This is a genomic window from Oerskovia sp. Root22 (assembly GCF_001429135.1).
Classification (GTDB): domain Bacteria; phylum Actinomycetota; class Actinomycetes; order Actinomycetales; family Cellulomonadaceae; genus Oerskovia; species Oerskovia enterophila.
This window is the reverse complement of sequence record NZ_LMIL01000008.1, coordinates 1-56,461: the sequence shown is the minus strand read 5'-3', so window position 1 is coordinate 56,461 and position 56,461 is coordinate 1. Positions and strand designations below refer to the sequence as shown.

The 56,461-nt window shown below is 72.3% G+C and carries 53 protein-coding genes, 1 tRNA gene and 2 pseudogenes; 27 read left to right on the top strand and 29 right to left on the bottom strand.

Going from position 1 to position 56,461, the window contains the following annotated elements; genetic code table 11:
- Window positions 1–98: 98 nt before the first annotated feature.
- Genes ASE15_RS09030 through ASE15_RS09010 form a run of 5 tightly spaced genes read right to left on the bottom strand, consistent with a single transcriptional unit; the run spans window position 99 to window position 5,220 of the window.
- The gene (locus tag ASE15_RS09030) at window positions 99–761 is read right to left on the bottom strand and encodes an ABC transporter ATP-binding protein (RefSeq protein ID WP_056649215.1); all 663 of its coding nucleotides are present in this window, start codon (window positions 759–761) and stop codon (window positions 99–101) included.
- Window positions 761–1,681: an ABC transporter ATP-binding protein gene (locus tag ASE15_RS09025; RefSeq protein WP_056649213.1), complete on the bottom strand. Its 921-nt coding sequence runs from the start codon at window positions 1,679–1,681 to the stop codon at window positions 761–763. Before ASE15_RS09025 ends, ASE15_RS09030 begins: the two co-directional genes overlap by 1 nt.
- Entirely contained in the window at window positions 1,678–2,499 is an 822-nt protein-coding gene (locus ASE15_RS09020; protein WP_056762877.1) for an ABC transporter permease, read from the bottom strand. The genes ASE15_RS09025 and ASE15_RS09020 overlap by 4 nt, the downstream gene beginning before the upstream one ends.
- Complete coding sequence (locus ASE15_RS09015; RefSeq protein WP_235534297.1) at window positions 2,492–3,640, bottom strand: ABC transporter permease; 1,149 nt, start codon at window positions 3,638–3,640, stop codon at window positions 2,492–2,494. Before ASE15_RS09015 ends, ASE15_RS09020 begins: the two co-directional genes overlap by 8 nt.
- Window positions 3,607–5,220 carry an ABC transporter substrate-binding protein gene (locus ASE15_RS09010; protein ID WP_200960532.1) on the bottom strand — a complete coding sequence of 538 codons (1,614 nt, stop codon included), beginning with the start codon at window positions 5,218–5,220 and terminating at the stop codon, window positions 3,607–3,609. The genes ASE15_RS09015 and ASE15_RS09010 overlap by 34 nt, the downstream gene beginning before the upstream one ends.
- 357 nt (window positions 5,221–5,577) lie before the next feature.
- On the opposite strand from ASE15_RS09010, the gene acs reads away from it, so the two are divergent.
- A complete protein-coding gene (acs, locus tag ASE15_RS09005) occupies window positions 5,578–7,608 on the top strand; it encodes an acetate--CoA ligase (protein ID WP_082618330.1) in 2,031 nt (676 codons plus the stop codon).
- Between the two features lie 260 nt (window positions 7,609–7,868).
- Here the strand turns inward: acs and ASE15_RS09000 are convergent, their stop codons facing one another.
- Window positions 7,869–8,723, bottom strand: coding sequence for a hypothetical protein (locus ASE15_RS09000; RefSeq protein WP_056649205.1), 855 nt, complete (start codon window positions 8,721–8,723; stop codon window positions 7,869–7,871).
- A 160-nt stretch (window positions 8,724–8,883) separates the two neighbouring features.
- On the opposite strand from ASE15_RS09000, the gene ASE15_RS08995 reads away from it, so the two are divergent.
- Window positions 8,884–9,546 carry a GNAT family N-acetyltransferase gene (locus ASE15_RS08995; protein ID WP_082608822.1) on the top strand — a complete coding sequence of 221 codons (663 nt, stop codon included), beginning with the start codon at window positions 8,884–8,886 and terminating at the stop codon, window positions 9,544–9,546.
- A 217-nt stretch (window positions 9,547–9,763) separates the two neighbouring features.
- Here ASE15_RS08995 and ASE15_RS08990 read toward each other — a convergent pair whose 3' ends face one another.
- Both ASE15_RS08990 and ASE15_RS08985 read right to left on the bottom strand, forming a co-directional pair.
- A complete protein-coding gene (locus ASE15_RS08990) occupies window positions 9,764–11,230 on the bottom strand; it encodes an MFS transporter (RefSeq protein WP_056762872.1) in 1,467 nt (488 codons plus the stop codon).
- A gap of 142 nt (window positions 11,231–11,372) precedes the next feature.
- The gene (locus ASE15_RS08985; RefSeq protein ID WP_235534296.1) at window positions 11,373–12,683 is read right to left on the bottom strand and encodes an NAD(P)-binding domain-containing protein; all 1,311 of its coding nucleotides are present in this window, start codon (window positions 12,681–12,683) and stop codon (window positions 11,373–11,375) included.
- Window positions 12,684–12,858: 175 nt separating this feature from the next.
- On the opposite strand from ASE15_RS08985, the gene ASE15_RS08980 reads away from it, so the two are divergent.
- The 5 genes from ASE15_RS08980 (at window position 12,859) to ASE15_RS08960 (ending at window position 20,027) form a co-directional block, all read left to right on the top strand.
- Entirely contained in the window at window positions 12,859–14,148 is a 1,290-nt protein-coding gene (locus ASE15_RS08980) for an esterase family protein (RefSeq protein ID WP_056762868.1), read from the top strand.
- Window positions 14,149–14,202: 54 nt separating this feature from the next.
- Window positions 14,203–15,201, top strand: a complete 999-nt coding sequence (gene mshD, locus ASE15_RS08975; RefSeq protein ID WP_056762865.1) for a mycothiol synthase — start codon at window positions 14,203–14,205, stop codon at window positions 15,199–15,201.
- Window positions 15,198–17,531 (top strand): RNA degradosome polyphosphate kinase, encoded by a 2,334-nt coding sequence (locus tag ASE15_RS08970; protein ID WP_082618329.1) that lies wholly within the window; start codon window positions 15,198–15,200, stop codon window positions 17,529–17,531. Before mshD ends, ASE15_RS08970 begins: the two co-directional genes overlap by 4 nt.
- Window positions 17,528–18,553, top strand: coding sequence for an NUDIX hydrolase (locus ASE15_RS08965; RefSeq protein WP_082618328.1), 1,026 nt, complete (start codon window positions 17,528–17,530; stop codon window positions 18,551–18,553). Before ASE15_RS08970 ends, ASE15_RS08965 begins: the two co-directional genes overlap by 4 nt.
- 520 nt (window positions 18,554–19,073) lie before the next feature.
- Window positions 19,074–20,027 carry a hypothetical protein gene (locus ASE15_RS08960; protein WP_056762861.1) on the top strand — a complete coding sequence of 318 codons (954 nt, stop codon included), beginning with the start codon at window positions 19,074–19,076 and terminating at the stop codon, window positions 20,025–20,027.
- A 209-nt stretch (window positions 20,028–20,236) separates the two neighbouring features.
- Here the strand turns inward: ASE15_RS08960 and ASE15_RS08955 are convergent, their stop codons facing one another.
- The 3 genes from ASE15_RS08955 to ASE15_RS08945 form a co-directional block, all read right to left on the bottom strand.
- Entirely contained in the window at window positions 20,237–21,241 is a 1,005-nt protein-coding gene (locus ASE15_RS08955) for an inorganic phosphate transporter (RefSeq protein ID WP_056649191.1), read from the bottom strand.
- Window positions 21,242–21,246: 5 nt separating this feature from the next.
- The gene (locus ASE15_RS08950) at window positions 21,247–21,867 is read right to left on the bottom strand and encodes a DUF47 domain-containing protein (protein WP_056649187.1); all 621 of its coding nucleotides are present in this window, start codon (window positions 21,865–21,867) and stop codon (window positions 21,247–21,249) included.
- A gap of 524 nt (window positions 21,868–22,391) precedes the next feature.
- Window positions 22,392–22,991, bottom strand: coding sequence for a hypothetical protein (locus ASE15_RS08945; protein ID WP_056649184.1), 600 nt, complete (start codon window positions 22,989–22,991; stop codon window positions 22,392–22,394).
- Window positions 22,992–23,195: 204 nt separating this feature from the next.
- Here ASE15_RS08945 and ASE15_RS08940 point away from each other — a divergent pair, with 204 nt between their 5' ends.
- The 4 genes from ASE15_RS08940 (at window position 23,196) to ASE15_RS08925 (ending at window position 26,511) form a co-directional block, all read left to right on the top strand.
- Window positions 23,196–23,702: a MarR family winged helix-turn-helix transcriptional regulator gene (locus ASE15_RS08940; protein WP_056649178.1), complete on the top strand. Its 507-nt coding sequence runs from the start codon at window positions 23,196–23,198 to the stop codon at window positions 23,700–23,702.
- 100 nt (window positions 23,703–23,802) lie between these two features.
- A complete protein-coding gene (locus ASE15_RS08935) occupies window positions 23,803–25,455 on the top strand; it encodes an MDR family MFS transporter (protein ID WP_082608759.1) in 1,653 nt (550 codons plus the stop codon).
- A 119-nt stretch (window positions 25,456–25,574) separates the two neighbouring features.
- Window positions 25,575–26,051 (top strand): MarR family winged helix-turn-helix transcriptional regulator, encoded by a 477-nt coding sequence (locus ASE15_RS08930; protein WP_056649879.1) that lies wholly within the window; start codon window positions 25,575–25,577, stop codon window positions 26,049–26,051.
- 1 nt (window position 26,052) lies between these two features.
- Complete coding sequence (locus ASE15_RS08925; RefSeq protein ID WP_056762858.1) at window positions 26,053–26,511, top strand: DUF2809 domain-containing protein; 459 nt, start codon at window positions 26,053–26,055, stop codon at window positions 26,509–26,511.
- Between the two features lie 20 nt (window positions 26,512–26,531).
- Here the strand turns inward: ASE15_RS08925 and msrB are convergent, their stop codons facing one another.
- Both msrB and ASE15_RS08915 read right to left on the bottom strand, forming a co-directional pair.
- A complete protein-coding gene (gene msrB, locus ASE15_RS08920; RefSeq protein WP_056762856.1) occupies window positions 26,532–26,981 on the bottom strand; it encodes a peptide-methionine (R)-S-oxide reductase MsrB in 450 nt (149 codons plus the stop codon).
- 183 nt (window positions 26,982–27,164) lie between these two features.
- Window positions 27,165–28,556: a DEAD/DEAH box helicase gene (locus ASE15_RS08915; protein ID WP_331709583.1), complete on the bottom strand. Its 1,392-nt coding sequence runs from the start codon at window positions 28,554–28,556 to the stop codon at window positions 27,165–27,167.
- A 583-nt stretch (window positions 28,557–29,139) separates the two neighbouring features.
- Between ASE15_RS08915 and ASE15_RS08910 the strand changes: the two genes are divergently transcribed.
- Window positions 29,140–29,886, top strand: coding sequence for a M50 family metallopeptidase (locus ASE15_RS08910; protein ID WP_056649170.1), 747 nt, complete (start codon window positions 29,140–29,142; stop codon window positions 29,884–29,886).
- A gap of 31 nt (window positions 29,887–29,917) precedes the next feature.
- On the opposite strand, the gene ASE15_RS08905 is transcribed toward ASE15_RS08910, so the two are convergent.
- The 6 genes from ASE15_RS08905 to ASE15_RS08880 all read right to left on the bottom strand — a co-directional run bounded on the left by ASE15_RS08905 (window position 29,918) and on the right by ASE15_RS08880 (window position 36,188).
- The gene (locus ASE15_RS08905) at window positions 29,918–30,883 is read right to left on the bottom strand and encodes a CU044_5270 family protein (protein ID WP_157277188.1); all 966 of its coding nucleotides are present in this window, start codon (window positions 30,881–30,883) and stop codon (window positions 29,918–29,920) included.
- Complete coding sequence (locus tag ASE15_RS08900) at window positions 30,880–31,503, bottom strand: RNA polymerase sigma factor (protein ID WP_200960531.1); 624 nt, start codon at window positions 31,501–31,503, stop codon at window positions 30,880–30,882. The genes ASE15_RS08905 and ASE15_RS08900 overlap by 4 nt, the downstream gene beginning before the upstream one ends.
- A 1-nt stretch (window position 31,504) precedes the next feature.
- Complete coding sequence (locus ASE15_RS08895; RefSeq protein ID WP_056762846.1) at window positions 31,505–33,442, bottom strand: ATP-binding cassette domain-containing protein; 1,938 nt, start codon at window positions 33,440–33,442, stop codon at window positions 31,505–31,507.
- Between the two features lie 4 nt (window positions 33,443–33,446).
- Complete coding sequence (locus tag ASE15_RS08890; RefSeq protein ID WP_082618324.1) at window positions 33,447–34,685, bottom strand: peptidoglycan-binding domain-containing protein; 1,239 nt, start codon at window positions 34,683–34,685, stop codon at window positions 33,447–33,449.
- Window positions 34,686–34,733: 48 nt separating this feature from the next.
- A complete protein-coding gene (locus ASE15_RS08885; protein WP_157257506.1) occupies window positions 34,734–35,615 on the bottom strand; it encodes a hypothetical protein in 882 nt (293 codons plus the stop codon).
- Window positions 35,616–35,903: 288 nt separating this feature from the next.
- The gene (locus ASE15_RS08880; RefSeq protein WP_056649148.1) at window positions 35,904–36,188 is read right to left on the bottom strand and encodes a Fe-S cluster assembly protein HesB; all 285 of its coding nucleotides are present in this window, start codon (window positions 36,186–36,188) and stop codon (window positions 35,904–35,906) included.
- 300 nt (window positions 36,189–36,488) lie between these two features.
- Here ASE15_RS08880 and ASE15_RS08875 point away from each other — a divergent pair, with 300 nt between their 5' ends.
- Complete coding sequence (locus ASE15_RS08875) at window positions 36,489–37,094, top strand: trans-aconitate 2-methyltransferase (RefSeq protein WP_056649145.1); 606 nt, start codon at window positions 36,489–36,491, stop codon at window positions 37,092–37,094.
- A gap of 144 nt (window positions 37,095–37,238) precedes the next feature.
- Window positions 37,239–37,310 (top strand) — tRNA-Lys (locus ASE15_RS08870).
- A 10-nt stretch (window positions 37,311–37,320) separates the two neighbouring features.
- On the opposite strand, the gene ASE15_RS08865 is transcribed toward ASE15_RS08870, so the two are convergent.
- Window positions 37,321–37,998, bottom strand: a complete 678-nt coding sequence (locus tag ASE15_RS08865; protein WP_157257504.1) for a PAS and ANTAR domain-containing protein — start codon at window positions 37,996–37,998, stop codon at window positions 37,321–37,323.
- Window positions 37,999–38,582: 584 nt separating this feature from the next.
- Between ASE15_RS08865 and ASE15_RS20800 the strand changes: the two genes are divergently transcribed.
- Both ASE15_RS20800 and ASE15_RS08860 read left to right on the top strand, forming a co-directional pair.
- The gene (locus ASE15_RS20800) at window positions 38,583–38,783 is read left to right on the top strand and encodes a hypothetical protein (RefSeq protein WP_139107900.1); all 201 of its coding nucleotides are present in this window, start codon (window positions 38,583–38,585) and stop codon (window positions 38,781–38,783) included.
- 41 nt (window positions 38,784–38,824) lie between these two features.
- Window positions 38,825–39,586 (top strand): class I SAM-dependent methyltransferase, encoded by a 762-nt coding sequence (locus ASE15_RS08860; RefSeq protein WP_056649139.1) that lies wholly within the window; start codon window positions 38,825–38,827, stop codon window positions 39,584–39,586.
- Window positions 39,587–39,698: 112 nt separating this feature from the next.
- Here the strand turns inward: ASE15_RS08860 and ASE15_RS08855 are convergent, their stop codons facing one another.
- Complete coding sequence (locus ASE15_RS08855) at window positions 39,699–39,932, bottom strand: hypothetical protein (RefSeq protein WP_056649136.1); 234 nt, start codon at window positions 39,930–39,932, stop codon at window positions 39,699–39,701.
- 157 nt (window positions 39,933–40,089) lie between these two features.
- On the opposite strand from ASE15_RS08855, the gene ASE15_RS08850 reads away from it, so the two are divergent.
- Both ASE15_RS08850 and ASE15_RS08845 read left to right on the top strand, forming a co-directional pair.
- Window positions 40,090–41,073, top strand: a complete 984-nt coding sequence (locus ASE15_RS08850; RefSeq protein WP_056762841.1) for a DUF2804 domain-containing protein — start codon at window positions 40,090–40,092, stop codon at window positions 41,071–41,073.
- A 74-nt stretch (window positions 41,074–41,147) separates the two neighbouring features.
- Complete coding sequence (locus tag ASE15_RS08845) at window positions 41,148–41,714, top strand: pyridoxamine 5'-phosphate oxidase family protein (protein ID WP_056649132.1); 567 nt, start codon at window positions 41,148–41,150, stop codon at window positions 41,712–41,714.
- 50 nt (window positions 41,715–41,764) lie between these two features.
- Here the strand turns inward: ASE15_RS08845 and ASE15_RS08840 are convergent, their stop codons facing one another.
- The 4 genes from ASE15_RS08840 to ASE15_RS08825 all read right to left on the bottom strand — a co-directional run bounded on the left by ASE15_RS08840 (window position 41,765) and on the right by ASE15_RS08825 (window position 46,293).
- Entirely contained in the window at window positions 41,765–42,382 is a 618-nt protein-coding gene (locus tag ASE15_RS08840; protein ID WP_056762839.1) for an NAD(P)-dependent oxidoreductase, read from the bottom strand.
- 152 nt (window positions 42,383–42,534) lie between these two features.
- A complete protein-coding gene (locus ASE15_RS08835; RefSeq protein ID WP_056649128.1) occupies window positions 42,535–43,119 on the bottom strand; it encodes a hypothetical protein in 585 nt (194 codons plus the stop codon).
- Between the two features lie 70 nt (window positions 43,120–43,189).
- Entirely contained in the window at window positions 43,190–45,010 is a 1,821-nt protein-coding gene (locus ASE15_RS08830) for a glycoside hydrolase family 2 protein (protein WP_056762836.1), read from the bottom strand.
- Window positions 45,007–46,293 (bottom strand): MFS transporter, encoded by a 1,287-nt coding sequence (locus ASE15_RS08825; RefSeq protein WP_056762833.1) that lies wholly within the window; start codon window positions 46,291–46,293, stop codon window positions 45,007–45,009. The genes ASE15_RS08830 and ASE15_RS08825 overlap by 4 nt, the downstream gene beginning before the upstream one ends.
- A 184-nt stretch (window positions 46,294–46,477) precedes the next feature.
- Here ASE15_RS08825 and ASE15_RS08820 point away from each other — a divergent pair, with 184 nt between their 5' ends.
- The 3 genes from ASE15_RS08820 to ASE15_RS08810 all read left to right on the top strand — a co-directional run bounded on the left by ASE15_RS08820 (window position 46,478) and on the right by ASE15_RS08810 (window position 48,270).
- Window positions 46,478–46,843, top strand: a complete 366-nt coding sequence (locus ASE15_RS08820) for a nuclear transport factor 2 family protein (RefSeq protein ID WP_056762830.1) — start codon at window positions 46,478–46,480, stop codon at window positions 46,841–46,843.
- An 89-nt stretch (window positions 46,844–46,932) separates the two neighbouring features.
- Window positions 46,933–47,292: an MmcQ/YjbR family DNA-binding protein gene (locus ASE15_RS08815; protein ID WP_056762827.1), complete on the top strand. Its 360-nt coding sequence runs from the start codon at window positions 46,933–46,935 to the stop codon at window positions 47,290–47,292.
- A gap of 141 nt (window positions 47,293–47,433) precedes the next feature.
- Entirely contained in the window at window positions 47,434–48,270 is an 837-nt protein-coding gene (locus tag ASE15_RS08810; protein WP_056762823.1) for an alpha/beta fold hydrolase, read from the top strand.
- 101 nt (window positions 48,271–48,371) lie between these two features.
- Here the strand turns inward: ASE15_RS08810 and ASE15_RS20345 are convergent.
- A pseudogene (locus ASE15_RS20345) lies at window positions 48,372–48,764 on the bottom strand (DNA glycosylase AlkZ-like family protein); the annotation flags it as partial.
- Between the two features lie 519 nt (window positions 48,765–49,283).
- Here ASE15_RS20345 and ASE15_RS08800 point away from each other — a divergent pair.
- A complete protein-coding gene (locus tag ASE15_RS08800; protein WP_056762817.1) occupies window positions 49,284–49,865 on the top strand; it encodes a dihydrofolate reductase family protein in 582 nt (193 codons plus the stop codon).
- Between the two features lie 124 nt (window positions 49,866–49,989).
- On the opposite strand, the gene ASE15_RS21840 is transcribed toward ASE15_RS08800, so the two are convergent.
- The gene (locus ASE15_RS21840; protein ID WP_369800583.1) at window positions 49,990–50,256 is read right to left on the bottom strand and encodes a DUF6766 family protein; all 267 of its coding nucleotides are present in this window, start codon (window positions 50,254–50,256) and stop codon (window positions 49,990–49,992) included.
- A gap of 329 nt (window positions 50,257–50,585) precedes the next feature.
- Between ASE15_RS21840 and ASE15_RS08785 the strand changes: the two genes are divergently transcribed.
- From ASE15_RS08785 to ASE15_RS08775, 3 genes are read left to right on the top strand one after another with little or no spacing between them, the layout of a single operon-like run.
- Window positions 50,586–51,497 (top strand): CPBP family intramembrane glutamic endopeptidase, encoded by a 912-nt coding sequence (locus ASE15_RS08785; protein WP_235534295.1) that lies wholly within the window; start codon window positions 50,586–50,588, stop codon window positions 51,495–51,497.
- A gap of 2 nt (window positions 51,498–51,499) precedes the next feature.
- On the top strand, window positions 51,500–52,672 hold the full coding sequence (locus ASE15_RS08780; protein WP_082618365.1) for a sensor histidine kinase: 1,173 nt from the start codon (window positions 51,500–51,502) through the stop codon (window positions 52,670–52,672).
- Window positions 52,669–53,325 (top strand): response regulator transcription factor, encoded by a 657-nt coding sequence (locus ASE15_RS08775; RefSeq protein WP_056762787.1) that lies wholly within the window; start codon window positions 52,669–52,671, stop codon window positions 53,323–53,325. Before ASE15_RS08780 ends, ASE15_RS08775 begins: the two co-directional genes overlap by 4 nt.
- A 16-nt stretch (window positions 53,326–53,341) precedes the next feature.
- Here the strand turns inward: ASE15_RS08775 and ASE15_RS08770 are convergent, their stop codons facing one another.
- Window positions 53,342–54,937 carry a class I SAM-dependent methyltransferase gene (locus ASE15_RS08770; RefSeq protein ID WP_235534290.1) on the bottom strand — a complete coding sequence of 532 codons (1,596 nt, stop codon included), beginning with the start codon at window positions 54,935–54,937 and terminating at the stop codon, window positions 53,342–53,344.
- Between the two features lie 113 nt (window positions 54,938–55,050).
- Here ASE15_RS08770 and ASE15_RS08765 point away from each other — a divergent pair, with 113 nt between their 5' ends.
- Together ASE15_RS08765 and ASE15_RS08760 are read left to right on the top strand one after the other, a co-directional pair.
- Entirely contained in the window at window positions 55,051–55,485 is a 435-nt protein-coding gene (locus tag ASE15_RS08765) for a VOC family protein (RefSeq protein ID WP_322788309.1), read from the top strand.
- Window positions 55,482–56,069 (top strand): TIGR03086 family metal-binding protein, encoded by a 588-nt coding sequence (locus ASE15_RS08760; protein ID WP_056649116.1) that lies wholly within the window; start codon window positions 55,482–55,484, stop codon window positions 56,067–56,069. Before ASE15_RS08765 ends, ASE15_RS08760 begins: the two co-directional genes overlap by 4 nt.
- A gap of 7 nt (window positions 56,070–56,076) precedes the next feature.
- On the opposite strand, the pseudogene ASE15_RS08755 reads toward ASE15_RS08760, so the two are convergent.
- Window positions 56,077–56,461, bottom strand: a pseudogene (locus ASE15_RS08755) (pyridine nucleotide-disulfide oxidoreductase); the annotation flags it as partial.

Sequence of the window (56,461 nt, the reverse complement as noted above, 5' to 3'; positions counted from 1 at the left end):
GCCGGAACCCCTCGACGGGGCGAGGTGCCCGACGGCGCCGCGCACCGTCGTCGGGCAGGGCACCTCTCCCCCGGTCGCCCCGCCCGGGCGGGGACCGCTCAGTGCTGGGCCGGCTCCCGCCGCAGGTCCGCGAGCGCGCTGACCTGCGAGCAGCACGCCGCGAGCAGCTCCTCGTCGTGACTGATGAGCAGGACCCCCACGCCCTGGGCCGCGGCCTCGGCCTCGACGAGGCGCACGAGCGTCGCCGTGGTCGCGGCGTCGAGCATCGCGGTCGCCTCGTCGCAGATCAGGTAGCGCGGCTCCTGCGCGAGAGCCCGGGCAAGGCAGGCCCGCTGGAGCTGGCCGTCGGAGACCTGGTAGGGCCTGCGCGTGAGCAGGTCGGGGGTCAGGCCCACGCGCGCCGCGACCCCCTCGACGTCGACCGGGCGACGGGCGACCTCGGCGGGCTGCGCGATGATCGAGCGGAGCGTCAGGCGCGGGTCGGTCGAGGCGCGCGGCGACTGGAAGAGCATCGCGACCGTGCCTCGCAGGTCCCCCTGGACCGCGAACCGGGTGCCCGTCGCGACCTGGTCGTCGATGCTCACGGTCCCCGCGCGCGGCGCGTCGAGCAGCGCCAGGACCCGGGCGAGGGTGGTCTTGCCCGTGCCCGAAGGGCCCGAGAGCCCCACGATCGTGCCCGCCGGGACGCTGATCGAGACGTCGGTCAGGACCGGGGGCTTGCGGCGGTAGCCCGCCACGACGCCGCGCGCCTCGAGGCTCATCAGGCCACCTCGCGCAGCGTGCGGTAGGCGCGGTCGCCGACCTGGACCAAGGCCGTCGGGCCGCCCGACTGCCGGGTCTCGGGGCGGCGCAGGTGGTAGACGCAGTCGTCGGGCAGGTCCGTGAGCTGCGGCGGCGAGCCCGGCAACGGGTGCAGCCCGCGCGAGGGCAGCGCACCCAGGAGGTCGCGCGTGTAGTCGTGCCACGGGTCGTCGAACACCTCGGCCGCGGGCCCCGTCTCCATGAGGCGCGAGGCGTACATGACCGCGAGCCGGTCGGCCACGCCCGTGCGGACCAGGGACGCGAGGTCGTGCGTGATGAGCAGGACCGCCGCGCCGTCGTCGGCGCACTCGCGCAGCAGCCCCAGGATCCGGTCGGTCAGGGCGCGGTCGAGGCTCGCCGTGGGCTCGTCCGCGACGATCACCGAGGGGTCGCCCGCGAGCGCCCCCGCGACGGCCACGCGCTGGGCCATGCCGCCCGAGAGCTCGTGCGGGTAGCAGTCCAGCGCCGAGGGATCGAGGCCCACGCGCTCGGCCAGCTCGTCGCTCGTGCGCACCGAGCCGAGCGTCGCGATCGTCTCCTCGAGCTGCGAGCGCGCGGTGCGCACGGGCGTGAGGTGCGTGGCCGCGGACTGCGGGACGAGCGCGGCGTGCAGGCCCCGGAAGGGTTCGCCCGCGAACACGTCGAGAGCCCCCTGCGGGGTCGTGACCGTGATCGAGCCGGTACGGCGCGCGCCCGCCGGGAGCTGGTCCATGACGGCCGACGCCAGGATCGACTTGCCGCAGCCCGACTCGCCCACGAGGGCCGTGACCGTGCCGCGCGGGACGTCGAGGCTCACGTCGCTCGCGGCGTGCACGACCGAGCCGTTCGGCAGGGGCAGGCGGACTGTCAGGTTCTCGACGCGCAGGCCCGCCGTGCTCATAGTCTCAGCTCCGAAGGTTGGGGTGGGGTGATGACCTTGCGCAGCGCCTGGCCCGCGAACGCGACCGCGAGCGTCACGACCACGAGCACGGCTGCCGGGAAGACGAGGGTCCACCACCCGCCCAGGAGCAGCGAGCTGCGCGCCTCCTCGAGGAGCGTGCCGAGGCTGGGCTCGTGCGGCGGGAGACCGAAGCCCAGGAAGGACAGCGTGGACTCGTGCCACACCGCGTGCGGTAGCAGCAGGACGACCGCGATCATGGCCTGCGGCGCGGTCGCTGGGACCAGGTGGCGCACCGCGACCTGCCGGCGGCTCGCGCCCGCGAGGACGGCCGCGTCGATGAACGGGCGCTGGCGCAGGCTGAGGATCTCCGAGCGGATGATGCGCGCGACCTGCGTCCAGTGGGTCAGCGCGATCGACAGGACGATCGCGAGGAGGCTGCCGCGGAACATCGCCACGATCACGATCCCGAGCAGCAGGTGCGGCAGCGCGTTGACCGCGTCGGTGCTGCGCATGATGATCCGGTCCGGCCACCCGCCCCAGAACCCGGCCGCGGTACCGACCACGACCCCGATCACGGTCGCGAGCAGCGCGCACAGGAGCGCCACGACGAGCGAGGTCCGGATGCCCGACGCGATGCGCACGAACAGGTCGCGCCCGGCCGAGTCGGTGCCGAACAGGTGCTCCGCCGACGGCGCCTGGCGGGCCTGCGCGAAGTCCGTGACCCGGTCGTCGACCCCCGCGATCCACGGGACCAGGACCGCGTAGAGCACCACGACCGCCAGGACCGAGCCCGCGATCACCAGGTTGCGCCTAGCCATCGGTGCTCACCCGGGGGTCCATCAGGGCCACGACCACATCCGCGAGGAGCGAGCCGACCATGACCACGACCGTCGTCCCGATCGTCAGGAACGCCAGGAGCGCCATGTCGAGGTCGCGGGCCGACGTGACGATCGCCCCCGCCACGCCTGGCCAGCTGAAGACCTCCTCGACCAGGACCGCGCCCACGACCAGCTCGGGCAGCCGGACGCCCACGATGTTGACGAACGGCGCGAGCGAGGTCGGCACGATGTGGCGGCGCGTGATGGTCGGCGTCGGGATGCCGCGCGAGACCGCACCGGCCACGAAGTCCTCGCCCTTCGACGTCACGACCGACTCGCGCACCGCGAGCAGCAGCCACGGCACCTGCGAGATCGCGAGGACCACGACCGGCAGGACCAGGTGGCGCAGCACGCCCCCGACCGTGGGGTCCGCTCCCCCGTCCGTGAGCCCCGCCGCGGGCAGCCACCCCAGCGCGAGCGCGAACACCGCGATCGCCGCGAGCGACATGACGAACGGCGGCAGTCCCTGCACCACGACGCACAGCGCCGTGACGCCCCGGTCCAGGATCCCGCCGCTGCGCACGCCCGCCGCGATCCCCAGCGCGAGCGCGACCACGACCGCGAGCGCGAGCGCGGCCCCCGCGAGCAGCAGCGTCCACGGCAGGCGCTCGGCGATGACCTGAGCGACGGGCTGGTTGAACGACCGAGACAGCCCCAGGTCCCCGCCGAACAGGTCCTGCACCCATCCCCAGTACGTCGAGTACCAGGGCCGGTCGAACCCGAGCTGCTCCGAGATGATCGCCTTGTCGGCGTCGCTCGTGGTCATGTACCGGGACCCGAGGTACCCGACCAGGGGGTCGAACGGCGAGTACTTGGCCGCCGCGAACAGCCCTGCGGAGACCGCTGCCGTGACCGGCACGATGAAGAGCAGGCGGCGCCCCACCATGGCCCAGATGTCGCGGTGGCGCCCGCGGCGCAGGTCACGCACCGAGGGTGCGTCGTCGGGCGCGGGGCGGGAGGCGCCGTCGGGCACCGTGCCTGCCTGCCCGGCGTCCTGCCCGGGGCGCCCGGCGGGGCGCTCCTCGCGCCCCGCCTGGACCGTGGTCATCAGTCCCGCGTCCAGGACTGCAGCGACCACCACGGACCCCACGTCACGCCGTGCGCGTGCGGCTCGAGGACGGGCCCCGACATGGACCAGCCCGCGTCCTTCGAGACGTACGTGTGGTCGAGGAACACGAGGTACACGTACCCCGGGTCGTCGATGTACGCGTCCTGGACCTCGCGGTAGGCCGCGTCGCGCTCGGCCTGGTCGAGGCTGCGCCGCCCGACCTCGAGCGCCGCGTCGACCGTCGCGTCCTGGTAGTCGCTCGGGTTGTCGTAGATGCTGCCGACGTCGGGCTGGACGAACACCGAGCTCAGGGCGCCGTACGCCTGCGTGTCGGGGTCGAACGGCTCGTCGCCGCCGCCCAGGAGCGTCGAGTCGGTGTTGATGCGCGGGTCGATCCGGTCCCAGGACAGCGCCTCGAGGTTCACCTCGACGCCCACCGCGAGCGCGTCGGACGCGAAGGCCTGCGCGAGGTCGCGGCGGACCGTGTCGACCGAGTTGTACATGAGCGCGATCTGCGCGCGCTGCCCGTCCTTGACCCGGATCCCGTCCGCTCCCTCGACCCAGCCCGCGTCCGTCAGGATCTGCTGGGCCTGCGCCGGGTCGTACGCGAAGACCGCACCGGGCTCATACGCGTCGCCGTAGACCTCGGGGATGGGCGTCGCGGCCAGGCGGCCGTGCCCGCCCAGGACGTTGTCGATCATCGACTGCCGGTTCGCGGCCAGGTTGAGCGCCATGCGGACCGCGGGGTCGCCCGCGACGGGGTTGTCGGTGGGGAGCGAGAGGCCGCGCCAGTCGGCCGAGGTGTGCGCCGTGACCGTCATGCCGTCCTTGCCCTCGAACGTGTTCGCGAGCAGCGGCGGCAGGTTCGTGCCGTCGATCTCGCCCGAGGCCATGCGCTGCGCGCGCGTGTTGTCGTCGGGGACGTAGAGGAGCGTGAGCTTCTTGACCTCGGGCGCGCCGTCCCAGTAGTCCTCGTTGGCCTCGAGGACCGCGCGGTCCGGGGACAGGTCCACGAGCGTGTAGGGCCCGGTCCCGATCGGTGCGGTGTTGAGCGTGGACTCGGCCGCGAGGCCCGGCGTCGCGACGGCCTCCGAGGGCACCACACCGATGAGCATCTTCGTCAGGAGCGGCGCGTACGAGTACGCGAGGTGGAACTCGACCGTGTCGTCGCCGGTCTGGACGACCTCCTCGATCATGTCGAACGACGACCTGGCCTCGGACGCGGACGCCGGGTCGAGGATCGCCTCGTACGTCGCGACCACGTCCTCGGGGCCGAACGTGCTGCCGTCGGAGAACGTCACGTCGGGACGGATCTTCACGGTCCACACGGTCGCGTCGTCGTTGGCCGTGGGGAGCTCGGCGGCGAGCGCGGGCTCGAACCCCGGCATCCCCTCGCCTCCCGTCAGGCGGACCAGGCCGTCGTACATCTTGGCCTCGCCCGCGGCCCCGAAGCCCGCGACGGGGTTGTACCCGCCGAGCTCGTAGCCGTCGGCGAGCACGATGCCGTCGGTGCCCCCGTCCGCCGCGTCAGCCCCCGCGGCGCTCGCGCCGTCGGCGCTCCCGCCCGGTGCCGTGCAGGCCGTGAGGACCAGGACGCCGCTCAGGGCGATCACCGGAAGAACAGGACGTACTGCTCGAGATCGCGCCACGACGTTCCTTTCGCAGCGAGCAGCGGAGTGCTCACCTGGTCAGTAGTTCGGGTTCCGGCCATCGTGGCACTGCTGCGACGTTGTCGCATGAGCAAGCGGGCCCGACGACGTCGCTCACCTTTTTGTCAGCACCCTCGCCCATTTCGAGAACCAGTGACGCGGGTCACCCGATGGGGTCTAGACTCGCCCAGTCGGGGCAGGACAGGCCCCGTCGCTCGACGTGTCTCGCACCCCTTGCGGCCGCTCGCAGGCCGCGGGGATCTCACGTCATGAGCCCCGCACCAGAGTCGATGCGCACCGGAGGTAAGAGTGCCTGAGAATGTGACCGCCACCGAGAACCAGGTCGACGGGCAGCCCGAGTCCACGGGACTGGAGAACCTCCTCCACGAGGAGCGCAGCTTCCCGCCCAGCCCCGAGTTCGCCGCCCAGGCCAACGCCCAGCCGGCGCTGTACGAGGAGGCCGCAGCCGACCGTCTCGCATTCTGGGCACGCCAGGCCACCGAGCTCGTGTCGTGGAAGACACCGTTCACCGAGACGCTCGACTGGTCGAACGCACCCGTCGCGCGCTGGTTCGGCGACGGCACGCTCAACGCCGCCTACAACGCCGTGGACCGCCACGTCGAGGCCGGCAACGGCGACCGCGTCGCGATCCACTTCGAGGGCGAGCCCGGTGACACCCGCACCGTCACGTACGCGGACCTGCAGCGCGAGGTCTCGCGCGCGGCCAACGCGCTGAGCGCGCTCGGCGTGACCACGGGCGACCGCGTCGTCATCTACCTGCCCATGATCGTCGAGGCCGTCGTCGCCATGCTGGCCTGCGCGCGCATCGGGGCCCCGCACTCGGTGGTGTTCGGCGGGTTCTCTGCCGACGCGCTGCGCAGCCGCATCGCCGACGCCGAGGCCAAGGTCGTCATCACGGCCGACGGCGGCTACCGCCGCGGGTCCGCGTCGGCCCTCAAGCCCGCGGTCGACGAGGCCCTCGCCGCCAAGGAGGGCGCCGCGGCCACCACGGTCGAGCACGTCCTGGTGGTGCGCCGCACCGAGCAGGACGTCGAGTGGACCCAGGGTCGCGACATCTGGTGGCACGACGCCCTCGAGGCCGCCGACGTCCAGCACACCCCTGTGTGGGTCGAGGCCGAGCACCCGCTCTTCATCCTCTACACGTCCGGCACCACCGGGAAGCCCAAGGGCATCCTGCACACGACGGGCGGCTACTTGACGCAGGCCGCGTACACGCACAAGAACGTGTTCGACCTCAAGGCCGAGTCCGACGTCTACTGGTGCACCGCGGACATCGGCTGGGTCACGGGCCACTCCTACGTGACCTACGGCCCGCTGCTCAACGGCGCGACCCAGGTCATCTACGAGGGCACGCCCGACTCCCCGCACCAGGGCCGCTGGTGGGAGATCATCGAGAAGTACAAGGTCTCGATCTTCTACACGGCGCCCACCGCGATCCGCGCCTGCATGAAGTGGGGCGAGGAGATCCCGAACAAGTTCGACCTCACGAGCCTGCGCGTCCTGGGGTCGGTCGGGGAGTCCATCAACCCCGAGGCGTGGATGTGGTACCGCCGCGTCATCGGCGGCGACAAGGCCCCGATCGTCGACACCTGGTGGCAGACCGAGACGGGCGCGATCATGATCTCGCCGCTGCCGGGCGTCACGGCGACCAAGCCGGGCTCGGCGCAGGTTCCGCTGCCGGGCATCGTCGCGGACGTCGTCGACGACAACGCGCGGCCGGTGCCCGACGGCGGCGGGGGCTACCTCGTCCTCTCGGAGCCGTGGCCCTCCATGCTGCGCGGCATCTGGGGAGACCTCGAGCGCTTCAAGGACACCTACTGGTCCCGGTTCCCGGGCATCTACTTCGCGGGCGACGGCGCCAAGAAGGACGAGGACGGCGACATCTGGCTGCTCGGGCGCGTCGACGACGTCATGAACGTCTCGGGTCACCGCCTGTCGACCACGGAGATCGAGTCCGCGCTGGTCTCGAACCCGCTCGTGGCCGAGGCCGCGGTCGTGGGCGCCACGGACGAGCTGACCGGCCAGGCCGTCGTCGCGTTCGTCATCCTGCGCAGCGAGCACGCGGCCCGCGCGGCAGACCCGGAGGGTGCCGCGGCCGTCGAGCTCGAGCTGCGCAACCACGTGGCCAAGGAGATCGGGCCCATCGCGAAGCCCCGCAAGATCCTCGTGGTCCCCGAGCTGCCCAAGACGCGCTCGGGCAAGATCATGCGCCGCCTGCTGCGCGACGTCGCCGAGAACCGCACGGTCGGGGACGCGACGACGCTCGCGGACTCGTCCGTCATGACGCTCATCGCGTCGGGGCTGGCGAAGCCGGCGGGCTCGGAGGACTGAGCCCGGCCCGGCGCGCCGAGCTGGTCGGCGCGCCGGGCACACCGGGGCCAGAGGACTGATGTGCCTCGACCGAGGGCACCTCACGTGGTGCGCTCCGCCGTCGGGGACCTGGCAGGCCCGTTGAGTTGTCAGAACCACACCGGGCCATTCCCCGGCCACGTTCTGACAACTCGGCCCCGCCCACGAGGCGCGCTCACCGCACGTGGTGCGCTCCGCCGTCGGGCCTCGTGGCCTCGCCCGCGGGCCTCGACAAGAGCCCCCTACGCCGGCTCGGCCGCCTCGTCCTTCGACGGCCCGACGCCGTCGCTCGCCTCCCCCGACTCGGCCGCCTCGTTCGCGGGGCTCGTCGCGAGGACCACGCAGCCCGCGAGCGCGACGAGAGCCGCGACGGCGACCGCCGGGTCCCAGCCCGAGCGGATCGTGTCCCCGAGCACCGCGATGCCGACAGCCCCCGGGACCACGACCTCGACGACCGACAGGATCGCGGCGTTCGTCCCGACCTTGCCGCGCTCGAGCGAGCGCAGGTACGCGAGCGCCCCCACGACCCCGAACAGCACGATCGCGATCGCGAGCGGCTGGAAGATCGTGTCCCAGATGTCCCCCGACGCGTGCGCGCCTCGCGCCGCGACGGCCGCCCCCGAGTAGCCGAGGGCCCCGATCACGGCGAGCAGCACCGGCGTCCCGGCCTTGTAGAAGATCAGCGCGACGACCGCGAGACCCGCGGCGACCCCGATGAGCACGGGCGTGAACCAGTCGGGCGGCACGGGCGCGGGCTGCTCCCCGCCCGCGATCCCCAGCACCACGAGCGCGGCCACGATGGCCGTCATGGCCGCGACGTCGATCCGCCGCATGGGCACCGACAGGAACACCCTCGCGAGCAGGACCGTCACGACGAGCGAGCTCGCGAGCACGGCCTGGACCACGAACAGGGGCAGGTGGTCGAGCGCGACGAGCGAGAACAGCCACGCGACGAGGTCGACAGTGAACGCGAGGATCACGAGCGGCTGCCGCACCACGGCGAGCCCCTGCGCGCGGCGGGCCGCGACGGCCTGCATGACGGTACTGACGCCGTAGCCGATCGCGGCGGCGACGGCGGCGAGCAGGCTGAGGAACACGGGGCCTCCTGAAGGTCGACCCCCAGTCTTCCCGCGCAGTGCGCGCTGCGCGCGGTGACGAGCCGTCGGATCGGACGTGACCTCGGACTCACACCCTCCGACACGGGGAGAGTCCCTGCCGTTCACGGGGCCGAAACGCACCGTGGCTACCGTGACGGCCATGCGGATCGAACCCCTCACCTTCCCCGCGCCCGGTGGTGGCGCACTCGTCTCCTCGAACGCCCGCGGCGGGACCGCCGGGACCACCGTCCGGTCGGGTCGCCCGGGTGTCCCCGGCCGACCGAGCCCGGCAGCAGCACCGGCCGCCGGCCTCTCGCTCCTCGACAGCCTCGCCGCGCGGACGGCCGACCTGTCGTGCCTCGCGGACGTTCTCATCGACTGCGTCCAGGGCGGCGCGAGCGTCGGCTGGGTCAAGGCCCCGACCAAGGAGCAGGCGACGGCGTGGTGGTCGGCGTTCCTGGCGGACCCGGACCACCGGACGTGGGTCGGGCGTGACGACGCGGGTCGGATCGTGGCGACCGCGTCGCTCGCCCTGACGTCCAAGGCCAACGGCGCCCACCGCGCAGAGGTCGTCAAGCTCCTGGTCCACCGCCAGGCGCGCGGCAACAAGTTCGCGCCGGGGCTCATGGCCACGATCGAGCGCTTCGCGAAGGCCGAGCGGCTCTCGCTCCTGACGCTCGACACCGAGACGGGCAGCCTCGCCGAGTCGCTGTACCGCAGGTGGGGCTGGTCCGAGGTCGGCGCCATCCCGGGGTTCGCCAAGGTCGCGGGCGGCGCGCTCGTGTCGACGACGATCTTCTACAAGCAGCTCGGCGCACGCTGACGGGTCCTGTCAGGACCGGGGAGCCCTCGGGTTCCGGCTCGTCCTGACACGACGTGCCCACAGCACGGCCGACCACGTACATCAGGACGAGCGACGCCTGTGCACCACGCTGGTCCTGACCGCCCGGGGCAAGGGCGCCCCGAGCACCTCCCTGCCGCGCTCACGACTCCCCGCGGTTCCGGAGTCCCGGACGACCTGGCCCCCGACGCGCAGCGCCTCAGACCGCGATGCGCGGCGCGCGCAGGAGCCGCCCCGCGACCAGCACGAGGTACGCGACGAGCAGCACCGCGGCGCCCCACGCGAGCGCGCCGTACGACGAGACCGCGATGACGATCCCCGCGAGCACCCCGCCGAGCGCGCCGCCGAGGTTCATCGCGAAGTCCGAGAGCCCCTGGACCTGGGTCCGGTCCGCCGCGGGGGTCGCGTCGATGAGCAGCGCCGAGCCGGCGACGAGCCCGCACGACCAGCCCACGCCCAGCAGCACGAGCCCGACCGTGAGCCGCGCCGAGTCGTCGCTCGGCGCGCCCGCGACGACCACGGCCGACGCGAGCAGGATCATCCCGCCCACCGCGAGGACGCGCGCGTGCCCGATCCGGTCCGCAGCCCACCCGATCACCGGGCTGAGCACGTACATGCCGGCGATGTGCGCGCTGATGACGATCCCGATGACCTGGAGGCTCGCGCCGCCGTGCCCCATGTGCACGGGGGTCATGGACATGAGCCCGACCATCACGAGGTGGCTCACGACGATCGCGACGAGCGCGAGCTGCGCCGTGGCCGACGCGCGGATCACGGCCCACCCGGCCGCGAGCCCGGCGCGGAAGCCGGGGCGCGCGGGGGTCGGCGCGGCGACCATGTCCGCCTCGGGCGGTGCGTCCACGGTGCCCGACGGCGCAGCCTCCCCGGCAGCGTCGGCACCGGTCGCGGGCGTCCCGGCACGGGCGGCGGCCTCCTCGGACGAGCTCGCGGCGGCCCGCGCTGCCGCCACGTGCAGCGGGTCGGGGCGCAGCAGGAGCCAGACGGACGCGGCGGCCGCGGCGAACGCCAGGGCTGCGACGAGCAGGGGGGCTGCCGACGTGCCGTGCGTGCCGTGCTCCCCGACCGGGCCGGGCAGGAGGCCGAGCTTCTCGGTCGCTCCGGCGAGGTTCGGACCGAGCACCGAACCGATCGTCGTCGCCCAGATCACGACCGACAGGTCGGTCGCCCGGCGTGCGGGCCGGGCCAGGTCGGTCGCGGTGAACCGCGAGGCGAGGCCCGTCGCGGAGCCCGCGCCGAACAGCAGCATGCCGGCGAGCAGCAGCGGCCACGTCTGGAGCAGGGTCGCGGTCGCTGCGAGGGCCGCTCCGAGGAGGGCGACGACGTATCCGGACGTGAGCGACCGCCGTCGGCCGTGGCGCTCGGCGAGGCGCGAGAGCGGGAGCGCGACGATCGCGGCCCCCACGACGGCCGTGGTCTGCGCGAGGCCAGCGATCGCGTCGGAGCCCGAGAGCTCGGACGCGATGAGCGAGCTCACCGAGATGCCGGTCGCGACCCCGATCCCGCCGAAGACCTGGCTCGCCGCGAGGACCGTGACGGTCCGTCGCTGGATGCGGTCGACGGGGACGTCGACCGGGGGGCCGGTCGGTCCACCTGCCGAGGCCCCGGCGGGGAGGTCGTCGGGTCCGGGGAGGCTTTCAGGAGTCACCCCGGAAGCGTATCGGCGCCCTCACCCTCGCTGAGTTGTCAGAACCACACCGGGGTATACCCCGGCTCACTTCTGACAACCCATCTCTTCGAACGACCGGGTCGTGCAGTCAGGGCACGAGGGTCCGCCGGCGCAGGCAGGCTCACGCCGGCCCCGGCACCACCGACCCACTCGGTTCCACCGGCACCACCAGCCGACTCGGCCCCCTCGTCGCCGCACCGTCGAGCAACCGCAGCACCGACCGCACCGCCTCCCGGCCGGCCCGGTTCGCCCCGATCGTCGACGCGCTCGGCCCGTACCCGACGAGCTGGACGCGGGGGTCGGCGACCACGGTCGGCCCGTCCATGACGATCCCGCCGCCGGGCCCACGCAGCCCCAACGGCCCGAGGTGGTCGAGCGCGGCCCGGAAGCCCGTGGCCCACAGGATCACGTCCGCGCCCTGGTGCGTCACGCCGTCGGGACGGACTCCCGGGTCCCACGCGACGCCGTCGGGCACCACGCGCGAGAACATGGGCAGGCGCCGCAGGACGCCCGAGGCGATCCCCGCCTCGTACACAGGCGTGAGCGGCAGGCCCGTGACGGACACGACGCTCTCCGGCGCGAGGCCCGCGCGCGTGCGCTCGTCGACGAGCGCGACCGCGTCGCGCCCCCGGTCCTCGTCGAACGGACCGCCGACCCACACGGGCTCGCGGCGCGTGACCCACGTGGTCGAGGCCGCGTGCGGCGCGATCTGGAGCAAGAACTGCGTCGCGGACGCACCGCCGCCGACCACGACCACGCGGCGGCCCGCGAAGTCCTCGGCCGCGCCGAAGTCGTGCGTGTGCAGCTGCCGGCCCGCGAACGACTCGCGCCCCGGGTACCAGGGCCAGAACGGCTTGGTCCACGTCCCGGTCGCGTTCACGAGCGTCCGCGCGCGCCAGGTCACGGGCCCGTCGGGCGTGGTCGCCTCGACCAGCAGCGCGCCCGACCTGGGGTCGTCGCGCACCTCGCGCACGCCGACGGGCCGCAGCACGCGCAGGTCGTTGACCTGCTCGTACGCCCCGAAGTACCGCCCGACGGCGGTGCTCGCGCTCTCGCGCGGGTCGCCCGGGTCCAGGGCAAGGCCGGGCAGGTCGTGCACCGCGTGCGTCTGCGCCATGGTGAGCGACGGCCAGCGGAACTGCCACGCGCCACCCGGCGCGGGCGCCCCGTCGAGCACCACGAAGGTGCGCTGGTCCCCCGGGGAGGCTCCGTCGTCGGGCCCGGCCGACGGGAGCCCGTCGAGGCCGAGCGGCACGAAGCCCCGCCGCCGCAGGTGGTAGGCGACCGAGAGCCCGGCCTGCCCCGCGCCCACCACGAGGACGTCGACGTCGACGGGCTGGGCCGCCGACGACTGCACGCGCTGGGACTGCTCGACGGGCTGCGGCTGCTCGAAAGGCAGTGCCGGAAGTGCCGGTGCGGACGAGGTGCTCACACCCGTACCAACCGCGCGGGCTGCGGGACTCATCCGGCCCGTGACCGTGACGCGCCGCACAGCGCAGCGACGGGCGTGGGGACACGTCGTGAACGTCCGTGAACGTCCCGTGCACCTTGGCGGCCACCTGGGCGTTCGCCCGGTGGAACCTGTGCGCGGCGGGCACCCTGGGAGGGTGAGCCCGTTCCACGTCCTTCCCGGCGCAGCCCTGCCGGGTGCGTCCTTGCTGGCCGGCGCGGCCCCGTTGCCCGAGCCCGACACCGCCCCGACCCTGCCGCCCTCCGTGCTGCGCGAGCTCGCGGGACGCAGCGACTGGGTGTCGTCCTGGTGGACGGCCGGGCTGCTCGCGGCCGCCGCGGTCCTGGTCGCCGGGCTCGTGGTGCGGGACCGGCGACGTCGGGCGTCGCGCAGCGCCGTCGGCACCGAGGACAGCGGCGGCAGCGCGGACGCCGGTCGCGGTGACAGCGCGAGGCCCGGCCGCCGCGGCGCGTGGCGCGCCTGGGCCGGGACGGTCGCGTCGGGGCTCCTCGTGGTCCTGTCCGTGACGGTCGCGGTCAACGCGTACGCGGGCTACGTCCCCAACGCCGCGGCGTTCCGCACCACGATGGCGGGCTGGGGGATCGTCGACCCACCGCCGAGCCATCGCGACAAGCCCTCGGAGCGCGCGGGCTCGTCGGCGGCGGGATCGGTGACCTCGACGCCGCTGCCGGCCCCGGACCTGCGCATGGCCGACGGCACCACGTGGGTCTACACGCCGCCGGGCTTCGACCCGTCGGCCCCGACCCGCTACCCCGTCGTCTACCTGTTCCACGGCAGCCCCGGCCAACCGAGCGACTGGTTCGCGGCGGCAGACAGCGCCAACGTCATGGACACGCTGCTCGAGGCGCAGCTCGTCCAGCCCATGATCCTCGTCGCGGTCGACGTCAACGGGACCGGCCCCTCACCGCGCGACACCGAGTGCCTGGACTCGACGACGGGCGGCGCGCAGGTCGAGACCTACGTGACCGACGTCGTGATCCCGTGGGTCGACAAGAGCTTCCCGACGGTCCCGGACCGGGACCACCGAGCGATCGGCGGGGCGTCGTCGGGCGGGTTCTGCGCGCTCAACCTGGGCCTGCGCCACCTCGACACGTTCAGCGCGATCATGGCCCTCGAGCCCTACGGCGACCCGGGCGACGGCGGGCGCGCGATGCTCGCGACGCAGGAGGAGTTCGACGCGAACTCGCCCAGCCACTACCTCCCGACCATGGACTTCACCGCGCCCGTCGCGGTCTTCCTCGACGGCGGGACCGAGGCCCCGCGGTTCGACCGCGAGGCCAACCGCCGGCTCGCCGCCGCGCTCACCGCACGGGGTCAGACCGTCGGGCTGCGCGAGGAGCCCGGCCAGGGACACACGTGGGCCATGGTCCACGCGGGCCTGCCGTACGGGCTGGAGTTCGTCTCGGAGCACCTCGCGCAGCCGTGAGCGACCGGACCCGATGAGTCGGTGACCGTGCGCCCGTCGTGATGGGATGGAGCCATGCACTCCCCCCTCGAGATCGGCCCGCTCGACCCGGCCACCGCGGACGAGGTCCGCGCCCTGGCCGCCGCCGCGCACGAGTCCGACGGTGTCGCTCCCCTCTCCGAGCAGCCGCTCCTGCGCCTCGGCGTCGACGACGAGGACCTCACGCACGTCGTCACGTTCGACGACGCAGGAACCGTCACGGGGTACGCGCAGATCGACCGCGGGGGCGACGTCGCGAGCGCCGAGCTCGTGGTGCACCCGGCCGCGCGCCGCCGTCGGACCGGCCGCATGCTGCTGCGCACCGCGCAGCGCGACGCGACCTTGCCCGCCCGCTCGGGCGAGCCCGGCCAGCACGGCCGCACGCTGCACGTGTGGGCGCACGGCGACCTGCCCGCTGCGCGCGCGTTCGCGGCCGACGCGGGGCTCGTCGTGGTGCGCGAGCTGTGGAAGATGGGCCTCGACCTGCGCTCCGGCACGTGGGAGCGCCCCGAGGTCCCGGCGGGCCTGCGGCTGCGCACGTTCCGCCCCGGGACCGACGACGCAGCGTGGCTCCGCGTCAACGCGCGCGCGTTCGCGCATCACCCCGAGCAGGGCCGCCTGGCCCAGGCAGACCTCGACGCCCGGGTCGCCGAGGACTGGTTCGACCCCGAGGGCTTCTTCCTGCTCGAGCGCGAGGACGGCTCGCTCGCCGGGTTCCTGTGGACCAAGGTGCCGACGGACCCGTCCGTGTCACCTGCCGGGGCGACGCGCGAGGGCGAGATCTACGTCGTCGGCGTCGACCCCGACGCCCAGGGCCAGGGACTCGGGAAGGTGCTGACCGCCGTCGGGCTCGCGCACCTCGCGGGCCAGGGCCTCGAGCGCGCGGTCCTCTACGTCGACGGCGACAACGCCGCCGCGACCCGCACCTACCTCGGAGCGGGCTTCGGCAAGGACACCGTGGACGTGCAGTACGGCCCGCCGACTGTGCATCCCGTCACCCAAAGTTCACCGAGTGATGCCACCATGAAGCCATGACCGACTCCACCGTCCGTCCCAGCGTCCGGACCCCCGCGCGCCCGGACCAGCAGCCGGAGGCTCCTCGCGACGCCCGTCCCCGGCCCGCCCTCGACCCCGAGCTCGCGGCGCACATCGCCGAGCACATCGCCGAGGAGGAGCCCGTCACCGGGACCGTCGACCTGGAGGTGCTCAGTGCCGAGCCCCTGCCCGCCGACCGCTTCGCCGACCGCGAGCTGAGCTGGCTCGCGTTCAACCAGCGCGTGCTCGAGCTCGCCGAGGACGACAACCAGCCCCTGCTGGAGCGCGTGCGCTACCTCGCGATCTTCGCGTCGAACCTCGACGAGTTCTTCATGGTCCGGGTCGCCGGCCTCAAGCGACGCATCGCGACCGGGCTCGCCGTCACGGCCGCCTCCGGGCTCACCCCGCGCCAGGTGCTCGACGCGATCAGCGAGCGCGCGCACGAGCTCATGGCCCGCCACGCCGCGGTGTTCGCCGACCAGGTGCAGCCCGCGCTCGCGACCGAGGGCATCTCGCTGCTGCGCTGGGAGGAGCTCGACACGCGCGAGCAGGAGCGCCTGCACAAGTTCTTCCGCAAGCAGATCTTCCCCGTGCTCACGCCCCTGGCCGTGGACCCCGCGCACCCCTTCCCGTACATCTCGGGGCTCTCGCTCAACCTCGCCGTCGTCGTGGTCAACCCGACGACGGGCAAGGAGCACTTCGCGCGCGTCAAGGTGCCGCCGCTGCTGCCGCGCTTCATCGCGGTCGACTCGCGGGGCCGCCCGTCCGCACCCAGCACGCAGGCCGCAGACCCCGACAAGGGCCCCACGTCGTTCGTGCCGCTCGAGGACGTCATCTCCCAGCACCTCGACCACCTCTTCCCGGGCATGGAGGTGCGCGAGCACCACACGTTCCGCGTGACCCGCAACGAGGACGTCGAGGTCGAGGAGGACGACGCCGAGAACCTCCTCCAGGCCATGGAGAAGGAGCTGCTGCGTCGGCGGTTCGGGCCGCCCGTGCGCCTCGAGATCGCGGACGGGATCAGCCCCCGCATCCGCCAGCTGCTCGTGCGCGAGCTCGACGTCGCGGACGACGAGGTCTACAAGCTGCCCGCGCCGCTCGACTTCACGGGCCTCAACCTCATCGCCGACCTGGACCGCGCCGACCTGCACTACCCGCGGTTCGTGCCGACCACGCACCGCTTCCTCGCCGAGGTGGAGAGCGCCAACCCGACCGACGTGTTCGCGGCGATCCGCGAGCGCGACATCCTGCTGCACCACCCGTACGACTCGTTCTCGACCTCGGTCCAGACGTTCCTCCAGCAGGCCGCCGCGGACCCCAACGTGCTCGCGATCAAGCAGACGCTGTACCGGACGTCGGGCGACTCGCCGATCGTCGACGCCCTGATCGACGCGGCCGAGGCCGGCAAGCAGGTCCTCGCGCTCGTCGAGATCAAGGCACGCTTCGACGAGCAGGCCAACATCTCCTGGGCGCGCAAGCTCGAGCAGGCGGGCGTGCACGTCGTGTACGGGATCGTCGGCCTCAAGACGCACTGCAAGCTCTCGCTCGTGGTCCGCCAGGAGCCCGAGGGGCTCGTGCGCTACTGCCACGTCGGCACGGGCAACTACAACCCCAAGACCGCGCGCCTCTACACGGACCTCGGGCTGCTGACCGCGGACCCCGAGGTCGGCCAGGACCTCACGCGCCTGTTCAACCAGCTGAGCGGCTACGCGCCCCAGTCGAGGTTCCACCGCCTGCTCGTCGCGCCCCGCTCGGTGCGCTCGGGCCTCGTCGAACGGATCGAGCGCGAGGCCGTCGCGGCCCGCGAAGGCCGCGAGGCGTGGGTCAAGTTCAAGGTCAACTCGGTCGTCGACGAGACCATCATCGACGCCCTCTACCGGGCATCGCAGGCCGGCGTGAAGGTCGATCTCGTGGTCCGCGGGATCTGCGCGATCCGCCCCGGGGTGCCGGGGCTCAGCGAGAACATCCGGGTGCGGTCCATCCTGGGCCGGTTCCTCGAGCACTCGCGCATCTTCGCGTTCGCCAACTCGGGCGGCCCGGCCATCGCCGACGGTCCCGAGTCCGGCCCCGAGGTCTTCATCGGGTCGGCCGACCTCATGCACCGCAACCTCGACCGCCGTGTCGAGACGCTCGTGCGGCTCGTCGACCCCGACCAGATCACGAACCTGCTCGACCTCATCGACATCTCGATGGACAGCGGCACCGCGTCGTGGCACCTGCAGGCGGACGGGACGTGGGTGCGGCACGCGACCGGACCCGACGGCCCGTTGACCGACATCCAGTCCACCCTCATCACCCGACAACGCCGTCGTCTGGGCATGGGTCAATGAGCTCTCCGTCCTCGTTCGCCCCGCTCGTGGACACCCTCGGCCCCACCCACGTCCCGCACGCCCCCGTGATCGAGTCGGCCGGCGGGCTCGTGTGGCGCGTGCGCGACGGCGAGCTGCAGGTACGGCTCGTGCACCGGCCCCGCTACGACGACTGGTCGTGGCCCAAGGGCAAGCTCGACCCGGGCGAGACGTTCCAGACCGCAGCCGTGCGCGAGGTGGCCGAGGAGACCGGCAAGCCCGTGATCCTCGGTGTCCCGCTGCCCGGCCTGCAGTACCTGACGCCCGAGGGCCGGGTCAAGCGCGTGCACTACTGGGCCGCGCAGCAGGCCAAGCGTGTGCGCGACGCCGGACCGCTCGCCGCGCGCGCCCCCGTGCCTCCCGTGTCGCCCGACGAGATCGACGCGACCGAGTGGCTCGGTGTCGAGGAGGCTGCGCGCCGCGTGACGCGCAAGGCCGACCGCGGGCCGCTCGCCGCCCTCGTCGAGGAGTACACGCACGGTCGCCTCTCGACCCGAGTGGTCGTGATCGCCCGGCACGGCAAGGCCGTGACCCGGGCCGCGTGGCACGGGGCCGAGCAGGACCGGCCGCTCACGCCCGCGGGCCACGCTCAGTCCGTCGCACTGGTCCCGGTGCTGGCTGCCTACGGGGTCAACACCGTGGTCACGAGCCGGTGGGACCGGTGCGCGCAGACGATCGCGCCCTACGCGCAGGCGGCCGGGCTCGAGACGATCTCGATCGACCACCTGTCCGAGGCCCAGCACGAGCGGTCGCCCTCGCGCGTCGCCCGCACGGTGCGGGAGCTGCTCGAGTCCGAGCGGTCGACCGTGCTCTGCACGCACAGGCCCGTGCTGCCCACGGTGCTCGACGTCCTGGGGCAGCACTCGCGCCGCCCCGTGGCGAACGCCCTGCCGACCCGGGACCCCTTCCTGGAGCCGGGCGAGATGCTCGTGGCGCACGTCGCGGACACGCCCAAGGGGCCGAGGGTCCTCGCGGCGGAGAAGGTCGCGCCGCCGCTGCATTGAGGCGGGCCGGTGGTGGTGAGCTCGGTCGCCGTGGCGAAGCCTGGATGACCTGGAGCGTGGGCTCGCTCTGACGCCTCTGGACTTGGGGCTCGGGAGCTCGGGACCCGGGAGCTCGGGGACCCGGGAGCTCGGGGACCCGGGAGCTCGGGGACCCGGGAGCTCATCGATTCGAAGGCGCAGGCGCTCGGGGGCTCGGTGGGCTGGGCTCGCTGGACTCGGAGGCTGGGGTCGAGACCCAAGCACCTGTGACAGCCACCGCTTGTTGTCAGAACTGAGCCGGGCCATACCCCGGGGAAACTCTGACGACTCACGCCGAGGGGCAGAGCAACCAAATACCCCCTGGCTCACCCCGCTCCCGTGGTCAGAACTGAGCCGCGCTATACCCCGGGGAAACTCTGACAACCGGCGGCGACGGAAGCGCACCATCCGACGGCATGCACCGCACACTCCCAGCGTCCTCTGTCCACAGACGACGGTGGCCCTCTGACGCCCGACGTCGCGGACACCAAGAATCCCCGTCATGAGCGGAACGTCGGACGCGTTGGAGTCAGTCCCGGGCCTGCACCGGATCAACCACTACCAGGAGGGAGTGGTGACCCGGACGCAGCTGCGGGGGTTGGGCGTCTCCTGGGACCACGTGAGGGCACAGCTGGCAGCGAGACGGTGGACGCTCGCAACCCGCGACGTCGTGCTGCTTCACAACGGCCCTGTCACCGAGCCGGCCCGGCGGTGGATCGCGGTGCTGAGCGCACAGGGGACGGTCGCCATCGGCTCGTGGTCCGCACTGTCGATGCGCGGGCTGACGGGCTGGACTCGGCCGGGGATCCACATCGTCGTCGCTCGTGGGGCGCGGCCCCCACGCGTCCCCGCCGTCGTCGTCCACGAGTCTCGCCGTCCGGCGCCCGAGGACATCCGCCCGTTCCTCGGCCTCCCCGTCCACACAGCACAGCGTGCCGCGGTCGACGCAGCCGCGTGGCAGCGCCACCCACGCACCGCTGTCGGACTGCTCGCCGCCACGGTGCAGCAAGGGCTGGCCACGACCGACGAGCTCTTCGAACAGCTCGATCGGGTGGGCGCTGTCCGCTTCCGGAGCATCATGCGCACCTCGCTCGTCGACATCGCCGGCGGCTCACAGTCCTTGGCCGAGATCGACTTCATCAGGTTCTGCCGCGAACGCGACCTACCCGCCCCTGAACGACAGGCGCGACGCAAGGACTCGCAGGGACGCCAGCGCTACCTCGACGCCGAGTGGCGGCTCCGCGACGGGCGTCGGTTGGTCGTCGAGGTCGACGGGATCGGCCACAGCGACCCGGACCGCTGGTACGAGGACCTGCTGCGCACGGCCGAGCTCGACGCGAGCAGGCGGGACATCGTCGTCCGGGTCCCCGCTGGCGCCGTCCGGCTGGAGCCGGACCGGGTCTACGACATCCTCCGGCACCATCTCGGGCCGGCAGGGCATGAGGATTCCGCGTAGTTGTCAGAAGCACACCGGGGTATCCCCCGGCTCAGTTCTGACAACCAAGCAGAGCACGTCGGTCAGGCCCCATCACCAACAAAGCTGTCAGAAGCACACCCGGGTATCCCCCGGCTCACTTCTGACAACAGATCCCCCCGGATAGAGCAGGACCAGCGTGACCTCACGGTCACGCTGGTCCTGGCGACACGCACGGGCGAGGCGGAGCCTCAGAGCAGGATCGGCGACAGGATCCAGTACATGATCGCGGCCACGAGCGCGGCTGCCGGGATGGTCAGGACCCACGCGATACCGATGTTCTTGGCCACGCCCCAGCGCACCGCGGACAGGCGCTTGGTCGCGCCGACGCCCATGATCGCGGACGTGATGGTGTGCGTCGTGGAGACCGGTGCGTGCAGCGCGAACGCGTTGACGTAGAGCACGATCGCGGAGACCGACTCAGCGACGAAACCGCGCGCCGGGTCGAGCTCGATGATCTTGCGACCCAGGGTCCGCATGATGCGCCAGCCACCCGAGTACGTCCCGGCCGAGATCGCGGCCGCAGCGGCGAGCTTGACCCACAGCGGGATGCCCTCGTCGGGGCTGGCCCAGCCGACGGTCAGGAGAGCCATGAAGATGACACCCATGGTCTTCTGCGCGTCCTGCAGGCCGTGGCCCAGGGCCATGGCCGCGGCCGACACGGTCTGCGCGAGACGGAAGCGGCGCGTCGTCTTGGAGGGGGCCGCTCGGCGGAACGCCCACAGCAGACCGACCATGACGATGAACGCGAGGCCGAAGCCGACGATCGGGGAAAAGATCATCGGCAGGACGACCTTGTCGACGATCGAGGCGCCGTAGATCGCGAGGCCGCCCGCGAGGCCGGCGCCCACGAGGCCACCGATCAGCGCGTGCGTCGAGGACGACGGCAGCCCGAACCACCACGTGATGAGGTTCCAGACGATGGCCCCGACCAGGGCGCACAGCACCACGACCAGGGCGGTGTGCGACGGCACGTCCTGGAGGTCGACGATCGAGGTCGCGATGGTCTCTGCGACCTCGGTCCCGAGCAGGGCGCCGGTGAAGTTCATGACCGCGGCCATGAGCAGAGCAGCGCGCGGGGTGAGCGCGCGCGTCGAGACGGATGTCGCGATCGCGTTGGCCGCGTCGTGGAATCCGTTCGTGTAGTCGAAGCTCAGCGCGAGCGCGACGACGAGGACGACAAGAGCGAATTCCACGGAGCTCAGGACTCCTTGAGCGCGATGGTCTCGACGGTGTTCGCGACCTTCTCGAACGCGTCGGCGGCCTGCTCGAGGATCTCGACGACCTCCTTGAGCTTGATGAGGAGGATCGGGTCGGCGACGTTGTCGAAGAGCTCGGCGAGGAGCTTGCGGTGGATCTTGTCGGCCTGGTTCTCGAGGCGGTTGACCTCGACCCAGTACTCGGCGAGGTCGTTGAGCGAGCGCAGGCGCGGCATGGCCTCTGCGGTCAGCTCGGCGGCGCGCTGGAGGACCTGGACCTGCTCGGAGACGCGCGCGGGCAGCTCGTCGATCTTGTACAGGACGATGAGGTCCGCGGCCTCCTCCATGTAGTCCATGCAGTCGTCGAGCGCGGAGGCGAGGCCGTAGATGTCGTCGCGGTCGAACGGCGTGACGAACGTCTGGTTGAGGCGTCGCATGATCGTGTGCGTCGCGTCGTCAGCCAGGTGCTCGGTCTCTGCCAGCTTCTTGGCGAGCTCCTTGCGGGTGGGCCGGTCTGCGCCGAGCAGCTCGGCGAGAAGGTTTGCCCCGGTGACCAGGTGCTGCGCGGAGTCAGCGAGAAGGTCGAAGAACGAGGTATCGCGCGGGGTGAGGCGCAAGCGCACGGGAGGCTCCGAAAGGGCTGGACGCTGGTGGGGTTTTCACAGGCGAGATGACGACCGCTCAGAGCGATCGCCACCCGGATGTCACAGGTGTTCTGTTGGAAGGTGACGCTGTGGTGAGGAGCGCTCGAGGTGCGCGTTAACGCATCCCTAACGCCCGTCAAATGTAACCGAACTGTCGCCTGAACGTTCAATCGCTCGGGCGGCCTGACGGCAGCTCCCAGAACCCTGTCGAGGCAGGGCGGAAGGGGGCTCACGTCGTGGTGGGGGGCGACGCCGGGCCGGGAGCGCCTGTCGGCGCGAAGGCCGCTCGAAGCGGCTGATGTTGGAGCCCGGGGCTACCGCGACCCGACGTCGTCGTTCATCCTACGCCCGCTCGGCCGGAGCCTCCGAACCGGCTGGTGACGGCACCGCGCGAGCACCGCCGCGCCTCCCGAGCAGAGGCCGGGCGAGGCCTGGGACGCCTCGGGAGCACGGGCGCCGCGCGTGCCCCGACCGGAACCGCCCGCGCGCCCGACGGCGCAGCGTCAGTCGAGCCTGTCGGCCCGCCAGAGCGCGGCGGCATGCTCGAGCTCCTCGGCCGTGCGCAGCAGCGACGAGGCGCCGCGCGTCATGCGCAGCGCGGAGCCCGGGTCGGCGACCTCGCGCGTGTCGGCGTCGAACGCGGCGCCCGTGGCGAGGATGCGGCAGAACGCGGCGGCTCGTTCGAGGGCCACGGCGAGGTCGCCCGCGAACACGCCCGAGAGCACGGCGTCGGCGAGCTCGCGCACGTCCTGAGGCCCGGGCGGGCTCGCGACGCCGGCGACGACCTCCTGGACGGGGGCCGCGTCGACGCCGAGCCGGTAGCGCAGGGTCACCGTCTCGGGGTCGCGACGCACCCACTCGCGCAGGACGTACAGGCGCCAGAGCGCGCCGGGCAGGGTCGCGGGGGCCGAGTCGGCCCAGAGGCCCGAGACGACGTCCAGCCCCTCGGTCTCGACGAGGCGGATGAGCCGGTCGACGACCTCGGGGTCCTCGGACGCGCGGGCGCCGTGCACGATCGCGGCGGCGGTCGTGTGGGCGATCTGGTCGCGCAGCGCGGGATCGATCTCCCCGGGCAGCTCCTCGGCGTCGCGCGGGTCGAGCATCGCGGGGCGGCGCGGGCGGTGGGTGGGGGTCGGTTGTTCGCTCACCTCTCGATCGTACGCACGGGCCCGACGGCGGGGCTCGCGCAGGTGCGCACGTCGCCACGACGGCGCCCACCACGCCCCCAAAAGATGCCCCCTGCAACTATTGCCCTCAGCAACCACCACGGAGTATCGTTGCTTGCAGCAACTAAGGAGCCCTCTCGCGTGTCCCTCTCCACCAGCCCGTCGCTCGACGCCCCCCTCGACGACGCAGCACCCCCCACCACCTCCCCGACCTCGCCCCTCGACGTCCCCGTCATGGAGCTCACGGTCGCGCTCGAGGAGCTCAACCGCGCCCAGCGCGAGGTCTCGGCCCGCCTGTCGCGCGAGCTCGACTTCCCCCGGGCCTCGCTCGGAGCGCTCCGGCTGCTCCAGCGCTGCGGCCCGCTCCAGGTCACCGAGCTCGCGCACCACCTGCGGGTCGACCTGTCGGTCGCGAGCCGCCAGGTGACGCACCTCGTCGAGGCGGGCCTCGTCGAGCGCACCGCCTGCGACGACGACCGCCGCGCCCGCAGCGTGACCCTCACGCCCGCGGGCCACGCCAAGGTCGAGGAGACGTTCGACCTGCTCATGAGGCGCACGGCCGAGACCTTCGTGGGCTGGACGCCCGAGGACCTCCGGGAGGCGATCCGTCACCTGGAGCGCCTCACCGACGCGCTCTCGCGCACCTGACCACTCCCCCGGGCGACCTGCCCACCCGGCCCGACCTCCGCCGTCGGGCCTTGCCACGACGTTTCGACGAAGAAGCACGACCTATGAATGTGAGACCTGTATGAGCGCAACCACCACCATGACCCGGAAGCAGGTGCTGGAGTCGTTGTCCGGCATCCTGCTCGGGATGTTCGTCTCGATCCTCGCGACCTCCGTGGTCTCGAGCTCGCTCCCCAAGATCATCAGCGACCTCGAGGGATCGCAGTCGTCGTTCACCTGGGTCGTCACCGCGACCCTGCTGACGACCACCATCTCCACGCCCATCTGGGGCAAGCTCGCCGACCTGACGAACCGCAAGGTCCTCATCCAGGTCGCGCTGATCATCTCCGTGGTCGCGGCCGCCCTCGCGGGGCTGTCGCAGAACGTCGGCACGCTCATCGCGTTCCGCGCCCTCCAGGGCATCGGCGCCGGTGGCCTCATGGCCCTGGCCATGGTCCTCATCTCGGACATCATCTCGCCGCGCGAGCGCGGCAAGTACATGGGCCTCATGGGCGCGATCATGGCCGTGAGCCAGATCGGCGGGCCTCTCCTCGGCGGTGTCCTCACGGACACCGTGAGCTGGCGCCTCAACTTCTTCGTGGGCCTGCCGTTCGCGATCGCCGCGATCGTCGTGCTCCAGCGCACGCTGCACCTGCCGCCCATCCCCCGCCGCATCGTCACGATCGACTACTGGGGCGCGCTGCTCATCAGCGTGGGCGTCTCGACCCTGCTGCTGTGGGTCACGTTCGCGGGCAACAACTTCGAGTGGGTCTCGTGGCAGAGCGCCGTCATGGTCGTCGGCTCGGTCCTCGCGCTGGTCGCGGCCGTCCTGGTCGAGAAGAGCGCGGTCGAGCCCATCATCCCGCTGCACCTGTTCAAGAACCGCACGTTCGTCCTCGCGGTCCTCGCGAGCGTCGCGGTCGGCGTCGCGATGTTCGGCACCGCGGTCTTCCTCAGCCAGTACATGCAGGTCGCGCGCGGCAAGACCGCGACCGAGTCCGGGCTGCTGACCATCCCGATGATCGTCGGGACCTTCGTCGCCTCGACGCTCATCGGCCAGCTCATCACGCGCACCGGACGCTACAAGTCGTTCATGGTCGCGGGCGGCGTGTTCCTCGTCGCGTCGCTGTTCGCGCTGTCGACGATCGACTACCACACGAGCTTCGTGCTCATCAGCGTGTACCTGTTCTTCCTGGGCGCGAGCATGGGCATGCTCATGCAGAACCTCGTGCTCGCGGTCCAGAACACCCTGGACGTCTCCGAGATGGGCGCGGGCACCTCGACCGTCGCGTTCTTCCGCACCCTGGGCGGCGCGATCGGCGTCTCGGTCCTGGGCGCGGTCCTCGCGAGCAAGGTCACGACCTCGATCCAGGACGGCCTGGCCAAGATGGGCGTGCCGACCGACGCGACGGGCGGCACCGTGCCCGACGTCAGCACCCTGCCCGCCCCCATGCGTGACCTCGTCGAGCGTTCGTACGGCGACGGGATCGCGGACATCTTCCTCGTGGCAGTGCCGCTCGCGGTCATCGGTCTGGTCTGCGTGCTGTTCCTCAAGGAGGTGCCGCTCGGCACCAAGTCGGGGCTCGACGAGCGCCTCGAGCGTGAGCTCGCGGCCGGTCTGCCGGACCTGACCGACGAGATCGAGCAGGAGCACGAGGGCGACTTCGACGCCGAGCAGGCGGTCCTCGCGGGGGCCCGCGACGGCGCCACGGCCGGGGGCAGCGCCTCGCGCTGACCGACCACCTGCCGGAACTCACCCGGGGCCGTCGTGGATGCTTGTTCCACGGCGGCCCCGCTGCACGCCATGATGGGGCCGTGACCTCGCCCTCGCCGACCGACCAGCCGGAGCCGACTGTGTCCTCAACGCCCACCCCCTCTCCCAGCGACGAGTCGCCCCTGTTCGCGCTCGAGCGCGAGCTGCGCGTCCTGACCCGCCGCGCGGGGTCGTCCGCGAACGCGATGGCCAAGCGCATCCACCCCGACCTCGACGCCAGCGCGTACCCGCTGCTCGCGCACATCGCCGTGAACCCGGGCGTCCGGGGGTCGGACCTCGCGCAGCAGTTCGGCGTGGGGCGCGCGACCATCTCGCGCCAGCTCGCCCGGCTCGAGTCCGTGGGGATGGTGTGCCGCGAGGTGGACCCCGACGACTCCCGCGGCCAGATCATCACCCTCACCGAGGAGGGCGCGACGCTGCTGCGGACCACGCACGAGCGCCGCGTCGACTCGATCTCGCAGGCGCTGAGCGACTGGTCCCCCGACGACGTCGCGGCCCTCGCGGGCCTGCTGCACCGCTACTCGGAGGACGTCGTGCGGTGGCAGGCGACGCGCTGAGATGACGGGCCCGTCGGACGCGTCGCCGGCGGCACGGCGGGGGTCCGCGCCGCGTGCTGCCCGACGGCGCAGCCGCCCTCGCGTCCTGGCCGTCCTCACGGCCGTGGTCGCCCTGGGCCTCGTGGTGACGACGCAGGTCCCCGACCCCGTCGGTGACGTGGTCGGGGACCTGCTGTACGCGGTCGCGGTCTACGCGGCGCTCGTGCTCGTGGCTCCTCGGGTGCGACCGTGGGTCGCGGGGGCCGTGGTGCTCACGTGGTGCTGGCTCGTCGAGGCCCTCCAGGCGGCGCCCGTGGTGGGTGCCGTGCTGGACGTCGTGCCTGCGGCCGCGTGGGTGCTCGGGAGCACGTTCAGCGCGCGCGACCTGCTGCTCTACCTGCTGGGCGTACTGCTCGCGGTCGGGTTCGACGTGCTCGCGGACGCCAGAGCGGGCGTGGCCCGGGGGTCACGCCCGCTCTGACACGCGGTGGCCGGGACGGCTCAGGCCTCGGCGTCCTCGAACGTCAGGCTGAGGCTGTTCATGCAGAACCGGTCGCCCGTCGGGGTCTGGGGCGCGTCGTCGAACACGTGCCCCAGGTGCGAGCCGCAGCTCGCGCACCGCACCTCGGTACGGACCATGCCGTGGCTGCGGTCCTGGATGAGCTCGACCGCGTCCGACTCCTTGGGCGCGTAGAAGCTCGGCCACCCGCAGTGCGAGTCGAACTTGGTCTCCGAACGGAACAGCTCGTGGCCGCACGCCCGGCACCGGTAGATCCCCTCGCGCTTCTCGTCCAGGAGCTCGCCCGTCCAGGGCCGCTCGGTGCCGGCCTGCCGCAGCACCGCGTACTCGTCGGGGGCCAGCTCCTCGCGCCACTGGGCCTCGGGCTTGGCGACCGGGTACACCTTCTGCGAGAACAGGTTGCCGGTCGTGTCGTGGGTCTCGTTGGTCATGCTCCACCTCCGACAGCGACAACCGTCACCGGTCCTCAGGTGTTCCCGTGGTCCGCGACGGGACGCAGAAGGCCCCGGCGGCGATCCGAGGATCACCGCCGGGGCCCTGCTCGGTCGTTCAGCACGGCCGGCGAGAAGCTCCCGCCGGCCGGTCAGCGAAGGACCAGGCCGTTCAGCGAAGGGTCAGTACGACGACGACGAGTACACCGTCGCCGAGCCGCCACCGCGCTGCGCGCGACCGCGGCCGCCACGACGACGAGCCTGCGCACCGGCGCCGCCCTCGCCGCCCTGTGCCGACTGGCCGCGACCACCCTGGGCGCGCTGCGCCGTCGGGCCTGCGGACTTGGCCGGGGCCGACGTCCGCGTCGCACGCGTCCCACCGTTGCGCGACGGCGTGCCACGACGGGCCTGCGTTTGCGGCGGCGTGATGTCCGCGGGGCGCACGTACTCGGCGACGTCGCCGACGAGCGACGTGATCGCCGCGTCACCCGGGGCGACCGACTGCGGCTGCGCCGTGATCTTCGCCTTGCGGGTCAGGTCCTTCACGTCGCTGCGCTGCTCGGGGAGCATGACGGTCACGACGACGCCCTCGGAACCGGCACGAGCCGTACGGCCCGAACGGTGGAGGTACGCCTTGTGCTCGGCCGGCGGGTCGACGTGCACGACCAGCTCGATCTCGTCGACGTGGATGCCGCGCGCCGCGATGTCGGTCGCGACGAGCACGCGGACCGAACCGTTCGAGAACGCCTCGAGGTTGCGCTCGCGCGCGCCCTGACCGAGGTTTCCGTGCAGGTCGACCGACGGGATGCCCTGGGCCGTGAGCTGCTTCGCGAGCTTCTTGGCCTGGTGCTTGGTGCGCGTGAACAGGACACGACGACCCGTGCCCGACGCGAGCTGCTGCACGACGTCCTTCTTCGCGTCCGCGTCACGGACCGCGAAGATGTGGTGCGTCATGTTGGAGACGGGCGACTCGGCCGAGTCCACCGAGTGGCTCACCGGGTTGCTCAGGTACCGCTTGACGAGCTGGTCCACGCCGTTGTCGAGCGTCGCGGAGAACAGCAGGCGCTGGCCGCGCGTCGGGGTCTTGTCCATGATGCGCTTGACGCCGGGCAGGAAGCCCAGGTCGGCCATGTGGTCGGCCTCGTCGAGGACCGTGATCTCGATGCCGTCGAGCGACAGGACACGCTGGTTGAGCAGGTCCTCGAGGCGCCCCGGGCAGGCGATGACGATGTCGACGCCCGCGTTGAGCGCGCTGACCTGGCGGCTCTGCGCGACGCCACCGAAGATGGTCGTCGTGTTCAGGCCGAGGGCCTTCGCGAGCGGCTCCATGACGGCGTTGATCTGGTTCGCGAGCTCACGCGTCGGGCACAGGACCAGGGCGCGGGGCCGGCGGGCAGCGCGGCGCGTGTCCGACTGGGACAGGCGCGTGACGACCGGCAGCGAGAACGCGAGGGTCTTGCCCGAGCCCGTGCGGCCACGGCCCAGGACGTCGCGGCCCTTGAGCGTGTCCGGGAGCGAGGCGACCTGGATGGGGAACGGCGACTCGATGCCCTGGCTGGAGAGCTCGCGGACCACCGTGGTCGGGATCCCGAAGTCCGCGAAGGTCGTGCCCTCGGGGACGACGGTCGGGACCGACGAGCGGACCGGGGCGGGACGCTGCTCACGCTGCTCACGAGGAGCCCGCTGCTCACGGTTGCCGCCGGCGGGGCGGCCCTGGCCGGCGCCGCGGCCGTCGCGCGAGTCGCGCTCACGGACGGGGCGACCGTCGCGGGTCACCTTGGCGGGACGGGAGTCACGGCTGTCACGCTCGTCGCGGGCCGGGCGGGCCCGGTCGTCGCGAGCCGGGCGGTTGGTGTCGCGGGACTGCTGTCCCTGCGACTGATTGGTGCGGGGGGCTGCGGCGTTCGGGCGCACGGCAGCACGAATGGGGTTGTTCAAGGGTTTGCCTCTCGGGCGTAGGGTCGGGGTTCGCCGCAAGAAATCCAGGGAACTCCACGACGCTGGGCGCGCAGAGATGCGCAGCCACGATCCTGATCCTCTCATGATTGGAGCGTGCGTGCGTCGATGGTGATCGACGTCTCCACATCCCTCACCGGACTCTCACCTCCCCACGGCCCCGTCCGTACCTCTCACCCACCGCACATGTGACCGTGGTGGAATGTCGCCCGTGGACTTCATGAGCTCAGTGGGCGACGTCATCGGTCAGATCTGGTCGGCCGCCACCACGCCGGTGCCCGCGCCGGCCTCCGCGATCGTGCTCTCGATGTCGCTCGCGGCCCTGATCGTCGTGGTCTTCACGCCCGTGTGGCGCGTCGCGCGGCACGTCGTGACGATCGCGCACGAGGGTGCGCACGCCCTGGCGGCACTCCTCACGGGCCGGCGCCTGAGCGGCATCCGCCTGCACTCCGACACGTCGGGCCTCACGGTCTCGTACGGCAAGCCACGCGGGTTCGGCATGGTCCTCACGGCCTTCATGGGGTACGTCGGCCCTGGCCTCGTGGGCCTCGGGGCGGCCGCGCTGCTCAGGGCGGGCTACGCCGTCGGGCTGCTGTGGCTCCTCGTGCTGCTGCTGACCCTCATGCTCCTGCAGATCCGCAACTGGTTCGGGCTGTGGTCCGTGCTCGTGAGCGGCGTCGCGCTCGTGCTCGTGTCCTGGGCCGCGACCCCGCCCGTGCAGAGCGCGGTCGCGTACGCCGTCACGTGGTTCCTGCTGCTGGGGGCCGTCCGCCCCGTCCTCGAGCTGCAGGTCTCGCGCAGCCGCGGCAAGGCCCGCCAGTCCGACGCCGACATGCTCGCGCGCCTCACGGGTATCCCGGGGATCGTGTGGGTCGGCGTGTTCCTGCTCGTGACGGTCGGCGCAGCGGCGCTGGGCGGCTACTGGATCGTGTCGCCCGTGGGGGCATGATCGGTCGGGCAAGCACCGACCCTGGCCGTCGTCAGCACGAGACGTACGGGACCGAACCAGGCCCGCAGTGGTAGGGCTCGACGTCCGGGGCGACGTCCCGGTAGCCCCTCTCGAGCACGGTCATGCGGTGGGCGAGCGTGCCGTCGGCGTATGTCCGTGATTCCAGGAGCGTGCCGTCGCTCGGGTCGAGGAGCAGTACCTCGCGCTCTCCGACCTCCTGCGTGAAGTCCGCTTCGATGCCCGTCGCCGGACGACCGGCGGAGTCCGTCATCGCCCCGAGCAGCTCGGTGCCCGGGGCGGCAGCGAGGACCTGCCAGAGCGCGCGGCGGAGATCAGGAGAGGCCGGGCTCTCCAGCAGGAGTCCCACCACCTGCTTCCACAGGTCCCACTCGTCTCCGTGCCCCGAGGGCGCAAGCCCCTCGGAGAGGCGCCGCTCGAGCGCCCGGGGCTCGGTGGGCAGCTCGGCCAGCTCGTCCCACGTGATCGACTCACCGTTCCCGAACGTGGACGTCTCGCCGTCCTCGTTGAGGTCCATGACCCGCGCGAGGCTCGGGTCGAAGGTGTCCTTGCCGTCGGAGAAGGCCATGAAGGAGACACCCCCCTCGTCACGCAGCACCGCGTCGTCCCTCGACGACCAGATCTCGCGTTCGTAGGGGAACGAATACGGGTCCTCGGCCTGGGAGCGGACGTACAGGTACTCCCCGCTGGGGGGTTGCTGCTTGGCGGCGTTCTCCGCCGCCTCCAGCAGCACCTGTTCCGCAGAGGCCGGTGTCGTGGCGACCAGGGCCACCGCGACGGACGTGAGCAGCGCCGCGACGACGGTCGCCCATCGGCGCAGCATCGACGCGCGCCGACGCCGGACCTGGTGCGGGGTCGTGACGATCCGGTGCAGGGCCGCTTCCGACCGAGCCGACTCCTCCGGGGTCAGGGGGACGACGTGGACCGGGTTCGCGGCCGCGAGCCGCTGCAGGACCGGGTCGTCCAAGGGGTCTTTCATGACGGTCTCCCTTCGGTGAGCGTGGGCATCGAGCGGTCGTCCGGGCGGGGCTGCGGTGGGGGGCCCGAGCGTGCGCCCGGGTCCGGCCGAGGCTCGGGGACGGACCTCGCGCTCGAGGCGGGCTCGTGCTCGACCGCGTCGAGCGACCGTCGCAGGCGTCGGCGTGCTCGGGTGAGGCGCATCGAAAAGGCGGCGCGCGAGCAACCCAGGACCCGAGCGGCCTCGGCCGAGGTGAGCCCGTCCCAGGAGACGAGCGAGAGGACCTCCCGGTCCGTGTCGTCGAGGAGGGCCCAGGCGCGGCGGAGGTCGATCGACATGTCCGCGAGCGCCCCGTCGTCGGCCACCGGCCCACGTTCTCCGCTCACCCGGAGCTCGAGGCGCCGTCGCCGGTCCGTGGCACGGTGACCGTTCGCCAGGATGTTGCGGGCCACCCCGAACAGCCACGGCCGCATCTCCTCGGCCGGGACGCGACCCCAGCTGCGCCACGCCACGGCGTAGACCTCCGACGCGAGGTCCTCCGCGTCGTCGTCGACCCGCCGGCGGAGGTAGGCCAGGACGTGCGGGTAGGTCTCTCGGTACATGCCGGCAAAGGCCGCTTCGACGGCGCTGTCGCGGCTCACGTCACGACCGTACGGCATCGGCGGGCTCGATCCTGCCGGCGGCGATCGCGGGTGGGAGTCCGCCGAGGAGCCCGAAGACGAGCGCGCCGGCGAGGGGTACGAGCAGGAGGCGCTCGTCGAACATCGGCTGCCACCGGGCGGCCGCGGTCACCACCATGATCGCCACGAAACCGACTGCGAGACCGACGACCGCGCCGAGGACGGCGAGCGCGGTGCACTCCCCCACGACGAGCGTGACGAGCTCGCTCCGTCGTGCGCCGAACGCCCGTCGCACGCCGAGCTCGGCCGTGCGGGAGCTCACGCTCAGGAGGTTGACGAAGACGACACCGACCAGCCCTGCGAGCGCGGCCACGACGGCGAGCACCTGCAGCGAGGCCGAGACCCTGTCCTGGAGCTCTCCGCGGAACGCGTTCGGTTCGAGCACCGGGTGGATGGTCATCCGGGTGGTCTGGAACGGGTCGGCAAGGTCGTGGAGGCGGTCCGCGACGTTCCGCGCGGCACCCGGGACCGTCTCGACGAACAGCTCGCTCGAGAGCGACGCCGCCAGGTCGCCGGTCGCCCCCGGGCCGACGAAGGCCGATCCGGTCGCCGTGCCGGACCTCGACGCGGTGACCAGCCCGACGACCCGGAACGGTTCGCCCTGGACCGTGATCTCGGGGCTCACGTCCAGCTGTGCGACACCGAGCCGTCGGGCGAGGTCCGTGCCCAGCAGCACCTCGCCCTCGGCGAGGACGCGGTCGTCGCCGGGAGCCCACGTCACGGCGGTGTCGGTGATCGGCCCCGGGGCCTCGTCGACCTCGACGAGGTCGACCGTCAGGGCCGCGAGCGCCCCGTTCGCGACGGGGATCCCCGTGCGGTACCGCCAGTGCTCGACTCCGGTCACGCCGGGGAACTCGGCGACGGCGTCGACCCGGACGGGCCATCGGGCGTCCGAGGTCCCGTCCGCGGCCAGCGCCGCGGTGACCTGCGTCGCCCGTTGCGCGTCGAAGAGCTCGGTCACCTGTCCTGACGCGCTCTGCGCGAGCCCCAGCGCCGTGACGGCCAGGGCGACCGCGACCGCGGACGCGAGGGTGCCGCTCGCGGTCCGCCCGGCGTTGGACGTGATGCCCTGCGCCACGAACCGCAGGGTGCGCGCCAGGCGCGCGGTGAGCCGGGTCCGCGGCCCGCGACCACGCATCGGCAGGTCTCCCCGGTCCTCGTCCGGCCCGTGGGGCGAGGTCGTGACGTCCGCGCTGTCGGCCACGACGAGGCCGTCGCGCAGGGTGACGACGCGGTCGAGCCGCGCAGCGACGTCGGGCTCGTGCGTGACCACGACGAGCGCCGCTCCACGCTCCGCGGCGCGACGCTTGAGCTCCTCGATGATCTCGAGCGACTGGGCCGAGTCGAGGTTCCCGGTCGGCTCGTCGGCCAGCCACAGGCGGGCCGGTCGGGCGAGGGTCCGTGCGATCGCGACCCTCTGCATCTCCCCACCCGACAGTGTCCGTGCCCGCGCCAGCTCCTTGTGCTCGAGCCCCACCGCGCGCAGCGAGTCGGTGACGACCTGGTCGGCGTCGTCGAGCGACGCGGTCGAGTAGCGCAGACCGAGCAGGACGTTCTCGCGCACGCTCAGGGCGGGGATCAGGTGCGACCGCTGGAAGACGAACCCCAGCTCCGAGGAACGCCACTCCGCCCGCACCCGGTCCTGCGCGGACTCGACGGGGTGCCCGTCGATGAGCACCTCACCCTCGTCGGGGGCGTCGAGCAGCCCCAGCACGTTCAGCAACGTGCTCTTCCCGCTGCCGGAGCGTCCGACGACGGCCACGCGCTCCCCGGGTCCGATGACGAGGTCGACACCGGCCAGCGCAGTGGTCCCGTTCGCATACCTGCGGGTGATCCCCCTCAGCTCGATCAGCGGGCGCCCCACCGATTCGGTCGGACCGAGCAGATCCTTCTCGAGCACGACGTCAACCAACCCGCACCTCCGTCCCCTCACCCAGCACGACACCGGCATCGCCGCCGCCGTCTCCGTCGGCGTCGCCGGCGCCGGCGCCGGCGCTGGCGGCCGCGACGATCGCCGCGACCCCGCCCACGGTCGCCTCGACCTCGACCGCCACCTCGCGAAACGCCGTCCCCTCCCGCACGTACACGTACGTCCGCCCGGCACGTGTCACGACCGCCGCCACGGGCGCGAGCAGCCTCTCCCCGTCCTCCGCTGCCGGGTTGTCGATCGTCAGGACGTAGGAGGAGCCCGCGCGGACGGCGCCCTCGGTGAGCAGGCTGACGGTGACCTCACCCGTCTCCGTCGGCGACAGCGCCGTCACGCGTGCCGTGGCCTCCGCGCCCGAGTCGTCCGTGAACCGAGCGGCGGCATCCACCGCGAGCGCTCCGACCGATCCCTGGGGCAGCGTCGACGTGAGCACGACCTGCCCCGTCCCGAGGGTGAGGAGGCCCGTGTCAGCGGCGATGCCGGTGCCGACCGTCGTGATCCCCTCGACGACGGCGGGCAGCCGAGGCACAGTCAGCACCTCGGACTGCAGGACACCAGGTCCCTTCACGGTGGCCGCAGCACCCCCGCCGGCTGCCGGGACCGCTGTCCCGTCCGACGGCGCCGCGGCACCCGTGCCCGTGGCCGTCGTCTCCGGAGCGCTCGCTCCGGGCGAGGGCGCAGCGGCGGCATCGGGCGCCGCGACGGCGACCTCGGGCGCCGCGTAGCCGGCCGCCCGGTACATCGACCGCACGGCCGCCTGGGTCTGCGGGCCGTACTTCCCGTCGGGCCGGCCCAGTGCATACCCTGCGGCCAGCAACCCCTTCTGCAGGGCCAGGACGTCGTCGCCCTCGTCCCCGGGGCGAATGTCGCGGTAGAGCGCGAAGGCCCCTTCGAGGACGAAGACCGGTCGCCCGTTGACGCGGAACGGGACCGACCCCGGCGACAGCGTGTCGCCGGCGGACCGGTCGACGGACGTCACCACGCCGGTCAGCGCAGCCGGAGGAGTCACCACGACGCTCTGCTGGTTCTGGGCCTCGACGGTCATCGACACCGGACCGTTCAGGTACCCACGGTCCAGCGCGACGACCACGGGCTCGGGGGCCGGGGGCTCGGCGCGGGCCGCCGCCTGCTGAGGCGACTCCATCCTGGCCGCGAGCAGCCACGCCCCGACCCCGACGACGACGATCGCCGCGACGGCGAGCACGAGACGTTTCATGCTTCTCTCACCGTTCTGCCCGAGGGCACCGTCTGTCCCATCGCCCGATCAGCCCAGCTCGTTGATGACGGCGTCGATGCGCTTCTGGTACTCGAGGTAGTCGTCACGGGTCGCCTCGAACCCCTCGACGTCTCGTCCGATCGCGGCGAGCTCGCCCTCGACCCGGGCGTGGAACACCGCCTCGTCGTACCCCTCTGCCCGGCAGCGCGCATCGATGACGGCCACCTCGCGCTCACGGTCCGACAACGGGACCTCCGTGTCCACGACCATCCCGTCGGCGTTGCCGATCGGACCGGTCACCGACTCCGACGGCATCTCGACCGGGCGCTCCGGCAGGTCGACGACCCCTGCCGGTTCCATGCACGTGCGCCATGCCTGGATCGCCTCCTGGACCCGCGCGTCCCCGTCGACCGCCTCCCAGCCCGCTGCCTCGACCGTGCTCAGGTAGCGGGCCGGGACGGCCCCCAGCCGTTCGTCGGTCCTCTGCCCGCACGCGATCATCGCGTCCTGCATCGCGGAGGTGACCTCGACGCCGTCCGGCACCCCGCTGCCCCGTGCCGGCTCGGACCGCAGGTGCGGGTACCCCCACTGCTGGGCGATCTGCTCGTCGAAGCGCGCCTGGCCCGTGCGCGCGTCGAACAGGGTGGGCTCGCCCCCGGGTTCCGCCGGGCGGTACTCGACGACGCCCTGCAGGCACTCCTGGGCGAGGAGGTCGCGGGCGTACCCGTCCCGCGGGTCGTTGAACTGGGGGACCAGCTCGTACACGGGGGTGAGCGTCGCCGTCGACTCGTCGTAGCCGTAGCGCGAGGTGTCCCCTCCCGGCTCCGGCCCGTCGGCCGCGCCGGCAGCGGAACAGCCCGCGAGGGCAGCGGTCACGAGGAGCCCGGCGATCAGTGCACGAGGTCGCACGAGGCGAGCAGTGGTTCTCATACCCTGCTCATGGCTCGCGGGGCGCGAGGTGCAACACCCGGGTTTTCTGGACGAGCCGGACGGGGCGGCCGGCCGCGACGGGTGACGGGACGCCGGGAGGCCCGGGCGGGCGCACGACGACGGGCCGCCCGCTGCGTGCGGACGGCCCGTCGAGGTGATCGGGTGCGTAGCCCTGCCGGGCCGGGAACCTTCCGAGGAGGAGGGGGGTCGGCTCCCGGGACGGGCGGGCCGCGCAGCCGGTCGAGTGCTGGTGCGGGCGGTCAGGCCCCGCAGGTGGTGCCGGGCCGGTCAGGCCTGCGGCGTGAGGACGAACCCGGGCCCCTCGGTCGCACGAGGATCGGTGTCCAGGGTGAGGTTCGCGAGCGCGATCGAGGTGGTCGGCTCGACGAAGACGCGTGCGTCTCCGCTCTCGACGACCGTGTCGTCGGGCAGCGGGCTCGGGACGAGGGCCAGCTCGAAGTCGCCGGACTGCGGCGCCGACTCGGCGATCCGGAGACCGCCACCGTCGGGCACTCCGGCCCGCGTGGTGAGGTCCTGGACTGCATCGCGGGCGTTGTCGGTCAGGGTGAGCATGAGAGCTCCTCTCGGTTGCCTGGGGACGCACGGGACGCCTTGCGGCGATCCCTCGGCGTGCGCCTTTCGGTTGCCTCCAACCAAACAAGGATCGGCCACGATCGCAAGGTCGCAGGCCGATCCACGGCGTGTCTCTCACCCAGTGGGATCGGGCGCGACAGGCACACGCGAGGCACGTAAGGTCCGCGCACGCAGGGGCGTGGTTGGGCTTCTGCTGAGTGCGGAGCAGTTGTCGCGGATCGCGTCGTCTCGCGACAGCTGCTCCGCACTCAGCGGTGGCGTCGGTGGGAGCATGGCCGCGTGACCGCTCTCCGCTCCCCCGACCACTGGGCCGTCTACAACGCTGCCCAGCCAGGCCGCGCCGCGCGCGAGCTCTGCCAGGAGGTCCTGTCCCTCGCGGGCCCGGGCGCGGGCCGACCGGCGGTCGACCTGGGCTGCGGCGCGGGCGTCGAGACCGCCGCACTGCTGGGCGCCGGGTGGCGCGTCCACGCGCTCGACGGCGAACCGACCGCTCCGCACCTCGTCCGCACCACCACGGGAGGCGAGGAAGGAGCGGGGCTGAGCGTCGCCGTCGTGCCCTTCGCGGAGCTGACCGACCTGCCGCCCGCCGACCTCCTCTACTCCGGGTACGCGCTCCCCTACGCCTCGCCGGGGGACTTCCCGCGCGTCTGGGCCGCGATCCGCCGCTCCCTGCGGCCGGGCGCGTGGTTGGCCGTGAACCTGTTCGGCGTGAACGACTCGTTCGCGGGGACGATCGACGGGACCTTCCTGACGCGCGAGGAGGCCGAGGCTCTCCTCGACGGGCTCGACGTCGTCGCCTTCCGCGAGGAGGACCAGGACGGCCCGTCGTTCAGCGGCCCCAAGCACTGGCACGTCTTCGACGTGATCGCCCGTGCGCCGCGCTGACCAGGGGAGCGCCCACCGCCCGTCGCTCCGGGTGCCCGACGGCGCCGCTCACCGCACGCGGGCACGTCACCGCGTGCGGGGGCTCGGCGCGTAGACTCTCCGCGGGCCTTGGCGCCGCCTCCTGCGAGGCGACGCACGGTGCCCGGGCCTCTAGCTCAATGGCAGAGCTGCGGACTTTTAATCCGTAGGTTGTGGGTTCGAGTCCCACGGGGCCCACCGTCTCGCCCTACCGCACCGGCCGCTTCCCCTCGAAGAACCGGTCCAGGTCGTCGCGCCGCAGCACTCCCTCGCTCCCCCCGGCCGTCAGCTCGACGACGAGCCGCCGCGACATCTCGCGCAACGGCTCGTTCGTGACGCTCGAGTGGTGGCACATGAGGTCGAACGCCTCGTCGGCCGGAAGCCCGTAGATCGCCATGACCGCCCCCTTGGCCTGCTCGATCGTCGAGCGGCTCGCGGACGACGCCCGGATCGCGGCCGTCGCGTCACGCTGGGCGAGCTCGCGCTGCGTCGTCGTGAGGTCGAGGAAGTAGCCCGAGACGTGCGTCGTCTCGCCCGTCCGGCGGTCGACCCGCCCGCGCCCGACCACGCCGAGGGTCCGCGTCCGCCCGTGCGCGTCGACGATGCGGTGCACGGAGCTGAAGGGCTCGCCGGTCGCCGCGGCGACGAGCAGCACCTCCTCGACACGTGCGCGATCCTCGGGGTGCTTGTGCGCGAGCATCAAGGCCGTGGTGGGCATCACGTCGCCAGGGCGGAAGCCGTGCATCGCGTACAGCTCGTCCGACCACCACCAGGACTGGTCCGACAGGTCGAGGACGAACTGGCCGACGGGCTGTGGTGCGCCGCGCAGCAGTGCCTCGGCGAGCGTGGGATCGAATCGTCGAGCCGGGTTGTACGAAGTGGTCAAGTAGGCCCCCAAGGCATGGGAAAGGAGCGGGCCTACTTCCAGACTCCTCGGTGATCCTAGCCCGGTTCCGACCTCTCACCTGCGAGGACGGTCGCTCGAGGTGCTCGGGCGCCACACCGTGCCGAGGCGTGCCGCACAGCCCACGCACGACGAAGCCCCCGTCGGCCAGGGGCCGAACGGGGGCTTCGTGGAACGTTAGGTGGTGGCGCGATGCAGGGGGTACTTCGCGCCACCGAGGAAGACATTACCCCCTCCTCACGAGGGTTGACGAATCCCTCTCGCCTGGCGGTCGAAGGGAGGTAGTCCTTCCGTTTTCAACCAGTCCGCACACCCTTCGCGACCGCGCTCGACACCACGGCGTCATCGTCTCGCGCGACGGATCGGCCGCGCCGAGCGTGCTCCCTGCCCGGCCCGCGGGGTCTCACCGCCGCGCGGGCACCATCCCGCCCCGTGACCATCGCCTGCACGGTTTCCCGGTCGCCGGTTAAGGTTCGTGCGGGGCCGTGTAGACGTGTCGCAAATCCCTCTATATCGGATTCTTCTTCCGATTGCGGGCACCCCTGACCTGTGTGCAGAGTGGTGCGATGGTATGGGTTTCTGTCGGCCTGGTCCTCGTGGTGCTCGGCGTCTCGCTCGCCGCTCGCGCCGCGTGGTCGGTCCGCTCGGGTGAGCAGCGCGGGCGCGCGAGCAACGGCGCGCACGGCATGGGGATCGCGCTGGGCGCGGGCCTGGCCTTCTGGGGATCCGTCGTCCTGATCGTCGCCCTGCTCGCTGACCGGGCGTGAAAAGACCGGCGCCCCTGCCGACCGCCTGCCAGACTCGCCGCATGACCCGCACCTTCGACGACCTCGTCTCCGAGGCGGCATCCGTCCCGGTCGACGGATGGGACTTCTCCTGGCTCGACGGACGCGCGACCGAGCAGCGCCCCTCGTGGGGCTACGCCCGCTCGATGGGCGAGCGCATGCGCACCGCGAGCGCCGCGCTCGACCTGCAGACGGGCGGCGGTGAGGTCCTCGCGAGCGTCCCGCACCTTCCCCGGCTGACGGTCGCCACCGAGGGGTGGCCACCCAACGTCGCGAAGGCGACCCGTCTCCTGCACCCGTTGGGGGTCGCGGTCGTCGCGGACGCCGACGAACCACCGCTCCCGTTCGCGGACGAGGCGTTCGACCTCGTCGTGAGCCGGCACCCGGTCCGGCCCTGGTGGGACGAGGTCGCCCGGGTGCTCGCGCCAGGCGGGACGTACTTCGCGCAGCACGTCGGCCCGTACAGCGTGTTCGAGCTCGTGGAGCTCTTCCTGGGCCCGCAGCCCGAGGAGGTCCGCAACGGTCGCCACCCCGACGACGATCGCGCGGCCGCCCAGGCGGCAGGTCTGGAGGTCATGGACCTGCGCTTCGAGGAGCTGCGGACCGAGTTCTTCGACGTCGGTGCGGTCGTCTACTTCCTGCGCAAGGTGATCTGGATGGTCCCGGGGTTCACGGTCGAGCAGTACCGCCCCAAGCTCGAGGCCCTGCACGCGCAGATCCAGTCCGCGGGGCCGTTCGTCGCGACGACGACGCGGTTCCTCATCGAGGCCCGCAAGCCCGCCTGAGGCCGGGCCGGGCCACCAGACCCACCGCGGTCTCAGCACACCGCGCACCGAGCAGGAGCCCGGACGTGCAGCGGTGTCCCCGTTGACACCTGCCGTCACCAGCTGGGCGAGGTCAGATCCCCAGGCCGCGCGTCAGGTCGCCGAGCGCGGCACGTGCACGCCGCTTGCGGTCCGCAGGGTCGATCGTGCGCTCGTCACCGGGGTTGGCGCGACGGACGGGCTTCCCACCGGCCTCCGCTGACTCGACGACGCGGGGCATCCGTCCGTTGGCTCCGGCCGAGCGCGTCGCGCGGTTGCTCCGGTGCGGGCTGGTCGGGGCGAGGAAGTAGGGGCGTTGTGTGGTCACGGGTTCGTCCTCCAGTCGTCGCAGCCCCGTCGCCGGGGCCTTGCTCCCCTATGCTCGGACTCCCTCGTTTCGTCCGTGTTGCGAACACCGAACGTTGCAGTGTCGTCCGCGGGAACCCGCGGCACACCGACCCCCTACCGACCAGTAGCCTCCTGACATGACGACGCACGAGCGCGAGATCACCGCCCCGGTCGACCTGTGCCTGCCGGACGGGCGCCTGAACCCCGACGCGGTCGGGTGGACGCGCACCCCGCTGCACCGCGCGAACCTGCGCGGCTGGGGACGGACCAAGCGGTGGGAGTACTGGGGCGTCGTGACGCCCACGCACGTGATCGGCGTCGTCGCGTCGTCGATCGACTACGCGGGGGTCCACGGCCTGTACGTCCTCGACCGGGCGACGGGCCAGGAGACCGCGACGGACGTCGTCGTGCCCCTGGCCCGTGGCGTCGTGATGCCGGAGACCAGCGGCGCGGGCCGCGCCGAGGCCCGTGCGAAGAGGCTCGCGATCGTGATCGACCAGGACCCGGGCGGCACGCGGATCCGTGCCGCGTCCCACGACGTGAGCCTCGACCTGTCGATCCCGCTCCCGCCGGGGCACGAGTCGTTGGGGGTCGTCGTCCCGTGGAGCGACCGCCTGTTCCAGTACACGGTCAAGGACGTGGCCCGGCCCGTCTCCGGCACGCTCACGGTCCACGGCACCCGGCACGAGGTCAGCGCCGACGACTCGTTCGCGGTGCTCGACCACGGCCGGGGCCGCTGGCCCTACGCGATGACCTGGAACTGGGCCGCAGGCAGCGCGCACGGCCGCGGCATCCAGCTCGGTGACAAGTGGACGGACGGCACGGGCTCGACCGAGAACGCCCTGCTCGTGGACGGTCGGCTCCACAAGATCGGCCAGAAGCTCGACTGGCAGTACGACCGCGACGACTGGCTCGCCCCGTGGCGCATCTCGGGCGACGGGGTCGAGGCCGTGTTCACCCCCTTCCACGAGAAGGTCGCCCGCACCGAGATGGTCGTCGTGGGCACCGAGACGCACCAGTGCTTCGGCACGTGGTCGGGCCACGCGCGCACCGACGAGGGCGTGTGGGTGGACCTGGAGGGTCTGGTCGGCTGGGCGGAAGAGGCGCAGCAGCGCTGGTAGGGCCCGACGGCGCCGCTCGCCTCGAGGCGTGGACGCCCCTCGGGCGTCGCGCGGCCGGGTGCCAGACTGCGGTCATGGCGACCGTCCACGACGAGATCACTCCCCGGCTCTCCCGCTTCGTGCTGTCCCAGCCCGTGTTCTTCGTGGGCACGGCACCTCTCGCGGGCGACGGGCACGTCAACGTCTCCCCCAAGGGCATGGGTGGCACGTTCGTGGTGCTCGACCCGCACCGGGTCGCGTACCTGGACTACACGGGCTCGGGCGCCGAGGCCGCGGCGCACCTGCAGGAGAACGGGCGCATCGTCGTCATGTTCTGCGCGTTCGAGGGACCGCCGAACATCGTGCGCTTCCACGGGCGGGGCCGCTACGTCCTCGCCCGGACGCCCGAGTTCGACGAGCTGCGCCCGCTGTTCGCCAAGGAGCGCGAGTCCGGGCAGCGCGGCATCGTCGTGGTCGAGGTGGACCGGGTCTCGGACTCGTGCGGGTACTCGGTGCCGTTCATGGACTTCGTCGGCGACCGCGACCTCCTGGACCGCGCCCACGACCGGCGAGACCCGGAGTACTTCGACGCGTACTGGCACAAGAAGAACGCGACGAGCATCGACGGGCTGCCCGGGGTGGACATCTCTCCGGTGCCCTGAGCACACCGGACGCTGGAGCGCCCGGTGACGCACGTCCCCGGGTTCAGGGTTCAGCGGTTGCTGACCCCGAGCGCCCTGCCGACGGTCGAGTCGTCCTCCAGGACGCGGAGCAGGCAGGCGGCGAGGTCGCCGCGGGGGATGGACCCGAATCCCTTGGCGCCCTCGGTCAGCTCCCGCGCCGTCCAGTCACCGGTCGTCGGACCGTTCGTCAGGCCGGCCGGTCTGACGATCGTCCAGTCGAGATCCGAACGCACGACGACCGACTCCTGCTCGTCGTGGTCGGCCAGCGCCGAGGCAAGGACGACCCGCGTCAGGACCCGGACGAGTGCGGGCATCTGCGCTGCCGAGCCACCTGCCCCCAAGGAGGACTGCACGACGAGCCGGCGCACTCCCGCTTCCTGCATCGCCGCCACGACGACCCGCGTGACCGCAGACCGTTGACGAGAGGTCCCCTTGGCGCCGCCCACGGTCACCACGACGGCGTCCGCCCCGGCGACCGCTCGGGCAGCCACTTCTGGATCGCCGGCGTCCCCCGTCAGGGTCTCGACCCCCGGGGTGACGGCGCCGCCGCTCCGCGACAGGACCGTGACCTCGTGTCCCTCTCCCTGTGCGAGCGAAGCCAGGCGAGCCCCCGTGCCCCTCGATCCACCGACGATGACGATCTTCACGGACTTCTCATTTCGTCGCGGTGCACCCTGCTGTCCGCGGAAGTGTATCTCCGTGCAGGTGGAGCCCGGAGGGGCGCTCGGGCACTCGTCCCGGCCTGGTGCGACCACCCGGTGGACGCGCCCCGCAGGGACGAGAGCATCAGGGCGCACCGTCACGTCGCGTCGAGGTACGCCCGCCCGCGCGGCGAGATGCGGTACCCCACGGGCAGGCTCTCGGTGAGCCCGAGCTCCTTGAGGCGCCGGACCCGGACCTTGAAGTAGTCGCGCTCGACCCCGATCGACGCCGCGAGGTCGCGCGCCACGACCTCGGGCTGCGCGACGATCAGCTCCAGGTAGGACCGGGTCCACGGCTCGGGCGCCGCGCGGTCCATGCGCGCGAGCCGTGTGCGCAGCCCCTCGACCTCCTCGGCCGACAGGTCGGCCTCCTGGCGCAGCGCGATGCGCGGGTCCTCCCCCACGCGCCGCAGACCGATCCGGTACAGGTCGCCCTCGCCCTTCGCTGCGACCCAGGCGAGCGCAGCCTCGGCCGAGCGGAAGCCCGCGGCGCGCGCGTCGTCGTCGGGCAGGACGGGGACCCCTCCCGCCTCCGGGACCCGGTCGATCGACGTGACCTCCACGACCCCGATCCGCGTCCTCATCCGCCCGCCCGCGCGCACGCGCGGCGCGAGCCAGCGGCGGTACGCGAGGGACACCGTGCCGTCCTCGAGCCCGCTGAGCGTCTGCCGGGTCAGCAGCATCCCCTCAGCGTACGAAGCGCCGGTCGAAGCGGCACCACGTCGAGCAGCGGGCAGGCACCGAGCCGTCGGGTCACCCGAGCCGCAGCCCGGCGTTGACCGACCGCACCAGGTCGGCCGGGAGCTTCGCGACCTCGCGGTCGTAGGTCAGCAACCCGTTGAGCTCGTCCTCGACGTCCGAGAGCTGGGTGTAGACCGTCGCGGAGAGCCCTCGCGGGATCGCGGGCACGATCTGGTCGCGGTGCAGCGCCTCGAACGCCTCCCCGAGCGCCGCGGCGTCCCGGAAGCGCTTGTACCCGGCCTCGCTCTCGCTGAAGTCGTGCCCTTCGACCCGAAGGTTGTAGCCCCCGTACTCCGAGAGGACGAGCACTCTGCTGTCGCGTCGCCATCGAGGGACCCGGAACGAGCGGAAGTAGATGTGCAGGCTGCGCAGGTCCCCCGCACGCTGGTCGTGCCAGCCGCTCGCGTGGTCCACCGATCGCGTGGGGTCGAGCGCCGTGACGCGGGCTGCGACCTTGGCCGCGTCGAACTGTCCCCAGCCCTCGTTGAACGGCACCCAGACCGCAAGGCTCACGACGTTGCGCAGGTGCTCGACCGTGGCGTCGACCTCGCGGAGGAACTCGGCACGCCCGTCGGGGTCCGTGCGTGAGAACAGCCCGTGGTAGCGGTCGGAGAACCACAGAGGGACGACGGCGTGCGGGACGGTCGCGATGGACCGGTACCGCTCGCCCCCGTTGACCATGTCCTGCCACACGAGGATCCCGAGCCGGTCGCAGTGGTGGTACCAGCGCAGCGGCTCGATCTTGATGTGCTTGCGCAGCATCGTGAACCCGAGGTCCTTCATGGTCGCGATGTCGTGGACCATGGCCTCGTCCGACGGTGCCGTGAGCAGCCCGTCCGACCAGTACCCCTGGTCCAGGACGCCCGCGTGGAAGTAGGGCTCGCCGTTGAGCAGCAGGCGCGGCACGCCCCGCTCGTCCCGCCCGACTCCGAACGACCGCATGCCGGCGTAGCTGCGCACCTGGTCGTCGCCGAGCGTCACGCGCACGTCGTACAGGTGCGGGTCCTCGGGGGTCCACAAGTGGGCGTCCGGGATCGGCACGCGGGCGAGCGTCCCCGCGGGTGCGTCGACCTGCCCGACGAGCGCTCCGCCGTCGTGCACCTGGATGCGCGCCACGGGCGCGTCCGGCCCGACGGCGCCGCTCGCCCCCGCGGGCATCCCGCCCGCGTGCACGGTCACCTCGAGGCAGCCGCCCGGGAGGTCCGGGACGAGCACGAGCCGGTCGACGTGCAGCGCCGGGACGGCCTCGACCCACACGGTCTGCCAGATGCCCGACTGGGCGGTGTACCAGATGCCGCCGCGGTCGAGCTTCTGCTTGCCGCGCGCGTGGTAACCCATGTCGCTCACGTCGGTGATCTCGACGAGCAGCTCGTGCGGCTCGTCGAGGGATCCGGCGAACGCCTCCGTGACGTCGCACGCGAACGGCAGGAACCCGCCCGTGTGACGGCCCACCTCGACGCCGTCGACCAGGACGCGGCACGACTGGTCGACCGCCCCGAAGTGCAGGAAGACCCGCCCGTCGCGCGGGACGAAGCCCTCGGGGAGCGAGACGGTGCGCCGGTACCAGAGCGCCTCGTACGGCTGGAGCTGTCGCCCCACGCCCGACAGCACCGACTCGGGCGAGAACGGTACGACGATCTCGCCGTCGAACACCTGGGGGGCCGCACCGCCCAACGACCCCTCGGGGCCGGCCGCCTGCCCGGTGAACGCGTAGTCCCACACCCCGTTGAGGTTGAGGTAGCTGTCGCGCGCGAGCTGAGGACGGGGGTACTCGGGCAGGGGGGCGTGCCGATCGAGGGCGGCGGCCCACCGAGTGGGCCGGAGGATGCTCATGCAGCGGGTTCCTTGCGACGGAGAAGCGTGACGGGGACGAGGATCAGGAGTAGCACGACGGCGGCCGCGACGAAGATCAGGGGGCTCGGGACCTGCTTGACGACCCCGAGCTCGGAGTAGGTCTCCGCGGCCCCCCTGATCACGGCCGCACCGATGAAGGGTCCGACCAGCATGGGGACGAGGATCGCGAAGACCATGCGCAGACCTTGGACGTGGCCCGCGCGGTCCGGGGGCGAGTAGTCGCGGACCAGCGCCCCGATCGGGGTGAGGACCAGCATGAACCCCGACATCATGACGAGCCCGGCCAGGATCGCGGGCACCATGCCTCGCGCGAACGCCATGAGGACCAGTCCCGTCCCGTAGACCGCGACCGCAGGCAGGAGGAAGCGGACCTTGCCGACCCGGTCGACGATCCGCCCACCGATCACGCTCACGACCGAGGCGCCGAGCAGCACCACGGCCAGGACGATCGCGTACCCGTCGATCCGCAGGTACCGCTGGAGGTAGATGATCAGGTACGGCAGGAACACCTGGGTCGAGATCCCCCAGATCGTCCATGCCGACAGCGCGAGGTACAGGCCCGGGTTCTCGCGGACCGCCGAGGGCCGCAGGCCGTGGACCACCGAGCGCAGGTACCCGTCCTCCTGGCGGACCGTGAGCTCGCGGTCCCGGACGAGGAACCACGACACGACCCCCACGACCACGATGATCGCCCCCACGAGGACGAAGAACCCTCGCCACTGCCCGGCTCGCGTCATGCCGTCGAACGCCCCGAACACCACGAGCATCGACAGCAGCGGCATGACCGCGAGCACCGACTCGACCCGGCCCCGGTTCGCCGGCTCGGTCGAGTCGGTCACCCAGGCCTGGAACGCCGCGTCGTTGGCCCCCGAGCCGAACAACGACATGACCGCGTCGAGCGCGACGACCGCGACCGCCGCCACGACCACGGCGTTCGCCGCCGGGACCAGCCCCGAGACCGTGTCGGGGCTCAGGAACCCGAACGCGGCCGTCGTGATGCCCCACAGGACGTATCCGGCCGCGATGAACACGCGGCGGCGTCCGACCCTGTCGGAGAGCGCGCCGACCAGGAGCGTCGCGAGGGTCGCGGCGACCGCGCTCACGGCGACCATGGTCGCGATGACGTTCGGGTCGTCCGTGATGGTGTCGTAGACGAACACGTTGAGGTACATGTTCTCGACGGTCCAGGCGAGCTGCCCGACGAAGCCGAGGAGGACGAGGGACGTCCAGGTGCGGGCCCCCAGGGCCCCGGTGCGCGTCATTGCCACGCACGGATCGTAGTCCTCGATCCCGTGCATTATCACCACGCGATCCCGGTTACCCGGCTTGAGCGGTGCGGCACCACGCGGTCGCCGCAGCCACCCGCCTGCCTGCCTGCCGATGAGTTCTTCGGCACGCGAGGGTCAACCGTGCACGAGGGTCACCTGCGCACGAGGAGGCGTCGCCATGACTGAGACCGCACCCCGCACCATCCACGAAGTCATCGACCGATACAACACGGCATTCCGTGTGCATGAGCCAACGCTCCTGGTGGGCTTGATCTCGGACGAATGCGTCATCGAGGACACGGGCCCGGCTCCCGATGGAGCCCGTCACGAGAGCGGTCGAGCCTGTCTGGCGCGCTGGTCCGACCTCGCGGGCGACGCGGACCTCAACTTCTCGACCGAGCCCGCAGAAATCCTCGGCGATCTCGCCGTGGCACCGTGGATCCTGCGCTGGCGAAGCGGCGAGAACGACCGGGTCCGTGGCGTGAACCTCATCCGCATCCGCGACGGCAGGATCGTCGAGGCGCGCGGCTACGTGAAAGCCTAGGGAGGCACGGCTGTGAAGCTTGACCGCACAACGATCGGCCCGCCGATCGCGGATCACGCCGTGCTGATCACGCCCTGCGGACTCTGACCGTGGCGGTCGTCGACGACATGCGAGCGCTGGGCGCAGGGCTGGAGCGCTCCTCCCCTGTCTACGTGCGCGGGCGGTTGAAGTTCCGCGTCGGTCAGATGGTCTACGTCGCGTTCTCGCTCGACGAGTGCGTGATGGGGTTCGCCTTCCCGAAGGAGGAGCGGGCAGCGCTCGTTGCGGGGGATCCACGCACGTTCCAGATGCCCTCGGAGTCGGACCTGCGCTTCAACTGGGTCCACGCCGATCTTGCGGCCCTGGACCCGACCGAGGCCCGCGAGCTCGTGGTCGATGCCTGGCGCATGGTCGTCCCGGCGAAGGTCGCCCGCGCCTACGACCTCTCGCATCCCACCGGCCCGCACTGACAACCGGCGAGCGCCACCACTGGCTGGTGCGCCGGCATCACGCCATCTGTCCACGACACATGCCCGGAGGTTCACGATGTACCCATCACCCCGATCACTCAGCAGGGCCGACGTCGTCGGTGCGACGGTGGAGGGGCGACGATGACGGTCGAGGCGAACGGCGTCGTACTCGGGGTCGAGCACTTCGGCGAGGCGGCAGCGCCGCTGGTGCTGCTCACCGGCGGCCCGACCATGCTGTCCTGGCCCGACGCGCTCTGCGAGGCGCTTGCGCGCCGGGGGCGCCACGTCGTGCGATACGACCTGCGCGACTGCGGAGCGTCGACCGCCCTCACCCCCGAGGCTCCCGCCTACACCCTGCGCGACCTGGGAGACGATGCCGCGGCCCTCGCCCGTGCGCTGGACGACCGCCCCGCGCACCTGGCGGGCATCGGCGTCGGCGGGATGGTCGCCCAGGTCGCTGCGCTCGACCACCCCGCAGCGTTCACGACACTCACCCTGGTCGGAACCCGACCCGTCGCGCCGGGCCCGGTCGCCGGCGACCTTCCCGACCATGACGCCGCGACGATGGCCAGGCTGTTCTCGCGCCAGATGCCCGACTGGGCCGACCGCGCCGCGGTGGCGGAGTTCGCCGCCGCGGGCGCAGCCATCCTCGGCGACGACCCCGCCGATGCGCGAACGACCGCCGAGCGCACGTGGGACCGCACCCCGGGGACACGACCCGCTCTGCACATGGCCAACCAGCTGGGCCTGGTGTTCGCCCGGCTCGACTGCAGTCCCCCCTGGCGCGAGCGCCTCCCGCACCTCGCGATCCCGGCGTTGGTGGTGCACGGTCGTCGCGACCCGTTCTTCCCTCTCGGCAACGGCGAAGCGCTCGCCCGAGAGATCCCCGGCGCACGGCTGCTCGTGCTCGAGAACGCCGCCACGACGGTCCCCGAGGAGGCCTTCGGTGAGGTCGCCGCAGAGATGATCAAGCTGTAGCCGGCCGAGATCAGTCGGTGAGGAGTCGCACGAGGGTCTCCACCCGCCGGTCCTCGTTGCCGCCGACAGCCGCCCGGTCGGGGCCGGTCGAGCAGCTCGAGCAGCCGAGGCCGCAGCGCGTCCGCGTCCGCGTCCGCGGCCGTGAGGCCGGTATCCGTGAACCGGCGGTCCCCCAGGCGAGCGCCGCGCAGGGTGGGCTGCATGGCCGTGCGGAACCCGGGGTGGTCCGTGGCATCCACGGTGTGCAGCGTGATGCGCAGCAGCGTGCCCCGCACCAGCGCCCGGCCCGCGTACGCGGCGTCAAGGTCGGCGGGATCGAAGTCCGCCACCCGGTTCCACAGCGCCAGGTAGGGCGACGCGGGGTGCTGAGCCTGCAGCGCGACGAGGCGGCGCACCGCCGTCGCGGTCCCGTCAGCCCCCGGGTACGGCTCCCTGCGCAGCAGCAGCTGCCTGGCGAGGCTGGCCCGGTTGAGCTGACGCGGCGTGATCGGCATGCACACAGGATCGTCGCCCCGGGCCCCGTTCCGCCACTCCTCGTCGCGTACGGGTGGGCTCGGGCCCACCCCGAGTTCATCGGCAGGCTCGACGGCGACGCGTGCAGAACCGACGGCGGCGTTGGGACCTGACAAATGGGTGCCGTGACGTGCACTTGATGGTCCCGCCACCGCAGTCCGAGTTGGTGGGCGCCCTATGGCGATGCAGAGCCGCTTCGTGCGGCGTCGGGTTCACAACCCGAGTTCGGCGACGACCGGGGCGTGCCAGGCGTCCCTCGCTGGCACCTGGACCTGGCAGGATCGCTGCCGTCGGCGCGATGTGCGCCGGCCGCACTCCTGCTTTCCCGGTCGTGCCGCTGGGGCGTCGACGACCGGGCTTTGCGCCCGGGCCGGTGAAATAAGGGCCGATTCAGAAGTGCCGGTCAGGCGGGCTGGCGAAGCCAGATGCACCGAGATCACGCCCTCAGGCCTCTATCGTGAAGCACCCGCCGGGGACGGCCCGGCCTTCGGAAGGAACCCATGCGCAAGCTCGTGTACTACGTGGCAGCGACACTCGACGGCTACATCGCCGGGCCCGACGGCGGCGACCCGAGCGGGGCGGACTACCTCCCGATCACGCCCGACGTCGTGCAGTTCATCGTCGAGCACTTCCCCGAGACCATGCCCGGTCCGGCCCGCGAGGCCATGGGGATCGACGGACCGGGCCGGTCGTTCGACACCGTCCTCGAGGGTCGCGCATCGTACGAGATCGGGCTGGCCGCCGGCCTCACCGACGCCTACCCCCACCTGCGGCACCTGGTCTTCTCGACGAGCATGACGACCAGCCCGGACCCTGCCGTGGAACTGGTCCGCGGCGATGCTCTGGACCGCGTGCGGGCGCTCAAAGCCGAGATTGGACTGGACCTGTGGCTGGTGGGCGGCGGCAAGCTCGCCCACTCGCTGCTGCCTGAGATCGACCGGCTCGTGATCAAGCAGAACCGCTCCGTCATCGGCTCCGGCATCCCTCTCTTCGACGGCCCGTTCCAGCACCACCTGTTCAAGCCGACCGACGAGACCCTGCTCCCCTCGGGCGTCCGCGTCCTCACCTATGACCGCACCTGAACTGAAGCAGGTTCTGCCCTGTTCCAGAATCGGTAGCGGTCTCAACCGGTCAACGCACCATCTTGCCGCTTTGAACGCTAGCGCGTAGGGACGGACACCGCCCGGTTCCCAACTGAACGAGGCGTCAGCGTCGCAGTGGTATGGAAATCGCGTCGTGGACCGCCGTGGCCGACCGGCGTCGAGGGTGGGTGCTCAACCTTCGACGCCGGTCGCAATGTGGGGGGTCCCGACGGGCTGGACTCAGGAGCGCCGCGCTCGCGCAGGTAGATCGAGAAGGCGACCATGCCGCCATCGCGAAGAACTCGGACTGCCCGTTCTGCAGCGTACGGCTCCAGAGGTCGCGCAGGGTCACGTACTGGCCCCAGGTGACGGGGTCCTCGAGGTCACGCATGGCCTCTTCGTCGGGCGTCACCAACCCGCGGGGATGAGCGAGGCTCTGGCCATGGAGGCGGCCAAGGTCACCATCGTGCAGCCGGTGTGGCCACTGGACGGACCTCTCCTCGAGCATGACCAGCACCTCGCCGCTCGACGCCTACGCCCCCCTGCGCGCGGAGCTCGAGCCAGCGGGCGGACGGCTCAGTCGACAGCGATCCGCGGCTGCTCGCCCTGGTCGACAGCGATGACCCACCGCTGCGGCTCCTGCTCGGCAGCGTGGTCTACGACCTCGCGCACCACTGTCGGGGTCCCCCGTGCGAGGGACCTGCAAGTGTCCACCCTGCGGTGACGATCCCGCGTCGTCGATTCTCTAGCGTTCGAGGTAGCCGCGGCGCTCTGGCCGGGGAACATCTGAGAGGACTCGTCGTGCGCGTGTTGAAGCAGATCGGTGTCGTGGTGGGTGCTGCCGTCGTCGGCAGCCTGGCCGTCGGCGCCGCGGAGGGGAGCTGGATCCTTGCTCTCGTCGTGGGAGCCGCAGCGGCGGCGTTCGCCCTGTTCGCCTACTCGTGGGTGGTGCGCAAGACCGAGGATCGGGTGCCTGTCGAGGTCGCCCTGGCAGGATCGGGCAGCGCGACCGCGCGGGGTCTGCTCATCGGGGTGCTGATGTTCGGTGCTGTGATCGCGGCAATCGCGCTGGGTGGTGGCTACGAGTTCAAGGACACGGGGTCGGTGACGGTCGCGCTGGGACTGCTCGGTCTCCTGACCGTCGGCGCGGTGGCCGAGGAGCTGGTGTTCCGCGGTCTGCTGTTCCGTCTCGTGGAGGAGCGCGGCGGCACGTGGGTCGCCCTGGCCGTCAGCTCCGTGGCCTTCGGTGCAGTACACCTGGCCAACCCGGACGCAACGCTGTGGGGAGTCGTCGCGATCGCCATCGAAGCCGGCGCCATGCTTGGCGCCGCCTACGCCGCGACCCGCACCCTGTGGCTGCCGATCGGTCTGCACCTCGGCTGGAACTTCGCCGCGGCCGGCATCTTCGGCACCGAGGTATCAGGCAGTGACATGACGCAGGGGCTGCTGCACGGGGTGACGTCGGGCCCGGTGATCCTCTCGGGCGGCGACTTCGGCCCGGAGGGAAGCATCTACGCCGTGCTGGCGGGTTCGGTGCTGACCGTGGTGTTCCTCCTGCTGGCCCACCGCCGCGGCCGCATCATGCCGAGCCGGCGCCGCGCGGCCAAGGTCACCGCGACTGCTAGCGTGTGACCGTGATCGCCCTCCGCCAGGTGCTGCACCGGTGGCAACGGCGCAGCGTCTGGCAACGTCGGAGCGTGACCGTCCGGGACCTTCCTCTGGCGTTCCTGCTCGCTGTAGCGTCCTTCGTCCCGGCGCTGCAGCACCAGGGGACACAGCTCGGCGACCTGCCGCACCGTCCGTCGGACGCGCTGGCGGTCGGGGTGATCGCCCTGCAGTGTCTGCCCCTGGCCGTGCGCCGCCGATGGCCGTTGGTGTGCCTCGCCCTGGTGTCGTTCGGGTTCGCCGTCGAGCAGCTCCGTGGATACCACTCGGTGGCCGGCATCGCGCTGGCCTTCGCGCTGATGAGCGCGGCAGCCCACCTCGACCATCATCGGCGCACCACGATCGTCCTGGCCTCGGCGGCATATGTCGCGCTGGCCCTGGGGCTCGACCGCCAGGGGTCCACCGAGGGTGTCAGCGGCTTCGTGACGTTCTACCTGGTCCTGGTGCTCGCCTGGGGCGTCGGTGCCTGGCTGCGACAGTCCCGGGCTGCCGAAGACGTGCGGCGCCTCCGGGTCGCCGACAGCTCCCGGGCCGAAGAACGCGCACGGATCGCCCGCGAGCTCCACGACATCGTGACCCACCACGTGACCGCCATGGTCGTGCAGGGCGAGGCAGCACGCTACATGACCGCCGATCCGGAGCGTCTCGACCAGACCCTGACCGCCATCACCGACACAGGGCGTCGGGCGATCAACGACCTGCGGCACCTGCTCGACCTGCTCGATCCGGCCCACGACACCGACCCGCGGACCCCGTTGGCCGGTGAGCTCCGAGGCCTCGTCGAGCAGTCCAGGCAGGCGCAGCAGCCCGTGGAGTACACCGAGGAGGGCAGCCCGCCCGAGTCCGCGGGCAGCGCCCAGGTCGTGGCGTACCGAGTCGTTCAGGAGTCCTTGACGAACGCCCTCAAGCACGCCCCGGGCAGCCGCACCACCGTGCACGTTCGCCACGGCGAGAGCGACATCACCGTGGAGGTCAGCACCGACGCTGCCGGTCCACGCGTCACGACCCTCGGCGGGAGCGGCCGCGGCCTCGCCGGCCTGCGTGAACGTGTCGACGTCGTCGGCGGCGAGTTCAGCGCGGGGGAGCAGACCGGCGGCGGCTTCGTCGTCCAGGCGCGCATCCCCTCCGGGGGATCGTCGTGACAGGGCCGATCCGGGTGCTCGTCTGCGACGACCAGCCGCTGATCCGCGCGGGCTTCACGACGATCATCGGGGCTCAGCCCGATCTCGAGGTGGTCGGCGAGTGCGGGAACGGGCGCCTCGCGGTCGAGCTCGCCGGCCGCCTGAAACCTGACGTGGTGGTCATGGACGTCCGGATGCCCGTCCTCGACGGCATCGAGGCCACCCGGCTGCTGGCCGGCGCCGGCGTGACGAGCCCCGTCAAGGTGCTCGTGGTCACGACGTTCAACCTGGACGAGTACGTGTACGAGGCGCTGCGCGCCGGTGCGAGCGGCTTCCTGCTCAAGGACGCTCCCCCGGCCCAGCTGCTCCACGGCATCCGCACCGTCGCCTCGGGCGCCGCGCTCCTCGCGCCCGAGGTGACGCGACAGCTCGTCGGCAGGTACGCCAGCCGGATCAGCCCACCGACACGCACGCCCGAGGGTTCACTGACGCCCCGTGAGCTCGAGGTCCTGTGCCTCATCGCGAGCGGCATGTCCAACGCCGAGATCGCCACGACGCTGGTGATCAGCCCCGAGACGGTCAAGACGTACGTGTCACGCATCCTGACCAAGCTGGACCTGCGTGACCGCGTGCAGGCGGTGGTCCACGCCTACCGCACGGGTCTGGTGGCGTGAGCCGGGAGCCGGTGCGCTACGCCCCGAGCACCGGTCGGCGCGCGACCGTCAGCACGTGAGTGTCAGGCCACTCGACGTGCTCGCCCGTCGTGGCGTCGGTCAACGACGCCACGGGCGCGAACGAGTGCTCGACGAGCCACTCGTTGCGCCACGCCCCGCTCTCGGGCCCCAGCTCGAAGCCCGCGCCCGTCAGCAGCCCGGTCCACGCGTCGCCGTCCAGGTCGCAGAACCGCTCGTGGCACTCGGACAGCCAGTTGTCGGCGTAGTCCTTGGTCGTGAGGAACTCCATGGCGTCGCGCAGCGTGAGGCGGAACGTCCCGGGCAGGACCTCCTCGACCGTGAACGACGCACCCGACAGGCGGGGGAAGTCGTGCGCGAACTGGCGCATCCGCGAGGCCGTCGACAGCCTGCGGACGTGCGCGGCGACGTCGGGCCGCGCCCACGCGTCGAGGTCCGTCACGACGCCCGGGCGCGAGCCGTCGTCGTCGCGGAGCGTGAGGTGCACCGCGCGGTCGCCGTCAGCGGGACCGCACACGTCGCTGTTGATCCACACCCCGCCCGGGCGGGTGTGGGCGAGCACGCGGCGAGCGAACCGCTCGACGTCGGGCACGCCGTCGCCGTACGAGGAGATCTCGTGCGTGAGCGCGATCGTGACGGTCGTGTCGACGCTGCGCTCGGGCATGACCTCACCGCGCAGGATGTTGGCCTGCACGAACCACACGTTCGGGTTCGCGAACACGCCCTGCGTCTTCTTGTGCTCGGCCTCGGCCACGAGGTGGCGCGCGACGTCGACACCGAACAGGTCCGACTCGTGCAGGCGCGGCTCGGCCGCGACCAGCTCGAGCAGGCCGCCCGTCGCGCACCCGATGTCGACGATCCGCCCCGGGAGCACGTACGGGCGCACCTGCTCCCACTTGCGGCGCGAGGCGTCCTCGAACGCCGCGGCGTACGTCCGGTAGTCGCGGGTCGCGGTCAGGTCGCCGTCGCCCGAGACGACGGGGTCGGCGAAGACCTGGACGATCTGCGCCTCGAGGCCGTAGCGCCGGAAGAAGCCCGGCACGGCCGGGTGGGCGACGTCGGTCCACGTCGGGTCACCCGCCGCGAGGCGCCCGACGGCGTCCCACGGGCGGGCAGGCACGTCACCCAGCGCGTCCGTCGCGTCGAGCTCGACGCCCACGACCCGGTAGCCGAGCTCCCGGTAGGCCGCGATGACCGCGGGGGTCGAGCAGGCCACGACCGTCTCGCGAGGGTCGAGCGTCACGGTGTGCCCCGTCGCGGTCTGGACCGTGGTCGTGACGAGGTGCGCGAAGCGCGCGTGCGGGGCCACGTCCGGGACCGGCACGACGAGGCTCGGCAGGTGCTCGACCGCCGTGACGTGCTCGATGAGTGCCTCGCGCCGGTGCCCCGGCACCGGGTTGCGGCGCGTGCCCGCGTGGTTCGCGGACGTCACGGCCCACACGACCACGGCGTCGGGCGAGCACCGGACGCGCTCGCCGTCGAGGTCGCTGACGAGGCCGGCCCGCAACGCCCGGAGGTAGTCCACCTGGAAGCGGGTCACGAGGTGGTGGCGCCCCGGGAACAGGACATGACGGATCAGCTGGTCGTGAGGCACCCGGGTACCTTCGCGCGAGAGCGGGGTGCGGGGCAAGCGGAGCGTCCCCCACCGGACCCGACCGCGCTCCGGTACCGACGTTCCCCTCGTCAGCGTCCCCGTTCCGTGCCATCGTGGAAAGAGGCGCCGACGACGCCTCCCCCGCTGCGCACGACCTGGACAAGGAGCACCCGATGGTCTCGACGACGAACGCATTCAGCAGCTTCTCGGTGAACGACCTGGACGCCGCGCGGGCGTTCTACGCGGACGTCGTGGGGGTCGAGGTCGACCAGACGCCCATGGGCCTGGACCTGCACCTGGGCTCGGGCGGGCACGTGTTCGTCTACCCCAAGACGAACCACGTCGCGGCGTCGTTCACGGTCCTGAACTTCGGGGTCGACGACGTCGACGCCGCGGTCGACGAGCTCGTCGCCAAGGGCGTGGAGTTCGAGCGCTACGTGGGGTTCGACCAGGACGCCAAGGGCATCGCGCGCGGTCCGGAGGGCCCGGCGATCGCCTGGTTCAAGGACCCGGCGCGCAACGTCCTGGCGATCCTGAGCAACCCGTGAGCACCGCGGTGGCGTCGCACGAGCACCTCCTGGCGGCGCACGGCGACGCGATCGGGGCGTTCGACCACCTGGTCCGGCGGGTCCAGGACGACCAGTGGGACCTGCCCACGCCCGACGACGACTGGACCGTCCGCGACCTCGTCAACCACCTGGTCTCGGAGCAGCTCTGGGCGCCCGAGCTGCTCGCGGGCCGGACGGTCGCGGACGTGGGCCCGGTCTTCGACGGCGACGTCCTGGGCGACGACCCTATCGACGCGTGGATCGATGCCTCGACACAGTCGCGCGAGGCGTTCCTCGCCCCCGGCGCCCTGGACCGCGTGGTGCACCTGTCATACGGCGACGCCCCGGCGACCGAGTACGCGCACCAGATGACGTTCGACCTCACGGTCCACGCATGGGACCTGGCCCAGGGGCTGGGCGTCGACGCGGACCTGGGCCCCCAGCTCGTGTCGTTCGTGCTGGGCTACGCCCAGCGCCGCAAGGGCATGTTCGCGGCGAGCCGCCTGTTCGCGGGCCCCGTCCCCGTGCCCGACGACGCGCCCGAGCTCACGAGGCTGCTCGCCCTCGCGGGGCGCCGGGGCTGAGCCGGCCTCAGTCCGTTGCGTCGTCCTCGCGGCGTGCGATGCGGATCATGTCCTCGCGCGGCACGACCTTGATGCGCTCACGGCCGTGCGGCTCGCCCTGCGCGCGCTCGTAGGCGTCCAGGACCTCCCAGTCGGACCACTGGACCAGGTGCACGCCCCGCTCGGTCAAGAACTCGACGACCGCACCCGGGTCCGGTTGGGTGGCCGTGCGCGAGTCGGCGAGGTCCTCGACGAGGTGGCGGACGGTCTCCGAGGCGTCGGACTTGGTGTGCCCGATCAACCCGACCGGGCCACGCTTGATCCAGCCCGTGGCATACACCCCCGGGACCTGCTCACCATCGATGTCGATCACCCGACCCTCACGGTTGGGAATGACACCCTTGAGCTCGTCG

What these genes read in the sequence shown, in the direction of transcription:
- ASE15_RS08945 (WP_056649184.1), bottom strand. Translation starts at nt 22,991, where the DNA reads ATGCTCGACCCGCGCGACGCCGAGGAGCTGCCCGGGGAGATCGATCCC.
- ASE15_RS20800 (WP_139107900.1), top strand. Translation starts at nt 38,583, where the DNA reads ATGGTATGGGTTTCTGTCGGCCTGGTCCTCGTGGTGCTCGGCGTCTCG.
- ASE15_RS08810 (WP_056762823.1), top strand. Translation starts at nt 47,434, where the DNA reads ATGACGGTCGAGGCGAACGGCGTCGTACTCGGGGTCGAGCACTTCGGC.
- mshD (WP_056762865.1), top strand. Translation starts at nt 14,203, where the DNA reads ATGCACTCCCCCCTCGAGATCGGCCCGCTCGACCCGGCCACCGCGGAC.
- ASE15_RS08910 (WP_056649170.1), top strand. Translation starts at nt 29,140, where the DNA reads ATGTCGCCCGTGGACTTCATGAGCTCAGTGGGCGACGTCATCGGTCAG.
- ASE15_RS08850 (WP_056762841.1), top strand. Translation starts at nt 40,090, where the DNA reads ATGACGACGCACGAGCGCGAGATCACCGCCCCGGTCGACCTGTGCCTG.
- ASE15_RS08825 (WP_056762833.1), bottom strand. Translation starts at nt 46,293, where the DNA reads ATGACGCGCACCGGGGCCCTGGGGGCCCGCACCTGGACGTCCCTCGTC.
- ASE15_RS08935 (WP_082608759.1), top strand. Translation starts at nt 23,803, where the DNA reads ATGAGCGCAACCACCACCATGACCCGGAAGCAGGTGCTGGAGTCGTTG.
- ASE15_RS08995 (WP_082608822.1), top strand. Translation starts at nt 8,884, where the DNA reads ATGCGGATCGAACCCCTCACCTTCCCCGCGCCCGGTGGTGGCGCACTC.
- ASE15_RS08860 (WP_056649139.1), top strand. Translation starts at nt 38,825, where the DNA reads ATGACCCGCACCTTCGACGACCTCGTCTCCGAGGCGGCATCCGTCCCG.
- msrB (WP_056762856.1), bottom strand. Translation starts at nt 26,981, where the DNA reads ATGACCAACGAGACCCACGACACGACCGGCAACCTGTTCTCGCAGAAG.
- ASE15_RS08835 (WP_056649128.1), bottom strand. Translation starts at nt 43,119, where the DNA reads ATGCTGCTGACCCGGCAGACGCTCAGCGGGCTCGAGGACGGCACGGTG.
- ASE15_RS09025 (WP_056649213.1), bottom strand. Translation starts at nt 1,681, where the DNA reads ATGAGCACGGCGGGCCTGCGCGTCGAGAACCTGACAGTCCGCCTGCCC.
- ASE15_RS08965 (WP_082618328.1), top strand. Translation starts at nt 17,528, where the DNA reads ATGAGCTCTCCGTCCTCGTTCGCCCCGCTCGTGGACACCCTCGGCCCC.
- ASE15_RS08970 (WP_082618329.1), top strand. Translation starts at nt 15,198, where the DNA reads ATGACCGACTCCACCGTCCGTCCCAGCGTCCGGACCCCCGCGCGCCCG.
- ASE15_RS08890 (WP_082618324.1), bottom strand. Translation starts at nt 34,685, where the DNA reads ATGAAACGTCTCGTGCTCGCCGTCGCGGCGATCGTCGTCGTCGGGGTC.
- ASE15_RS08885 (WP_157257506.1), bottom strand. Translation starts at nt 35,615, where the DNA reads ATGAGAACCACTGCTCGCCTCGTGCGACCTCGTGCACTGATCGCCGGG.
- ASE15_RS09020 (WP_056762877.1), bottom strand. Translation starts at nt 2,499, where the DNA reads ATGGCTAGGCGCAACCTGGTGATCGCGGGCTCGGTCCTGGCGGTCGTG.
- ASE15_RS08880 (WP_056649148.1), bottom strand. Translation starts at nt 36,188, where the DNA reads ATGCTCACCCTGACCGACAACGCCCGCGATGCAGTCCAGGACCTCACC.
- ASE15_RS08905 (WP_157277188.1), bottom strand. Translation starts at nt 30,883, where the DNA reads ATGAAAGACCCCTTGGACGACCCGGTCCTGCAGCGGCTCGCGGCCGCG.
- ASE15_RS08960 (WP_056762861.1), top strand. Translation starts at nt 19,074, where the DNA reads ATGAGCGGAACGTCGGACGCGTTGGAGTCAGTCCCGGGCCTGCACCGG.
- ASE15_RS08845 (WP_056649132.1), top strand. Translation starts at nt 41,148, where the DNA reads ATGGCGACCGTCCACGACGAGATCACTCCCCGGCTCTCCCGCTTCGTG.
- ASE15_RS08820 (WP_056762830.1), top strand. Translation starts at nt 46,478, where the DNA reads ATGACTGAGACCGCACCCCGCACCATCCACGAAGTCATCGACCGATAC.
- ASE15_RS08925 (WP_056762858.1), top strand. Translation starts at nt 26,053, where the DNA reads ATGACGGGCCCGTCGGACGCGTCGCCGGCGGCACGGCGGGGGTCCGCG.
- ASE15_RS21840 (WP_369800583.1), bottom strand. Translation starts at nt 50,256, where the DNA reads ATGCGTGACCTCGAGGACCCCGTCACCTGGGGCCAGTACGTGACCCTG.
- ASE15_RS09030 (WP_056649215.1), bottom strand. Translation starts at nt 761, where the DNA reads ATGAGCCTCGAGGCGCGCGGCGTCGTGGCGGGCTACCGCCGCAAGCCC.
- ASE15_RS08800 (WP_056762817.1), top strand. Translation starts at nt 49,284, where the DNA reads ATGCGCAAGCTCGTGTACTACGTGGCAGCGACACTCGACGGCTACATC.
- ASE15_RS08830 (WP_056762836.1), bottom strand. Translation starts at nt 45,010, where the DNA reads ATGAGCATCCTCCGGCCCACTCGGTGGGCCGCCGCCCTCGATCGGCAC.